The following is a 57,671-nucleotide window of genomic DNA, read 5'->3' on the forward strand; positions in this document are numbered from 1 at the left end:
CATTAATGCCCTTTACATGAAACGGTGCATGTGCACGATAAAAGCCTAAAGCAAGACCTGCATGAGTTCCAGCACTTCCACTCGCTACAATCACATCTTTAAAAACAAGTTGTGCATCATTACATTGTGTAACAATTTCTTCTGCACAACGCATATATCCCAGAGTTCCTAGCTCGTTGGATCCACCTATCGGAATAATATATGGCTTACGACCTTGTGTTTCTAGTTGTCGAGCTACTTCTTCTGCTTTCGCTAACAAGTCTGTCCCTGCTTCTAAGGTATGAAGCTTTTCTGCCCCAAGTAACTTAAATAACAACTGGTTTCCATTTGCATGAGGGTCGAATGGTTGATTCTCTCCTTCTTCTAACACTAATTGGCAGTGTAAGCCTTCTTTTACTGCTGCAGCCAGTGTTAAGCGGCAATGATTTGATTGTAGAGCGCCACACGTAATAATTGTATCTGCTCCATTTTCGAGTGCATCAGCCATCAAAAACTCTAATTTACGCGTTTTGTTACCACCACCTGTTAAGCCCAGTAAATCATCACGCTTAATATAAATCGTTGGACCGTTTAATAACTGAGACAAACGATCTAATCGTTCAATGGGGGTAGGATCGGTTGTATAAATTCTACGTTTTACCTGTCCTAATATCATCTCTTTGCTCCTTATTGCTACTGTACTAAGTTTAAAAACTGTTGAGTACGCTCATGCTTAGGCGCCTTGAATATTTGTTCTGGAGAACCACTTTCAACAATTATCCCATTATCGAAGAAAATTACTTCATCCGCTACTTCTCTTGCAAATTGCATTTCATGGGTAACAACAATCATCGTCATTCCTTCATTCGCTAAATCCTTCATTACTTTCAATACTTCTTTCACAAGCTCAGGATCTAGTGCTGACGTTGCTTCATCAAATAGCATCACTTTTGGTTCCATTGCTAATGCTCTCGCAATTGCAACACGTTGGCTTTGACCACCTGATAATTGATAAGGATAGTAGTCTCGATGAGCACTTAAACCTACCTTCTCAAGTAAGATTTCACCTTTTTTTATCGCTTCTTGCTTCTTTATTTTTTTTACTGTAACTAACCCTTCGATTACATTTTCTATCGCTGTTAAATGCGGGAATAAATTATAGCTTTGAAATACCATTCCAGTTAAATGGCGAAAGTTAGCGATTTCCTTATTTGACAGTTTTTTAGAGAAATCTAAGCTGTGATTATCAATGGAAACAACTCCGTTTTGAGGTTGCTCTAAAACGTTTAAGCAACGTAAAAATGTTGATTTCCCTGAACCTGAAGGACCGATTACAACGATAACCTTCCCTTTACCAACTTCTATACTAATATCTTTTAATACTTCTAATTTACCGAATGATTTTTGCAAATTTTGTATTGAAATCATGTATGCCCTCCTGACTTTCCAACATAGCGGTCAAATCGTATTTCCAATCGCCCTTGTATAATTGAAAGTAAGAAGCAAATAACCCAATAAATAAACGCCGCTAAAGAATAAACAAATAAAAACTCGTAATTCGTTGATGCAATTTCCTGTGCTTTACGGAAAAGCTCTGATACTAATACTAATGCAGCAAGCGAGGTATCTTTGACTAAACTAATGAACGTGTTAGATAGAGTAGGAATCGAAACACGTGTAGCTTGTGGCAAAATTATCCGACGTAACGCTTGTGAACGTACCATCCCCATTGAGTAGGCTGCTTCCCATTGTCCTTTTGGAATAGACAAAATAGCTGATCGGATTACCTCAGAAGCATATGCACCTACATTTAACGAAAAACCAATAATTGCTGCTGGTAATGGATCTAATAATATTCCAATAGTCGGAAAACCATAGAAAATAATAAACAGTTGTACGAGTAAAGGTGTACCTCGCACAACTGAAACGTAAGCTCTAGCAATCCCCTTCAAAAATTTATTATTTGAAATTCTTGCTAAAGCTGTAAACGTTGCAATGACTAAACCTATCGCAAAAGTAACAAGCGCTAATGGAATCGTATATTTAATGGCACCCAATAATAGCGGACCAATTGATTCTTTACCAATATCAATTAGTCTGTCTAGATAAACCGGATCAATAAAAGCTGCATTAAGAAACATCTTTACCAAACCATTTCTCTGATAGTTCTTTTAATGTGCCGTCTGCTTTCATCTCTTCTAATACACGGTCAAACTCAGCTACAAGTTCCTCATTTCCTTGACGGAATAAGAAGCCTACATCTACTTTATAGTCTGGATAAGGTATTACTTGTAACGGTGCATCTGGTTGTTCTTGTTGATACATTAATACCGATAACTCATCGTTAAACGTTAAATCTACACGTTTTGAAGTTACTAATTGGATTGCTTCGTTAAATCCTTCCACACGTACAATTTCAGCACCTTCGCTTTCAGCAATTCCAGCCCAGTTACTTGTCATTGTTTGTGCAGATTTTTTACCAGCTATATCCTCAACAGATTTAATTTCCGTATTATCTTTATGTGTAACTAGAACTGCTGATGGATTTGTATAAGGTATAGAGAATGAATATTTCTCTTTACGTTCATCAGAAACAGCAACTTGGTTTGCGATTGCATCAAAACGTTCAGATTCAAGACCTGCAAAAATTGCATCCCATTGTGTTTCATAAAACTCTACTTTAATCCCAAGACGTTTCCCTACTTCTTCTGCTACTTCCACATCATAGCCTGTTAACTTACCTGACTCATCGTGAAAAGTAAATGGCATGTATGTGCCTTCTGTTCCAATTTTAATTACTTTCTCTTCTTTCACTTTATCTAATAAGGTTTGTTTAGCGTTTGTGGAGTCATCTTTTCCTGATGAATTCGATGTTTCCTTTGATGAATCAGAATCTGAATTACATGCTACAAGTAATACTGAAATTGCTAACAGTAATAAAAATGGTATAAGCTTCTTCAAGTTAAAACCTACTTCCCTGATATGTTTTGTTTGGTATAGTGATATATTACAAATTTTTTACTAATAAGTCAACTTGCTTATCTCAAATAAATTTATTCCTGGTGGGCTAAATATGTAATTCATTAAAGAGGTGCATAGGCCGTTCCCTTAAAAGTCATTGTAAAGAAGATAGCGTTATTACAAAAGTGCAAATAATAGAAAATCCTTGAACCGACTTTCCGGTCAAGGTTTTCTTTGTAGTAATAGATTTCTATGTACCTTCTATTAGAAATAGCGCCTTAAAATCATCGGTCCATATAATTGAATACCGTTCACTTCTATCAACTAGTTTAAGCGGATATTGAAGCTTTATTATTTCTATTAGAAAAAGGCCATTTCCTTCATTTTCAAAACGGGAATTACTTTTAATATTAGCAGTCTGTCATTAAAGTTTGTTCTTTATACCAATGATTTTATAAACTGCTTGTTCAGCTGACCGAAGCGCACCTTCAAGATGTCCACTACTATCTTGATCTGTCTCAGTGCTCGTAAAAATAATCTTCTTTTCCCATACACCGTCGACTAGTGGCTGACCATAGCTTTGGTAATTTTTATGGAGACTGGAGTCTTCTTCAACAGCTGTTTCCGAGTCGCTTGACCAATCTTTATATGCAATTACCTTTGCGTTTTTCGCCTCATTACCAAAGAGTTTAACTAACTGTTCCATCAGCAATTTCTGCTTCAACCGTGATATCCCCAGCTTCATTCATCGAAATTTTCTTTACTCGTGTTTCTAACTCTACAATTTCTGAGGGAATTGTCTCTGCAAGCGCATCAATCAGTAACTGCACTCCTCCAGTCAAAAGAAAGGAATCCAATAACAGGTAAAGAAGACTCCGCTTAAAGGTATGATTCTTGCACAAAGCGGTCAGTAATAGGAAACCCCTGAACCGATTTTCAGTTCAGGGGTTATTGCATGTCAATATTCTTGAAAAAAGAATTTGTGCGGTCCCTTTAGTTTAAATTAACATGAATGTTTCTAACACAGGATAACTGTCTATGGCCATTTATCTCGAGTATTTCTATGACGATCAAAATTTACAGTAAGTGACCATATGATTACACATGAACAAATAACACAAGAGGAGAGAGAAACTTCATTTACAAAAATGATGGAAATAGCTTTAGATATTGTATAAGTAATGGGTATCATAAACACCGCATGCTCAACACTTGAAAAAGAATTAAAAGTTTACTGAAAATTAGATATAGGTAAAATAAAAAAGGCCGAATGATGTTTGAGCAACAAACGGTCTTATATAATAGCAGGTTCTCCTCAAAGGATTGACTATTGAGGTGTTAATACCCCATCAGAGCGCGAACTCAGGGATGGGGTATTTTTTATGGTCAAATGAAAGAATTTATACAATGAACCTATTTCTCTGAAATATTAGAAACGAAAGGAATAGTTTTTTAGTATTCTTGTTGAGCACTTTATTTACTTTTATATTTCTAATTTTATCGTAAACCAGATTTAATATAGTCTTTAATAGAATAAACTTCTAATTCATAGTTTGATTTAAAAGGCTTTTTAAATGTGTGCTTAAACTTAAGGTGATGGCAGGTTTCGAAATATTGCATTGGAATGTGGCAACTCTAGGAAGATGAGTGAACTACATCACAGGGAATTAGTTCGGTGGTGATGCCACACCCCACTCCTCTCACTGAAAGTGTCTGCTTACACCAAAATATATCAATAGACCAATAATTGCTCTAAAAAAAGAAACACCAGGTTTATGAGATGAAAACTATATACTTTAGAAAGGCAACTGAAATTAGATCTTCAGATAATCTTTATAAGCTAAACTTAAATTTCCTTTCTTTTGCTGGAGGAAGGGATATTCAATTCTTCCCTATATTTATTTATTGTTCTTCTAGAAATTGAAATTCCTTTTTCAACATTAAAATATTCAGCAATTTTTTGATCAGAATATGGCTTTAGTTTATTCTCACTAGTAATTAAATTTTTCAATAACGTCTTTACTTTCGTTTGTGAAATACTCTCACCATCTGCAGTTTCAAGTTTAGATGCAAACAAAGTTCTAATATCAAAAATGCCAAAAGAAGTTTGTATTATTTTATTGGTTGTTGCTCGGCTAACGGTAGATTCGTGCATTTCTATAGCATCAGCCACCTCTTTTAATGTTAACGGTTGCAAGTATAAAAAACCTCTCTTGAAAAACTCTTCTTGTCTTTTGGTAAGTATGTTCATAATTTTAATAATCGTATTACGACGTTGTTCAAGGCTATTTATTAACCATTGAAAATGATGATAATGTGGTTGTATATATTTTGCAGTTTCGCATTTATTCTTATGAAAAGCCGCATAATAGTCATTCATCCGTATACAAGGCAAAAAGCTATCGTTCAATTGATAGACAATATGCTTGTCTTTTATTTCCACAATAATATCAGGAATTACATACTCTGTTACCTGAGTATTAAATGCTGCACAAGGTTTAGGATTTAAAAGTTTAATAAAATCGCTTAATTCTTTTACTTTAGTCAATGAAATATTCATGCTGGCAGCTATGTCATTCCATTTATGATTTGCGAGAAGATGTAAATGATTGGCTACTAAGATTTTAGCTAACGTCTCTCCAGGATAACTATATGTAATTTGTAGATGGAGACACTCTTTTAAATTTCGAGCACCTATGCCTACGGGACCAATTTGTTGCAATAAATGAATACCATTTTCTATTTCCTGCTCATTTAAAGAGATACAACTCTTTTCATTATATGGTTCAAGTTGCAAATAACCGATATCATCCAGATTGAAAATAATCTTTTTTAATAATCTTTGCGTTGAGATATCTGAAAATGTAAACTTTGCTTGTTCAAACAATTCATAGCGAAAGTCAGTACACTGGTTTTGTACATAATCGTTTTGTTTACTCTCTGTATAAATAGAATAATGATTTTTTTCTGTAAAATATTGTTCTTCCTCTTTATATTCTAACTCAATAAGAGGATTTTCTAATTCTTGCTGATGTATAAATTGTTCCAGTTCTATGGTGGAGTATTGAAGTAGTTCTATAGACTGTCTTAACTGAACGGTCATTTGCATTTTCATTTCTTGCCGTTGCTGAATAAAAAGATCCATAAAAATCATCCTTTTTAACATTTTTTGTAAGCGCTTTCCGTAATGGCTATCACTTTAATTAGTTAGATAAATTTTTATAGTTATACTAAAGATTAGTTTAGTGTAGCATAGTATTGAATAGTGAAAAATATGAAAAATAGAATTTTCTAATAATTTATTTTTGTAGAATAGAGAAAAAGTCACATAACCTCTGATTTCACAGATGTTAAGCGACTTTTTTTATATGGAGAAAATTTGACTCTTTATCTGCAGGCTGAAGCAAGATACTTTTTTATTTTCTAACATCGGAATCTGTGTTTTCATAAGATGGGAAGTTAACCAATCAGAGATTTAATTATTTCCTTCGTTATTGAGGGAATAACCTCGGTAGAATATTCAATCTCCATACGCTCATAGCGTTTATGCGCATCATATCCATAAGGTCCAATATTTATGGCAGGGACATTGATTTCTCTGATATCTTCATAATTCACATAATGTTTTGTCCCCCAAGCAGGGTTATTATTGATCACTGATTGGATAGATTTATCATCGTCCTTTAAAGCCACACAACTCATATCACAAATATACGGGAAGTAATTTTTTGAAACGATTGGGTATTTGTATTGAGGCTGCACTATTTCTATAGCTTTATCTAAGGCCGAAATCAGCTTTTCTTCTTGTTCATTTTTCCCTGTAAGGTCTAAGCAAGGTGAATATAGAGATGAATATAGTAAAATAATTGCAGGGCTTTGATCCTTCATCCATTTCCATTCCTCTTCTACAACTCTAGCTGCGAAGATTCTAGTATCTAGGTTTTCATCTAATATTAGATTCGCTTTAAACTTGTGCATATGCTCTATAAAAACTGCCCCATGTTCCTCTTTTAATATTTTGGTCATGTCTTCATACAGGATTACCCGTGATTTCCATGGTAATTGCTTGAAAGGTTGCTCACTCAGTTTACAAAAACTTTCATATCGTTCGTTTATTGTTTTTATAGCGTTTTCAAATGCAATGTTCGCTTGTTCTGTGAGCTTTATCAGAACCTCTTGTGGAGTCCATGAATGGACGAATAAATTAAAATACACGTAAGCAGATAGAGCAGTTTGAACCGTATAGTTAGGTTTTAAATCCATCTGTTTTAACGAAATGGGCGGAGCAGGTGTTTCCCCTAAATGTCGATCACATAATTCCGGGTTATAGCTAATTTGTCTTGTCAATTCGGCTGCAATATAATTCGGATCCAACCCTTCAAAAGCAGAACCAACATGTGTTTCTGCTCCCGTAATGAAAAAAGAAGGAAGTAATTTCCCAACAGTACCTTTATAAATATAACGATTCACATCGCCGTCATATAAAGGAGCTACGAAATCAGAATTTATTAATGCTACATAGTCAAAACCACGCTCTTCCTTCCATTTTTTCAACTCTTTTAGACCTGATAAAACACCTTTGGAACTTACTTCTTCATCACATTCTGAAAAGAAAACAAGATTTCCAGCTAGTTCTTCAGGATGGTCAGAGAAATACTTTAAAAGCGACATATGGCTAGCTACACCGCTTTTCATATCTAATACGCCTCTACCAAAATACCATTCACCTGAGTTGAGCTGCTCTTTTACTAAATGAGGTAGTTGCTCATCCTGTAATTTCTTCATTAGTTCATCTGGATTACATGCAACATCTTTTAAATTTGTATAATCATCAATACCGACAGTATCCAGATGGCCCATTAAAATAATTGTTTTTTTGTTACAATTCTCTTTTGTTCCTTCTATAAATGCCATTACATTATATCTTTCGAATTGGTCATCACTAGTTTTAGACAGAATTACTTGGTCAGGTTTTTGGATAAAGTAAGGCATCTTGGCAATCATTTCATATATTTTCTTAGCAGCAGCGATTTCACCTGGTGTTTCTACTATACTTTCAATACGAACAAGTTCTTCTGTTAATTTGAGAACTTCATTTTTTGTAGTTATCATAGTTAATACTCACCTTTCTTGCCACAATACGTATTGGACTTTTTCTAAATTATGTTGAGTAAGCAGTCTTTTTTAACTTTCTTCCTACTACATCCGTATCTAATCTTTTCTCAACATAATTGAGTAAAAGAGTGAATATCAATACTAACGCTAAGTAATAGAACCCTACAACCAAGTATGTCTCAAATGGCATATAGTTTTCAGCAGAAGCAGTTAAGGCATGACTGAATAGCTCAGTAACTGCAATATAAGCTACAAGGGATGAATCTTTAAGACCAATGATAAACTGGTTACCTAGTGCAGGAATTGCTCGTTTAAAAGCTTGAGGCAATATAATGGTACTCATGGTCAAAGTAGCAGTCATACCAAGCGATCGGGCAGCCTCGTTTTGACCTCTATCAACAGATTGTATTGCCCCTCTGAAAATTTCTGCTAAATATGCACCAGAATGAATACCTAATGCAACCGCACCAGCTACAAAATCACTTAGGACAATAACACTGGAAATTCCGTAATACAAAAACATGATTAACACTATTAATGGAAGACCGCGAACTATAAAGATGTAGAGATCCGCAAGTTTTTCAAGTATCCAAATATTCGATACTTTAAAGAAAGCAAATACTAAACCTATAACAGTTGCAATTATTAAAGAGACGGCTGTTATAGATATTGTTATAGTAGTCGCTTCTAGAAAAGCAATTCCATGTTTTTGGATAATGGACGCAATACTTTCGATAAAACTCATTGTAAGTTATCTCCTTCACTAAGGGAACCTTGTATTTGCTAGTTTAGTCCTCCATGATATTTACACCAAACCATTTCTTACTTATTTTTTCATATGTGCCATCTTCAATAATTTCTGCGATGGCTTCATTAATCTTGTCTAGTAATGCTTGATGATCTTTATTAATTGCTACTGCAATTTCTTCTCTATTTAGAACTCCATCAACTGTTTTTATTTTCATTCCCTGTTCCTTAATTGCAGAGACCCCTACGATTTTATCAGTAATGACTGCATCGATCCGTCCTGGTATTAAGTCTTGCAATGCAAATATTTCACTTGGATATCCTTTCACTTCGTTTGATAATGTCTCCGCTACTTCTTTATGAGTACTTGCTTGCATTACACCAATTGATTTCCCACCCAAATCATCCTTTGTTTTTACGGTGTCGTTTGTTTCTGCTACGAAAATTTGCGCTCCAGAAATATAATATGGGTCTGAAAAGTCAACCTGTTTTGATCGTTCTTCTGTGGCAGTCATACTTCCTATGATTACATCGTATTTGTTCCCTTTTAAACCCTGAAGTATCGTTTCCCAAGGATTCGTCACTGGGTTTGGCTCTAGCCCGATACGTTTTGCAATTTCGGTACCAATCTCAACATCAAAACCAACAAGTTTGCCATTATCCTTATAGTTTAATGGTTTAAGTAGCCCACTCATTGCAAAAGTTAGTTTTCCATCATGAACTAATTTCAAATCCGCTACACTCTCTTGCTCGTTAGCGCTAACATTCGTCGTATCTTCCTTGTTTCCGCATCCTACTAATAACAAAATAAGAGTTGTGCATAAAATTATTACAGATAATAAAGAATTCTTTTTCATAATTTTTTCCTCCATCTCTATTTTACAAACTATTTATTTTCTCTTATAAAATTTTCGATAGAAACGCTTTTGTACGCTCATGTTGAGGGTTACTAAATAATTGGGATGGGTGAGCTTCCTCGATGATATAGCCTTCATCCATAAAAATTACACGATCCCCTACTTCACGCGCAAACCCCATTTCATGCGTAACAATAACCATTGTCATGCCTTCTTTGGCAAGCTCTTTCATCACATTAAGAACTTCTCCAACCATTTCAGGATCTAGTGCAGAAGTCGGTTCATCAAAAAGCATTACTTTTGGTTCCATTGCAAGTGCTCTTGCTATTGCTATCCTTTGTTTTTGACCTCCAGAAAGTGAGTCGGGATAGACCGCTGCTTTTTCAACTAATCCCAGCTTTTCCAGTAGATTAAATGCTATTTCTTCTGCTTCTTTTCTACTTTTTTTTCGTATTCTCATAGGGGCAATAATAATATTCTCTAAAACGGTCTTATGAGGAAATAGGTTAAACTGCTGAAAAATCATTCCGATATCTTCTCGCACTTTATTGATATTAATTTTTTTATCTGTTAGGTCTATATTATTTAATAGAATGATTCCGGAAGTTGTCTCTTCTAACTTGTTTAAACAACGTAGGAATGTTGACTTTCCTGAACCGGAAGGGCCAATAACAACAACTACTTCTTGTTGGTTTATTTCAACATTGATATCTTTTAGAACTTCTAAATCTCCAAATGATTTTTTTAAATTCTTTACTTTTATCATGTAAGATACCACCTACTTTTAATATCAATACTCCCCATTAACAAGCTAATTAGATGCGTTAACGAGGAGAAAACCTTAAGATCTAATTTTTTCTATTTCCTTACTCTTTTTTAAATATGATCTCCAAGTAACCGCCCATTTTTCAGGATTTTCAAAGAAGTCTTGCTCATCTACTCGGTGAATAGAGCTATTATAAGGTGCATTTTTTACTTTTTCAGGATTTTCATAAGCTTCGTTTGCAATAAAGGTCAAAGAAGCAATATATTCATCTAAATCTGATTTTGAAGTTGACTCTGTTGGCTCTAGCGTAAAAGGTTCAGGAACAACATATGGATGATGACTAGTCCAGTATTGATGTGCAAAGTCGGCCATTCTCCGTGAAATATCGTCTGTTGTAACTCCCGTTTCACGAGTTAACTGCTCCCAGCTGTAACGCACTTGCTCCAATCGCTGCCCTTTAATATATGGTGCACTTGCACCACGAATTTTTAAGATATGGTGATATAAGTAATTGTTATTTAATACAGCTATTTCAGCTACATCTTTTAACCCTTCTGCACCAAGTGCTAGTATCCAGGCATATGCCCGTATTATCATCTGAGGTACTCCTTGAAACGAACGAACCTTTCCAATGCTATGCTTCATATCACTTTTTAACATGTATTGATCACCTTGTTTTTCAACTATTGGACCAGGCAAAAACTCTTTAAGTTTCTCAGCTACTCCAAGTGCCCCAGTAGCCGGACCACCGCAAGCGTGCGGTGTAGAAAATGTTTTATGAAGATTAAAGAAACACATATCAAATCCCGCTTCTTTAGCTCTAGTAATTCCTAGTAAACCATTCGCATTTGCTTGATCATAATAGCAAATCCCTCCAGCATCATGAACAACTTTTGTAAATTCTTTTATACGTGTATTGTATATACCAGTGTCCTCTGGGTTTGCTACTACAAATCCAGCTGTACGGTCAGATACTACCTCCTTTAGTTTTTCAAGATCAGGAAAACCATCTTTATCAGGATAAAGCGTTATAATTTTATATCCTTTTACAGCGGCAGTAGCTGCTTGAGATGGGTGTGAGAAAATTGTTGTAATAATTTCATTTCTCTGCTCGCCCTCCCCTTTGCTCTCATGATAAGCTCGAACGATGGAAGCCATTGTGAACAACGACTGTGTTCCACTGCCAGGTTGGAAAGAAAAGTAATCCATACCGGAAATTTCTCTCAGACAAAGATCTAACTTATGTGTTATTTCTAAAGTGCCTTGCACGGTACTCTCATCCTGTAGCGGATGAAGCTCTGTCATTTTAGGTGATGAAGCAATTTCTTCATTTACCTTAGGAGAATACTTAATGGTACACGTACCTTGGCCTATCTCAACATTTAGAGCGCCTCCTAACATTTCTTGAGAAAGTCTTAAATAGTGACGAAGAACTCTGTTTTGTGAAATTTCAGGTAACTTTGGAGCTGATTTTCTGATTAAAGACGCTGGTAAAACTGATAGCCCATCCCCTACACAATCTACAATTTCACTTTCCACTTCGGGTAGTGAAACACCTCTTTCACCACTATTATGAAGTTCAAAAATAATCGGCTCATCCCATTTTGCTTGATGATAATTTCGTACTTTATGTTCGCGGTTAATTTTTTTCATAGCCATTCACCCTTTTCGATTTATTTCATTTTTCGTTTATGCACTGCTTAATAACAGAAACGAGTTGGTCGATATCTTCTTTCGTATGAATTTCTGTAACACAGAATAAAGCACTTTGTTGTAGTTCTGGAAAATCTTCCGAAAGGTCTTTGCCACCAAAAATTCTATTGTCTAGAAGATACTTATTAATCTCTTTCACTGATTTCCCAGTATATGAGAAGTCCACAACGAACTCTTTAAAACTCGTTGACTCAAATCGTGAAGCAACTACATTTGGAATACTACCAAGCTGTTGCATTGCATATTGTGATTTTTGCAGAATAGATTTCCCTAGCTCATACATTCCTTCTGGCCCCATGAGTGATAAATAAACACCTGCAGTAATTCCCCATAACGCCGTCTGTGTACCTACCGATTCTTTTCCATTTTCTCTTTGTGCAAAGGAAGTTCGGTCATAATAAACATCACCAAACCCATATTCACCTTCTACAACTGTTGGTGCAATTCCAAATAATCTAGATGGGTATTCTTGCACAAATCTAATATCATCGTGAGTTGCAATAAACCCTGATTGACCACCACCATAATTCATGTGCATGCCTAGTGGTTGAAGATCACCACAAACAATTTCTGCACCATAGTGACTAGGGGGCTCCACAATTCCTAGAGAACTAGGATCGACTCCCACAATAGTAATTGCCCCATGTTTTTTTGCTAGTTTACTAATTTGTTGACCTTGTGTTTCCAAAAATCCTAAATAGGATGGATTTTCAAAATAGACAGCCGCTGTATTTGCCGATATTTTACTTTCCAAATCATCCAAATCGATTTGTCCCGTATCTTCCTTATAATCAATCAAACTAACATTTATATACGGCGAGCAATAGTTTCTAATAACTTTCAGTCGATCAGGTGAGATTGTTTTAGGCAGTAGTACATCTGTACGGTCGGTGATTCTGGTTGCCATACGAATAGATGTTGATGCTGCTTGTGCCCAATCAAATGTCGGCACGTTAACAACATCCATATCGACTAACTCTGCCATTAAACTTTGGTACTCAAAAAGAGCTTGGAAGCGGCCATGGTCTTCGTATGGATCGCCTGCATACCCCGTTACAAACTCTGCTCGAGAGTTGATTTCATCACAAACAGCTGGGATAAAATGATTCCAACAACCAGCACCCAAAAAGTTCAGGTATTCTGTTGTACTCGTATTTTTAGATAATATTCCATCCATATATCTACGTAGTTCATATTCTGAAAGCGCTTTCGGAATATTCATTGCTTCACGGTGACGAAGCTCTTCCGGAATTCCAGCGAACAACTCTTCAACCGTCTTTACTCCAATCTCTTTTAACATTTGCTCTTTGATTTCCGGTACAGTATTTGGGATATAAGGATGTGCTATTTTTTTTGTTTCTTTCATGAAAATTTCCTCCTCATTTGTTATGCTAGGCCTCCGCCATCAACCGTAAGAACCGTCCCCGTGACCCAAGATGCCATATCACTAGCCAAGAACAGTACACCCTTACTGATATCTAGAGGGGTTCCAATTCGATTTAGTGGTCTATCAACTGCCGAATTTGCTAAAAAAGCAACTTCATCATGTTTTAATTGCTTTGCCTCATCTCTTAGAAGCGGTGTATCTGTATCTCCAGGGCAAATACAATTCACTCGGATATTTTGGGATCCATGATCAATGGCCATTGCTTTTGTTAAATTCACAACACCAGCTTTCGCTGCACAATAAGATGCGGCTAGATCTCCACCTTTCAATCCCCATCCTGATCCGGTGTTAACAATGCTTCCTCCACCGTTTTTATCCATGATAGGAATAACATACTTTGATAATAGAAATGCTCCTTTCAAAGAAACGTTTAGTACTAAATCCCAATCTTCTTCCGTATGGTCGACAACTGTTTTTCGCCGAATTACCCCCGCATTATTGAAAAGTACATCTATTTTACCGAAATCATCTTCTATTCTCTTAGCAGTTGCTTCGCAATCTTCCGAAGATGTCACATTGCATTTGTAAAATTTTGCGTTTGCTTCTTTGTCACTTAACTCTGCTGCAACCTTTTTTCCTTGTTCTTCATTAATATCTATTACCGCTATATTGGCCCCAAGTTCTGCAAACAATTTTGCAGTAGCTAAGCCTATTCCTGATGCAGCACCTGTAATAGCAACTACTTTATTTTTTACCCCTAGTAATTCTTCGTAATTCATTTGCATCTCTCCCTTTCTACTAAATTAATAATGCAATTTGCATGCCAACTTTTTTAAAATTAAGAAATATATTAAAACAAAGGAAAATTGCTAATGTGTAGAAAATAATTCTATAAATAACTTGTGTCATAGATGACAAAGTTTGTCTGTTTTGTCATTTACGTTATCTCTATAAGACTAGTGAGGTTATGCTAGTTCTCCACCATCAATTGGAATATGTTGTCCCGTAATATACTTCGCTTCCGAAGATGCTAAGAACGCAAATAATGCAGCAACTTCCTCTGGTTGAGCATGTCGTTTTAATGGAATTTTCTCATTTACTTGTTCTAATGCTGCTGGGGTATATTCAGCAATTTGCATTGGAGTAAGTACATATCCAGGGCAAACCGTATTTACCCGAATTGTAGGTGCTAATTCCAATGCCATCGTTCGCGCTAAAAGATTGACACCAGCTTTTGAGGCATTGTAATCCGCATAATTTGGATGTCCCACTAAACCGTTAGTAGAAGCTGTCATTAGAATTACACCATTTTCCTGTTTAATCATTCTCTTCGCCGCTTCTTGTGCTACATAGAAAATACCATTCAGATTAACGCCGATTACTTTACTCCATTGTTCTGGCGTAATATCTAGAAAACTAGATCTAACACTTATGCCGGCATTTGCAATAAGGACATCAATACCACCTGCTAAGTCATCTATCTTTAGAAACGCATCCTGTACACTCTCAAAATTACTTACATCCGCAACGAAACCATGTTTAATATTCGGATATTCACTCAATATTGTATCTAACGATTCTTTATTGTTATCAATGATTATGACAATTGCATTTTCATCTGCAAATCGAAGAGCTGTTGCCAACCCAATGCCACTAGCACCTCCAGTTATCACAACACGTTTGCCACTTAGACTATCTTGATATTTACTCATGATTGAATTCATTCCTCCACTTTCAACTTTTTTGTGTAAAGGGTTCGTTTGTTTAAATCTTATACCTATCTATCCTCCCTATAATTCAAGAAGCAAATTGATAACACCCTTGAATTTTTCATACTCTACATATACAGATTAATATTGCAATTTTCATGCCAACTTTAATAAATGGATTACAAGTTTAATAAAGACAAGGAAAATGCTTAACTGTGAAAAAGATATTAATTGATTGCCAAGGACACTATTGTCAAAAAACATGTCATATTTGTCACAATAAATATTTTCAAATTGACCGTTCTGAATATTAAAAATATAATCTTATTAGTAGATAAATAAGTTATAGGGGGAGTGATTGAATGATTTTATTAAGTTCTATTTCGAAAGTAATTCAAGCTTTTTCAGGACTTTTGCAAGTAGACATTGCCTGTTTTGATAAAAATGGACGTATACTAGCAGCAACCGAGGATTATATAACACTTAAGGGTATGAAGGTACATGTTCCATTCTTTGAAAAAATATATGGAAATCATATTACTCTACTTCACCAGCCTGGAGATATGAATATGTGTGAGGGATGTCATTTTTTTCATAAATGTCCATCAAAAGCGGAACTCATTCAAGATATGATGTTTAATGGGGAAAAGTTTGGATATCTTTCTTTTGTTAGTCTATCGAGTGATAATAAAAGTGTTTTAATTGATCAAAAGGATTTTTACACAGAGTGGTTAACTCGTTTAAAAGATATTATCATTTCAATTTTAAGGGATTCAAATGAATTTAAAAGTAATCTTTCCCCTGTTTATTCTTCTGGAAATTATATTTTCGGAGAGAGTAATGCGTTTAAATATATTACTCAATTGGTAAAAAAAATGCGTAATAGTACATCAACAGTTCTTATTACCGGAGAGACAGGGACTGGCAAAAGTATGCTAGCAAAATACATTCATGAAAATAGCACAGTGAGTGAAGGTCCACTAGTAGAAATTAACTGTGCAAGTATTCCTGAGAGTTTATTTGAAAGTGAATTATTTGGATATGAAAGTGGTGCGTTTACCAATGCTAGGAAGGGTGGAAAAAAAGGTTATTTTGAATCTGCGGATAACGGCACATTATTCTTAGATGAAATTGCGGAGATTCCCATTCACTTGCAATCGAAGCTATTAAAGGTTTTACAAGATGGGATAATTCAACGGGTTGGTGGAACAAGTGTAAAAAAGGTAAATGCTAGAATAATAGCAGCTACAAATCAACCACTGGAAAAATCTATACAAGAAAAGAAGTTCCGGTCAGACCTATTTTATCGTTTAAATGTAATTCCAATTAATATCCCCCCTTTAAGAGAAAGATTACTTGATTTACCTGTACTTGTAGAAGAAATGATGGAAAACTTGAAACATCGATCCGGAAAGTATTTCAACTCTTATACAAGTGGCTTTATGGAAGCCCTCACTTCTTATCACTGGTCAGGTAATTTGCGAGAGCTTGAAAACGTTATTGAATATAGTATGAATTTTGAAAATGACAGTACTTTAACTGAAGCTTCTCTTCCACCTTACTTATTAGACAGTTACAATTTAAATCTAAATTTAGGAAAGAACATAGAATTAGTAGGCATGGAGAGAGAAATTATCATGCAAAAACTAAATCTCTACGGGAATAGTTACAATGGTAAACTAATGGTAGCTAAAGACTTAGGAATTAGTGTTAGAACGCTTTATCGAAAGATGGATAAGCTTCAAATAGAGTCATGAATTAATCACACTTTTAGGTGAAAATTAAATCTTATTGATCTTAGGATTATTCTAAGAGCTAAAGTACCATTATTAAGAGCAATGAATTTCCATTTTTTAAATAATTATACCTTCAACTGATTTACTTTTTTACAAAAAAATCGCTCAACCTCTGATATTTCAGAGAATTGAACGATTTTTTATTATAGAGGCGGCGGGAGTCGAACCAACCGCTCCATTAAACGCTATAATACCAATATTTATAAGGGTTTGTAGATACTAATAAAAATGTTTGACTACGCTTTTGACTACGTTTAATAAAAAAGTACAGCTTGCGGGGGCAATGTGTTTTCTTTAAAAACATAGAGTTTTGAAATAGTTTATTTTAAATATGGTAGTATGTGGTGTTCGATAATTTCTTTCACTACTTCTGTATAATTCATGTTTTTCTTATTTGATAAAAACATACTCATTGGCATCGCTAACGATAAATTATACCCCGAATCTACCTCCACACTAACTGAACCGTTCATACTATTATCTCTATTTACATCTACGTATCGGCCGACTGAAAACTGGATTTGTTTAATCGTACTAAAAAAACTACCTAGCCATAATTTCAAATTATTCAAGTTTTGCCCGTTCAAATAAAAGGCATATACAATCTTTCCACTATTTATATTTTGCTTTTGATAGATAAAATTCGGATTTTCACCTTGGATCGTATTTAAAATTTCATCTATCCCATTCATAATCAGATGAAAATTTTCTTCTATGAACATATTTTTTTCTAAATCCGTCGGTGGATTTAATTTTGGAATATTTATTTCATTCATAATAGATACCGCATCGTTCTTTTCTTGTATTTTACCCTGTCGAATTTTCTTTTCTCCAATAGGGCCTAAATCAAACATAGGTACTTTTTGGAGTCGGTGAATTAATTCTTCGAATTTTTCTTCAAAGTCACTAGGGTTTGAAAAATCAATGTAATTTATACCCTGTAAATGAAATGGAATACCTTTTTGAAGAACACTCGGCTGTCGAGTCAGTATAATTAGTTTATCAAGATGCTGCTGTATTATCGGTAAAGAAAGAATCGTTTCAAAACCAACCCCTCCCAAAAAACCATCAGCTTTAGCCGTGTATTGTTCCGTGACCACTAGCAAGATGTAATCGTCATCTCGCATATGCTCAACCATCATTTGATTCAAATTAACCGTCGATGTTGCCGTAATGGCCCTATCGAAATTAGCGTCATAGCCCTCTTGGCGAAGTTTTCTTACTAAATCTAAAATCCACTGCTTATGCTCATCTGAATCCCAGCTATAACTAACAAATACCTTTTCTGGACTATTTCTCATGTCATTCAAACTCCCTTTTTACTATTGATACGATTTCGATTGTTCGATTTCCTAAGTAAAGAAAATCCAATCCTTTTTCATTATTAAAATAACCGATATTTAAAAAAACAGGTCTCAACGGGATAGCAACATCTGGAAATTCAGCAATTTTCACATGATCTATTAATAGTTGTAAAAGTACCGTTAAATCCATAATACCTTTTATTATAGACGTATGATTCCTCGGTAGATAATTGTCACAGAATGATGACCACAACTCAGTAAAAGGTTCGATTGAACGATTATTATAAATCAACTTTTCATATCCAAATGGTCCTGTAATTTCATATTGTTCAATATTTCCCTGTTGATATTTGAAAAAGTCACCCGACATGTAACGATTATTTAACGAAATCACTAATTTCAGTTCACTATCATTACCTGTAATCTGCTGCAATAACCCATTATACTGCATTCGTTTTAATAAGTAGTCCATTGCTTGTGCTTCTATTAATGAATACATAAGTTCCCCCCTAAATATCTTCAGACACGAAATCCTTATGATTAATCATATACTATGTAAATTCCCTACCTTACTTTGACTCTAAATTATTTTTCACTCCTACCATTATAGCCTTTAAATCTACTAAATATAAGATTGTAGTTGAAATTTTCAGAGATTATCATACCTACCAATAAATATTCAAGTAATATACAAATAAGAGTCCAAGAACCATTTTTAGATTCTCGAACTCTTATTAATATTTTTTTCTACAAACTATCCAACATTATTGTCTTAACTGGTAATGGATTAGAACAAAGAAAAATTTAAACTTCAAGTGGTATTTCTCCTCTTAACTCAACCCATTCTTGGCCAAAATCTTCTTGTTCAACAATACCTAGCGCCATTTTTATTGCTCGTATTGCACCAATAAGATTATCCTCAATATTCCAACCAGTTACCAATTTATATGCCGATAAAGGTTTCCCTAATGCCACCTCATATTTATAATTATGCTGACTTTCGAAGTTTCTTTCCATAATAAAACGATTTGCTTTCGTACTCCCGTTCATGTTATGGAGAACAATCTCTTCATATATTTTGGTATTAAGTGTCCATGCTGCTGAATTATTACCATTTTCATTATATTTATTATCTAAATCATGAATCACGAAATACTTAATATCAAAATGTCTTAGAACTTTTTGAAAAGAAGGTATGTTCATCTTAGAACCACAGTTAACGACCAATGGTACACCATTTAAATCTATATACTTACTTTCAACCAATTTATTAAGTAATTCCCTAAATACTACTGCCTCGGTATCACCTTCAACTAAAATTACATTATTTGAAAAGAAAGCCTCACACACATATGGGTTAAATGTGTTTAGCATTTTCATTTTTTCCTTTTCAATATCTTCGAACAAATTGGATTTAACTTGATGTACTATTGATCCCTCATCAGTAGCTACTACTCTTAATAAGGTAGTATGGTCTCTACTCAAATCAACCATTATTGGGGAATGAGTAGCAGTCATTATCTGAAATTCCGAATGCTCTGCAAGATTATATAATACATCGGAAAACATTCTAACAGATTGTGGATGTAAAAAAAGCTCTGGTTCTTCAATTAATAACATCTTAGATTTACTACTTGAATTATTAGTAGATAATAAACCATCTATAATTTCTTCATTTCTCGTTTTCTTAACTTTAGACATTTCTATAAAAACATCATTTAGCCCTCTAATGGCGTTAAATAAAAATTGCCTTCTTATACCATGTCCATGATTGTTCATGTGAACTGAAAAACTATCATTTTCTGAAAAATTAATGTCCGTCTCAATAAAATCAGAAAGTTTTTTACCCAAATTTGCTTTTTCCTTTCCGTATAATGATACCTTCAAACTGGGAAACGTCTCATTCATTAAATCTGTAAGCTTAGTTTGAATTTTTTGAGCGTAATCATCACCAATAATATCTTTTCTTAGTTCTTCAAGTTCTTTCTCCAGCAACTTATATCTTTCGGACTCTGCAGCCCTAACTAATACTTTGTCCTTTATTAACTTCTGCACGCTTTCAAGAATTATTTCTACTGAATCTAGTCCTCTTAACCAAACAGGAGTAGGACAAGCATATTGTAATAGAGTATCAAAACCCCCTCCGCCTCCAACATCCCACTCATTCGAATCATAATTATAAGTGTACTTTTGTCCACCTAGATTCTCTTTTGACCACACTTTCTTAAACCGAGCAATCTTAGTATCTTTACACATAGACTTCTTCATAGCTTGCATTTCTTCATCTTCTATACTCTCGGCTTTTATCCAAGCCTCTATATGAATTGGATTATCTAAATTTTTGTAGAAATCATCTTTTAGAGCGGTTTTTCCACTAATCACAAAATATTCATATGCGGATAAGATGGAAGACTTACCAACATTGTTTTGTCCTATCAAATTGATAACATTAGTATCTTCTAAATCAATCACAACTCCTGGACCATTCTCAATACTACCAATAGATCTAAAATTACTAATTAAAAGCTTGATAATCTTCATTTTAATCTCCCCATCCAATATATAGTTTTTATGTATATAACTCCTTTCATAATAACCTAAAACAAACTATTCTGTTAGAATATTTAAACAATATCTCTATTTAATTCATTTTCATTAGCTTTATTCTATATATCTTTGCAAAGTAAGCTAATTCGAAACAGCTAATGTACTAAAACTTTTTCACTAATCTTACGAAATACAGAAAATCCTGTTCCTATTAAGATGCATAGCAATCTAACGCAAGCTTCAACTGATGAGAATAAGAAGACAGATGGCAGATGATGCAATTGGTTGAAATATATGTTTATAATTGATGTTATGATCTTTATTTATCTTTTATATTTATTGTATTTGTATTTGTTTCGTTGTTTAGATTTATCGACAGAATCTGTTCAAGTCTTGATTAAGAGTAACATTTGCTAAAAATCGGTATTATAACTCTAGTATGATAAAATTAGCTAAAAGAGTAAGTTAGTTATATTATGATAACAATTATGGAGGGATAAAATGGAGAAGAAGCAGGAAGGTAAAGATACGAACTTAACATCAAAGAAAACTACAAAACAAACTGCAAGCAAAGAAGACATTAAAGCAATTTATGATAAGGCTGTTAAAAGTCATGGTAAAACTTTGGAAAGACTTAGTAAAAACTAATTAGGTGAAAAGGTGCTTTAATTTAAATATTTTTTCAACTGGATCAATTTCGTAACTCTTAGAATTTAAAGCACAAGGTTTTTTAGTAGCAAAAAAGGAGGACCTCCCTAAATGTCTAATTAAGTAAGTGCGAACAAACTTTCAGACAAGAAGGAGGATCTACACTTTATCTTTCATAGTATTTGCATCTATGTAAATCTTCCCCATTGTTTGAGCTGCTTTAATTTTAAGATTTAGAATTTCATTAAAACTAAATAATCCTTCGACTACAAGAATTAAGTCAGCTCCATCTATTAAAATAGTATTGAGTGATTTCCCTTTTACTAATGCGTTAACGGAATCTGCAGAAAATCCGTTAATTGAAATAAATAAACCTCTGCCATACAACTTACCATCAACTTTATAGGCAAAGTGATATAAAGCATTAGATGCGGTTAAGGAGTCTTGCCATTTTGCTTCTAAAATGTAGTTTTCCCCATCATATTTAACAGTTCCATCAATCTGTTCTCCGCTTAACTTAATTGGATCAGATATAATGAGCGATTCATAAATTGACAAATCCCTTAAGAAATTTTCTAGTAAATATCCTCTTTGTTGTAGTGTTATAGCTTTACCGAACTCATCCTTACCTTGATAAAGATTAATATATTGGTTTTTTAACTGTTCCAGTGTATTTTTTTTAAGATAAATTTCCTTTTCTTTTCTCTCACGATTTTCTTTTTGCTGTTTAATTTTTGTGTCTCTAATTTCTTGTAATTGCTTTAAATGGTTTATATTTCGAATAGCTTCACTTTCATCTAATTTCTTCAACTTCTTAAAATAATATGGATCAAAGTGATCCCAATTTACCAATGCCTGTAGCATAGATCTAATTTGTCCTATCCCTCCATCACTACGTTTAAAAAGATGACTAAATACTATATCAATAATTTGGGATCTACTAAAACCTAACTCTTCATAATTAATTACGTTCTTTAAATCATTTTTTGTACAACCGTTATTATCAAAAAAAGATATTATATCTTTTTTGGGCCAAAAAATAGATAAGATACAAGTTCGCATAGAATCTGTAATATCTTTTGGAAAAACTGTTTTCATTTAAACACCTCTCTTGGTATATTGATAATAGGAATAATAAAAAGAAAACATATCAACGATATGCTTTCTTATTAATCCTTTTATTTTACATGACAAAAAAACTATCAAGCAGAAAAAGGATAATCACAAAGCTTTACTAAGATATAATTTTAAGTGGACTCATACCAATTATACTCGTTTAGGTACTTGTTTTTTGGGGGAAATCCAGATTTTATTAAATCAATAAGCTTTATTGACTGATTGGACTTTCCAAGTGAGTAATCACACATAAAAATCAGTTTCTCTTTTTCAATAGGAAGATTTTTGACTCCCAGTGATTTATATAAATTATATAATTCTCCTATTACACCAAGGATAATAGCAGTATCACTAGTATAGATAAGATCAGACTGATCTTTAATGTATTCTCTTTTAAAATAATCCTTAAAGTTCTCTATTCCCAAGTTAAAGTCTAATTGTTTGTATCCATCAAATGAGTAATTTTCAAGATTTCTTTCATTAGAAAGCTTTTGTGGATAGTCATATTCCATTCTAGTAATACCAAGTTCTGCCGTGTCTAATTCAGAATACTTATTCCAGATATAACTATGTGATCCTCCACTACCTAAATCTGTAATTATTTTTAGTACCCCCTCATTAGATGATGGAGCAATATTAATTTCTATACCATATTTCGCATAATCTTCAATGAATTTACCGTTTATTTCTATATTTCTATTATATCCCTTTGGATTAACTAATTTATAAATGTCTTCAACAAAGTTTTTGTTACTTCCGTTGACTACATACCTCGAATTACCTGTTAATGCTATGATACTATTTGCCATATATAATTTGGAGTAATATGAAGTAATAGTAATCCAATGTTGAAGTCCGCCATCATACATTTTTAAAGCACATATATAATTGTAATACGCTTTATAAAAATTAAATAATGACTCATGCAGCATAAGAGCCTTAAAATAATTTATGTCTTCCTGATCTAATTGAATTTCAATTGATTTATTTGTTAATGATTCTTTAAATAAGGCAATATTTTCAGGATAAATTTTCTTAATGAAAAGAGGCACATTCCATTCACTTGGTCTAGGCGGAATACCTCTAATAGACAAACTTGCACTTAAATAGTTTGTATCTTTATAAAAATTAATTAAATCTTGCCTATCCATACACCATCACTCCAATCACAAAAAACTCCCCTTTACTTTCCAATGCTTTCCTTATATTACTTTACCACATTTTTTTCGTTTGAAAATTTCCATACAGAAAAAGGCACTATTTTCACCAAGAAAAAGTATATATCCATAGAGTTGGTTAGTCTTTTAGAACCTTTCCTTCAATTTTCCAAGTGACAAACTAAAAGAAGTAAAAAGTGCTTAAGATTATGGCTATTCCAGAAGAAGTACCAACAGAAAAGGAACTGGAAGCATAGGCAAGCGGAAGAACAGTTCCTGATCAACTAACTTGTATAGGTAGTCCTATTCAAACTTAGCATCTTTCTTTTTCCTAGTAGAATTATTATAACTTTATTTAAAAATACTTTTGAACAATGATTAACAGTATGTCTCTAGAAAAAATTCCTCGTCTTCTCCCATAACATAGAAATAAACCCCCTAATCTAATGATTAGAAGGTTTACGAGTGAATATTTTATATCTTTAAAAAGCATCTTTATCCTTAGTATTCGAAATTCCAACAATCTCTCTAAATTGTGCCTTGAAGCGCTCTCGTCGTTGCGGTTCCTTTGAAAAAAATTCTAGCCCATAAACTTTGGCTGTATTATTTTCAGCTAAATTTATAACATTAGGAAGGCTATTTAATTTTAACAACATATCTTCTTTCCATTTGTCATTAAAATATAAAAATTCTCCTTTAGGCTCAATTAAGATTTGATAAACTTGATCTAGCTCTTTTAAATATAGAAAGAAGTCTGGCATAAAGCCTCTTACCCCATTAAATTCCACGAGTTTTATTTGCTGTTCATTTCTAATAAGATATACTTCACTATACTTAGAATAAATTTCATCTAAAATCCCTTCGAAATAACCTATAAAATCCCATTCTAAACCATTTACAATGGCATTATCATAAACAAACCAATCCTTCTTCTTCATAGGATATGAAGATACCTTTTCATTAAATGATAAGTTCACAATAGGATTAATACTTATAGAGTAATCTTTTACTACTTCTTTAATTGGAACTGCCTCGAACTCTGTGGTACCAATCTTTTTAGAATTGTTAAGTATGATTTGACGCTTTATTTGAGTCAGTGTTCTTTCTAAATACTTTATAATTGTATTCAGCGAAAGATAAATCAGTTCTTGCCCTTTGGGATATCTTAGTGTTAAATTAACGCCCCCTAAATAGTCCTTGCTAAGAATAAATTCTTCAATTCCATCTAGGTTTGTAAAAATCTTTTTCAAATTTTGCAAATCAAAAAATCTGTTTTTTAATAATGCCTTTCGCCAAATATTCTTATTAAGTTTTATATCTGTCTCTTGTAAAGCAATCATAGCTCGGTGTTCTATATTCGTGTATACTTGTTGCTCAATAAATTCATCAGCCTCATATTCATAATAAGTCTGAACAGAAAGGTCTTTAAACGTTTTATAGTTTTCAGATGGTGGATCAATAGTTTTATTTACATATAAAAACCCATTTTTATATACTGAACTGTTTATAAAACTCTCTTTAACCTCAGCATTTAAAGTAATTCTAGAGTCTTCCACTACTACAATATCTGCTTCATTGAGGGATTTATTCAGATGCTTTATATAACTATTATCGTTAATTGTATGATAATGTAATTGTTCTAAAATTATTAGTTCATTATCTGTATTATCGAACCTTCTTTTAAAGCTCTTTTCTCCCTGATAGGGAAATGGATAATATCGAGCACCCCTCCCGATTAATTGAGCTTCACTATCAGTTATACTCTTAGTTTTAGCTGCACCCTCACTAATTCTTACAATATCAAAAAGGTTTAATACGTCCCATCCTTCGTTTAGCTTAGCTACGGCGAATATACCTCTAATATTATTTTCCATTGATTCCAAACTATTTAGTAGTTTAACGTTTTTAGGAGAGACAAATTCTTTGTCATTAGCGTTCAACAAGTTCTCTTCACGGAAATCAAATTTCAAGTCTTTTACTACTTTTATTAAGTCCATAGATTGATAGAACTGATACATTTGTGAAAAAATACTGCCTTCTGAAGCCACAATTGAATTTGAGTTGATAAAACCTTGTAATTTATTAGAGTCAAGATTTTGAATAAATTCAATAAATCTAGCGTGTGTTTGCACAGATACTTTAATGCTATTGGATTTAAAAAGTATTACAGGTTTAATGTAAATACCATTTTTCAAAGCAATATACTTTCTATATTGACTTAATAATACAGCATTTAAAATTTTATCCTGATCATCATCATTACTTCGAATTAAACTTACGTTTTTTGAATACCTATCAAGCATAAAATTTCTTAATTCATAGTTATAGATAATTTTATCTTGATATTTAGTTAATAACTCCGAATTAGTTAAATCTAAAGTTGCTGTAAACTCTAACAAACGATTTTCTGGACTTAAATTTAAAATTTTTAAGACTGTATTTTCCCAGCCATCATCAAGAACATTACCTTTTTTAGCTTTTTTAGTTGTAGCATTAAGATGATGCGCTTCATCTGATAGCATTACTAGCTTACTCATTGTTAAATCATCGTAAGTTAAACTATTTTCACTTGGAAATTTCAAATCCATATGCAACTTTTGAACAGTAGTAAACTTTAAATAGATAGTATTTTTAGATGGATATCTAGGATAACTGTTTACATAGCTAAGCGTAATCCTTTCACCATCAACAAATAATTCTTTATTTTTAAATAAGAATTTATTGGACTTAGCATTAAAAAAGTTTTCGTATGTTTTATTAATTATTGCATCACTATTTACATAAAAAAGAAACTTGTTATAACCCTTTTCTTTATAAAGATATAACATTGCAGCTGCCATTACATTCGTTTTACCCGCACCTGTTGCCATTTTAAATAATAAATGATTGTAAGTAACATTAGACAAATACCCTTCCTGTGTCTGTATAAAGTAAAGTAATGCCATATTTTGATAATAACGAAGAGGATGTTTTAAGTTTTCATCTATATAATCCGGAATTTCTATAAATGAATGAAAAAGGGACTCCTCTTGTGCTATCTTTTCACATAGTAGTCTATTCATTTATATTACTCCTTTTCAAAATAGAAACTCTTGTTGAAACTAAGTGTTGCATCTTCAAAATTAAATCTCACATCTTCCATTTCAAAATAGCTGATATAAAGTTGATTTATATCTAACTCTTTAAGTATCAGTTCCTTCACTTCATCTACAGACACTCTTTCCCATTCTTCACTATTAAATATTGTTTCACTTCTATATGAAAGAAGGAAATGCTCATCTAATTCATTCAACAATGATTGGATTTGATCTAAATCAGTTGCATTTTCAATCAACTCAATATATTTTTCATAGTTCGCTATTTCAGCATATATAAACTCTCCGCCACCTTGCCATTCATATTTCTTAGAAATACCACCAACTTCTCCATTAACTACGCTTTGTAATCTTGGTAAAGTTATGGTTTGAACATACTCCATTTGTTCCACTCCAATGAATTTTCGCTTCATTTTTAAAGCAGTAGCTAATGTTGTTCCTGATCCTGCAAAGAAATCTAGCACCAGATCCCCTTCATTAGATCCAATATGAAGAATTTTTTCAATTAATCCTTCAGGTTTAGGCGTGTCAAACTTTTCATCAAATTTAAAAGCATTTATTTCTTTTTTAGCTTCTTGATTATCCGTTACTTCATCTCTAAACCAAATAGTCATTGGAGTCACACCTTGTTTAACTTCAGCTAAATATCTTTTTAGCTGTGGAGCACCGGTGCCATCTTTACCAAAATATAATCTATTTTCATTTATTAAACGATCTGCAGTTTCTCTACTAAATCTGTAGCAACTTCCTTTAGGGGGATAAAACTCCTCACCTGTATTTGGATTTTTAATAGGAAAGACACCACTTGGTGAAAAGGATTTAACTAATACATTGTCTGATCTCCAATTGCCTCTGCCATCCCCATCATCATATTTATAATATTTATTTTGTTTCTCTGTACGAGGTAATAAATTTGGTCGCCAATTCTCTTTATTTTTCGCATAAACAACAATAAAGTCGTGACTATCAGATAACCATTTAGAATCATTTGTGGGAGAATAGCGTTTTTCCCAAATTATATTACTAACAAAATTACTTCTTCCAAAAATTTCATCACATAATACTTTTAGATATGCTTGTTCATCATCATCAATTGAAATCCAAATCGTCCCATCTTCAGCTAATAAATCTCTAGCGATTTCTAAACGATCTTTCATAAATGCCAACCAAGCAGAATGATTAAATTTATCGTTATATTTAAAACCATCTCCTCCGGTATTATAAGGTGGGTCTATTACAATTTGCTTAATACTAGCAAAAAATCTTTCTCTTAATGAATAAAGTGCTATCAAATTATTTCCTTTAATAAGTAAATTTTCATCGTTATAATCGCTAACTGACAAAATACCTTCACTATTAACTTTTACAGCTTTATCAAATACTTTAGGAGCCAGTAAAACATCAATCTCTTCTTTAGCAATAACTTTATTGAAAAAAGTTTCTTGTCTCCCTACAGATTCCTTAGTCATGCTGCCTTCAAGTAAACAGTCTTTAAACGGATAATTTAATACTGTATCTGAATTATAAGCTAAGTATTTCCCTTCAGTACTAAGACCAATTTTATTTTGGTATTTCGTATAACTATTCATCCAGTAATTCTTTAGTTGTAAAACATCAATCAACTCATCAATTTTAAGAACTTTGATTCCTTGAATGTCTTTTACGAATTTTTCACTTATTAAGTTGTCTGCTAATAGGAGCTTAATTAATTTTTCATTATAATTTCGTAAATCTTCTATTACTCTCGCCTTATTTATTTGGTTATCAATTATATAATCTTCGTCACATTCTAAAAGACTTATAAGTTTTTTATTTATATCAAACATTTATACTACTCCTTTTGTTTATCTTTTTGAAATTTTATGTGATAATAGTATCATTCGAAAGGTGGTAAATTATGACTGCATTATTAAATTACATTCACAATTCATTCAACGGAGGTCCAAACAAAAGTGTATTTATCAGTAACCCTCCAGGTCCTGCTATTCTACTTTGGACAAATAGCCAGACACATCCTAATTTAACAGGTATTACTGTAGTACGAGAGTTAAATTTAACTAATCAGAATGCTAATCAACAAAACTCTCAAAACTTAATTAATACAATTGCAACAGAAATCCGAACTAATACTGCAATTCCATTTTTAGACATAGAGTATGACTTTTTAAACGATATTCTTGTCATAGATGGGACACAATACAACGTTCAGAATGGCGGCAATTTTATTGCTAACACTTTCAATCTAACAGTTAGTAACACATCTGCTAAAGCAGTTAATAGTTCACAAGCTGTTACAGATCTATTTCATATTTGGTCAAGGTCTTTCTTTAGTGGAACAGCAGTAAGAAAAATTGACACAGATTTGGTAGTAGTTGACACTTTAAATAACACACTTTCTAGCTTTGTAGAAGTTAAAAGAAGTGATAGAGTAAACTTTAATAATTGGCAACCTTATCCTGCAGATTTATCTAATTATAAAATGATGTTTGCTTTATCTGATGCACTAAACATCCCATTCTACACTATTCATCATGACGAAGTGGGAAGCCGTACTATTTCTGCTCAAAAATTGGTAAATGTGTTTACTTATGACCCTACAAGCCCTGTAAACTGGAACGCATTCAGAAGTCTTGGAAATAGACAACAGTTAGCTGCTCAAGCAACCGTAAATTTATTATAAGAGATTCAAATTACGGTGTCTGCGGGCCATAAGCCCTATTCTCTTAATATATTTCAATAAGCCGTTATATAAAAAAGTGGTGTGTCTTAATAAAACACCCCACTTTTTATAATTATCCCCAAAAATATCTATTTTAATAACCAATAATATTTGGCTTTATTAGTAGCTACTATTTATTTCTTATTTCAAACTCATTATGAAATGACAGTATAACAATACTAGCAAAACGTAGAGATATTGTCTAAGTCAAAAATTAGCACTTGAAAAGGCATCTGTAAAAATCGAAAAATCTCATTCACCTCTCTGTGCTTTTGAGCTTACTAGAGATGATTGTTTTATATATTGAATAGAACTACCACGATTATTATATAAAACTATTGTGACAATAAAAAAAGAGCATCCATACAATTAATGGATACTGTTGTTGTTTAGAATAATTATTTATAATCTTGTAATATTGTTAACTCTTGTTTTGTATTATTAAAGTATTTATCTGAAATTAGCTTGAAATCTTCTGGTTTTAGATGGTCCAATATACCATCTCTAACTTTAATAAAGTGTACTGTATCTTTTTTGTCAAACAGCTCTCTATCAAGAATGGAGTGTTTGAATGTTAAAGTATTTATAACTTCATTTCGATCCTTATTTACCACTAAAAATTCTTCTTCTTCGGAAGCCATGTCAAATTCGAAATTACATAGACTAGATATTTCCACTTGTCCTTTTCCAATTACTTTTAAAGTGTTTAAACACCAAGGCATTATATTTTTACCCCCTATATTTTAATATTTCTAAATGGATAACACTACTGTCTTATTATCCTGTAGTGATATGCTTACTAAATATTTTATAATAAACCGCAAAAAATATCAATAGTATATATATTTTTAAAAAAGTATTTATAGTATATGGAATTTTTTTTATGCCACTATATTGTTAACTTTGAGGTGATGGTCTTGGAGGACATAGTTAAGATAGTAGGGGAGAAAATACGAAACTTTCGTAAAGAACGTGGCTTAAGTCAAGAAGAGTTAGCGCATCAAGCATCCCTACACAACACATACATCGGTCAATTAGAACGTGGTGAGAAAAACGCAACGATTGAAAGCTTATATAAAATTACTAATGCACTAGGAATTACATTAGAAGAATTGTTTAGCAATACGCAAACCGGTCCAAAAGCAAATAGTATAGAAATTACTAAGATAATCACTTTACTAGAAGATAGATCATCTAACGACCAACGTACGATTCTATCGTTTATTGAACTACTTATCAATTGGAAGGGCAATAATTGATTAGCCTCATTAATCTACAATATAAAAGCTGTGTGGACTCGCATTTAGAGTAAATACAGCTTTTATTCTTTTGTAGTAGACAATAACGCACCAAGGGGGGCACTTGTTGTGGTATGTTGCATTTCTATGCCAAATCCGCACCAAGCACCATAATTTCTGGGCAGTAACGGTAGCGAAGCTATGTATATTAAATAGAAATCGAGAAAGTGCTGGTAAATTAACTATAAATATAATTACTAGTTTTTTAAATCTCTGTTTCATCTAAAATTTATAGTATTAATAATGATTATCTTATTTTTATAGTGATATTTATAGATGATATTAGTATGTTTGAATTTTGGAAAGATAGGTTTTCAAATTTTCACTACCTCTTTCAAAAATGCATAGCTATAAATCAAATATGAATTTATCCATGTAATAAAAGAAAGAAAAAAAGTTGTCATTATAGACAACTTCTTAATAACTAATCTTTAATACCTATATCCAACATCCACTGCTGGAGCTGGGCAGCTTCATCCGGCTTTAAATTTTTAGTACTACTATAACTATTTTTTGTACTGGTTTTAACATTATCGAAAAATGGATTTTTCTTCTCCTCTTTTCTTTTAGCATTCCTTTTTTTATTTCCAACTATCTCCTCCTTCCAGTTGATTTCTACTTCTATTGAAAATAATCGACTAATATATTCTGTTATTAATATGAGAAGTTGTTCAATGGAGGACTCTTTATCAAAATTAATTAATAAAAGGCCATATGGATCTCTTTCCGTAAACTCATCTTCTTTCTTCACATTCACAAACTGCAACAGCTTATTACCCCAATCACCACTAATATCTTCGGGAATTTCTTTATGAATTACTTTTGTAGCAAAATGGAAAGTTTCACTTAATAATAGATAGGGATTGCTATGAAGACTCATTAGAGGAACGTACCTTTTTTTCTTTCCCTTCTTTCCATAGGATTTAATAAACTTCTTCTCTATTTCAAGTGTTTTTAGTAACTTACTAACTGAGGAGGAACTAACACCTAAATACATAGCCAAAGTTTGTTGCGTAGGAAAAGCATATCCCTTTTCTTCGTTGTATAAGCTAAATATTTCAAAGAGTAAGAGCTTTTCCTCCTGACTAACTCTTAGGCAGCGTCGAATACTATTCGGAGTATATACGTACCCAAAATTAGCAGCAGTTTTAATGCTTCCCCCTTCATTTATCATTTTCAAATAGTCTACTAATTTCATAATAAAACCTCCAATAATATTTTCAGGGTTATGACTTATAAAAAGTTTCCCTTTCGGCATTACCACTTTCAAATGCCTACGACATCCTTATACGAGAAGATTACTTAGTTGTTAAATAATAAAATTGATTCATTTGGAAATTATAAAATAAATCCGCACCACATCTCTGAAAAAATTTCTCAGCGGTATTACATGCCTCCCACGAAACATAAATGAAGTACCCTATTCCCTAGGTATAGGGGGGGATAATAAAAATTCTTTAAAAAAACTACTATTTTTATTAACAGAGTTTAACTATTTGAGTGTATTTTCATTTATACTGGGGACCTTTGCTAATTGACATTATATTTTGATTCATTTTTTATTTAACTCTCCATTTCGAGGCTCGTATAAATCAACAGTAGCAATTAAAACAATGCGGGGATTAAATGAAGAGGAGCAATTTCATATGAATGACAAGTTAATGGATACAAATATAGAAGAAGTAGTGATGAAGGCTGTTCAGAAGGCATTACTAGCCACACAGCATCAATTTATGGATAGTGGGTGGCTCTCCTTAAAAGATGGAGCCAGGTATGCTGGTGTCGCCTACAACACGTTTAATAAGTTCCGTGCAATGGGTTTACAAGTGTGTGAAATAGAAGGTATAAAGCGTGTGTCACGTAAAGAGATTGATCGTTTTTTAGAAGAACACAGTTTTTAATAATAATTTATGAGGATTTTCCTTTAGGTTCGATTATAATATCACTAGAGGTAAATCCTCTCTTTAATCATTTGCCCCCGCAACTGATTCAGGAGGAATTATCATGGTAAAGAAAAAAGTATCACCAATCAAAAGCTATAAGCTGAAAAGTGGTGAGACACGATACGAGTTCCCAGCTTATTTAGGTGTTGATCCACTAACTGGTAAACAGAAGCGTACATTGAAGCGTGGCTTTAAAACACATAAGGAAGCGGAATTAGCATTAGCTCGTATTAAGCTAGATGTTGCGAACGGCACGTACCAACAAGAACGTGCTGAAACGTACCAAGAAGTTTATGACCTATGGGTAAAGCAATATGAGAAGACTGTGGAAGAAAGCACATATGTAAAAACTACAGGCCTCTTTAAAAATCATATTTTGCCTGCGATGGGTACTTATAAAATTGAAAAAATACATGTCGATGTATGTCAACAGCACGTGGATGAATGGGCGTCGAAGTTAAAGAACTACCGAATGGTAAAGGCTTACGCTGCTAAGGTGCTGGATTTTGCAATTAAGCGTAGCTATATACTAACAAATCCGTTTACACATGTAGATTTACCCACTAACACTTCTAAGAAGGCTAAAAGAGCAGATGAAGATAAAGTGGAGAACTTCTATACACGGGAGCAGCTTATTGAGTTCCTATCATGTTTAGAACGTGAAAGTAACCACAAAGCTTATGTCCTATTCCGCTTACTCGCTTTCAGTGGAATGCGTAGGGGGGAAGCTTTAGCTCTTACATGGAATGACCTAAACTTCACAACAAACGAACTACGCATCAACAAGGCTCTTTCACTTGGTAAAGATAACCGACAATATGTTAAGCTTCCTAAAACAGATTTACCTCGTACAATTAAGATGGATGATAAAACAATGGCTGTTTTAAAAGAGTGGAAGAAAAAACAAAAGCTAGATTATTTAGTGCTGGGCTTTAATACAATGCAACCAAAGCAACTTGTATTTAGTAATGAACAAAATAAACACTTGCAACTTACAAAAGTTCGCAAGTGGATTGTGCAGGTACAGAATAAATACAAGCTAGGCAAAATCACAACACATGGTTTACGTCATACCCATTGTTCATTGTTATTCGAAGCGGGTGCTAGTTTGAAAGAAGTCCAAGATCGTTTAGGTCATAGTGATGTAAAAACGACGATGAACATTTATGCACATGTTACAAAGAAAGCAAAAGAAGAAGCAATATTGAAGTTCGCAAGCTATATTGAAATGTAATTCGTGACTACGTTTTGACTACGTTTTTGACTACGTTCGATTGATACTCATTGAAACTAGATGATATAGACAAAAAGAAAAAACCCTTGAATATCAAGGGTTTTGACACTGTATGAAATCAAATGATTTCGATATATGGAGACGGCGGGATTTGAACCCGCGTCCAGAAACTCTAACACTTAAGCTTCTACGCGTGTATCTTGCCTATTTAGGTTTCGCGTAGCACTATGCCGACAAGCGGGCGTCGTGTACGCTAACTTGGAAATCTCTTGCAGACAGCTCAAGTTGCACTGGCTACCGTATCCCACTATAGTTGAGCTCTACCTAGCCACATGGGCGATGGATAGATAAAGCAGATCCGAGCTTACGCTGCGAATGCTAAGTTGTTGTTTGTTTTGCCTGTTGTTATAAGTTCCGTTTTTACGGAGCCGAGCCTCCGACGCGCAACTCAAGCTCAGACTATCCCTGTCGAATCCATAACGTCCCCGTTTATGGAATATGTTGCTTAGTTACATAACTTACTATACATCAAATATGGTCAAAATTCAAGTGAGACATTCTACCAGCAATGGTAATACTGTTATTGGTTACGTTCTTTAAACGCTCTTTCAATATCACGTTTTGCCTCTTTTTTCTTCAAGACATCTCGTTTATCATAATCTTTTTTCCCTTTACCTACACCGATTAATACTTTTGCATAACCACTTTTCAAGTACATTTTCAGTGGCACGATTGTATAACCATCTCTTTTCGTTTCACCAATTAAAGTACTAATTTGTTTTTTGTGTAGCAATAGCTTTCTTGATCTAAGCGGGTCATGGTTAAATCGATTTCCTTGCTCATATGGACTGATATGCATATTGGATATCCAAGCTTCGTTATTCCGAATGCGTATGAAAGCATCCTTCAGTTGCACCTTACCATTACGAATGGATTTGATCTCTGTTCCTTGGAGTACTATCCCTGCTTCGATCGTTTCTTCAATGTAATAATCATGGTTTGCTTTTTTATTTTGTGCAAGCACCTTATCGTCATGCTTTTTAGCCATTTCATTCACCCCTCAAAAACTAAAGAAAGAGCGATTTTAGTATCGCTCCATTATTTTTTCTTCGGACGTTTACGACGTTGAGATTTTTTCGCAACTGACTCGTAAAACTTTTGTTTCTGTTTTGTTCCTTTTTTCGGACCAGGCTGGGATTTTTCTCTATTTCCAGTACCACTGCTGCCCTTTTTAGACGCATGTATAACTTTTGGTGTTTCTTTTCTAGTTCTCTGGAATGCTTTTTTCATTCCGACGATTTCAAAATCAATCGAAGCTTCTTCTGGTTTTACAGCAGACACTCGAACCGTAACTTCATCACCGATACGGAACTGCTTTCCAGCTCGTTCCCCGATCATCATCATTTGACGATCGTCAAAACGATAATAATCATCGGTCATATTCGTCACATGTACGAGACCTTCAATCGTATTCGGTAGTTCGATAAATAGACCGAAGTTCGTTACGGAACTAACAATCCCTTCAAATTCCTCGCCTATCTTATCAGCCATATACTGCGCTTTTTTCAGTGCATCTGTATCACGCTCAGCATCTACTGCGCGACGTTCACGTTTAGACGTATGCTCAGCAATATCGTCCATAATTGCTCCCCAATGGTTAATGGTTGCCTGCGACACGTCTTCATTCACTAAGTACGTACGTATTAAACGATGAACGATTAAATCCGGATAACGACGAATTGGTGAGGTGAAGTGGGTATAAAATTCGGTTGATAAACCAAAATGTCCTAGACATTCGGAATAGTATTTAGCTTGTTGTAATGAACGTAAAAGCATCGTAGAAATAACCGGTTCTTCTGGCATTCCTTCTATGTTTTCGATAATTTCTTGTAAAGCTTTTGGATGAATTTCATTACCAGTACCTTTTACAACTATCCCAAAGTTCGTTAAGAAATTAAAGAAACGTTCTAGTTTTTCAGGCTTCGGATCTTCATGGATACGGTAAATAAATGGTACATCCATCCATTTAAAATGCTCCGCAACTGTTTCATTGGCAGCAAGCATAAACTCTTCAATCAAACGCTCTGCAACAGTACGTTCTCGTGTTGCAATATCTGTTGGCCAACCATCTTCATCGACTATAATTTTTGCTTCAGGGAAATCAAAGTCAATTGCTCCACGTCGTTCACGTTTGTTACGTAGGATTTCCGCTAGCTCTGCCATTAGTTCAAACATCGGCACTAAGTCTTTATAACGCTCTATTAATGCTTCGTCTTTTTCTTCTATAATCTTGTATACATCCGAGTACGTCATTCTTTCGGTAGTTCGAATCACACTTTGGAAAATTTCGTGTGAGGTAACCATTCCTGAGCCATCAATAATCATTTCACAAGACAATGTTAAACGATCTACTTGTGGATTTAACGAACAAATTCCGTTAGACAATCGATGTGGAATCATAGGAATAACACGGTCGGCTAAGTATACACTTGTTCCACGATCATATGCTTCTCGGTCTAATGGCGATCCTTCCGTTACATAATGACTAACGTCAGCGATATGGACTCCAAGCTTATATGTACCATCCGAATTTTTCGTAACGGTTACTGCATCATCCAAGTCTTTCGCATCTGCTCCATCAATTGTAACGATTACTTCATTTCGAAGATCACGGCGATTTTCCATGTCCTTCTCATCAATTTGATCTGGAACAGCCTCTGCTTGGTTAATCACTTCTTCTGGGAAGTCGATTGTAATTCCATGTTTATAAATAATAGAAAGTATATCAACACCTGGATCATTTTTATGACCAAGAATTTGAGTTACCATACCAGTAGCAGATTTTCTTTCGTTCGGCCATTCGGTAATTTCTACGACTACCTTATGCCCTTCGATCGCACCTAGTGTGTCTCCTTTGGCAATAAAGACATCCATAGGGACCTTTTTATCGTCTGGAATAACAAATCCAAATCCTTTGTTGTCCTGGAATGTTCCAACTACCTGTGTCATTCCGCGCTGTGTTATTTTTATAATGGATCCTTCTCTACGATCTCCTGATGTTTCTTTGGAAACACGCACGAGTACTTTGTCTCCGTTAACCGCTCCATTTACTTCAGTAGGTGGGATGAAAATATCATCCATTCCGTTCTCTTCCGGTGTAACGAAACCGAATCCTTTTGCATGCCCAATAAATTTCCCAACTATTAAATTCATGCGAGAAGGAATTCCATATCTATTCGATCTAGAACGGACGACGAAACCGTATTCCTCCATTTGAACAAGAGTTTTTACTAACTCTTTAAAATCATCTGCGTCAACCAGATTAAAATGCTCTTCTAGCTCTTTTGTTGTTAATGGTTTGTATTCTTCTGTGTTCATTAGATCTAGTAATTGTTGTTTCATATTTTCCATCTAACATCCCTCCTTTTTCAGCGTGTGCACATTTGGACTGTTTTACACATTCCAATCAAGCGACTCCAAAAAGTTTAATATATCTTCATGCAATTGCTCTTTTTCTGAACCGAGTGTGATTACGTGTCCGGAGTTTTCATACCAATTTAGTTTTTTCTCAAACGATTCCGCCTGTTCAAATATATATTCGGCAGAAGAAATATCGATAACTTTATCTTTTTTTCCTTGAGTAACTAATAAAGGAGCATACACATGATCTACATGCTCGCGCACATTGTAAACAAATTCTCTTAGCTCAGCCAATGTCTCCATCGGTGTTTTTCGAATAGCCTCTACTTCTTCTTCTATTTGTTGCTCGGATTTTCCTTCATATTTCTTATATTCTTTTGCGTATTTTAATACACCTTCAAACATAATATCCGTAGTTTTCATCGTCATCGGGGAACACATCGTGACAATACCTTTTACAGGTACTGTATACCCTAACTTCAGTGAGAATACTCCTCCAAGTGAGAGCCCAGCAACTGCAATTTCTTCATAGCCCGCTGCTTTTAGTTGGTCATAGCCTCGCATAACATCCTTCCACCAGTCTTGTGGACCAGTTTCCAACAGTTCTTCTGGTGGTACACCATGTCCTTTGTAATGTGGGGCAAGTGAGGTGTAGCCGTTTTTTTCTAAAAAGCGTCCAAGCATACGTACATCTGAAGAATTTCCAGTAAACCCATGAAGCAACAATACTGCTCGTTTTCCAGCTTCAAAGAAAAACGGCTTTGGAGTTGAAATTCGCATATGTAAAACCTCCATCAAAGATAAGCTTTTCGCATTATTTACCATACTAATTATTTCATTAATTAGCTTAATATGCCCGAATAATGCCTTATATTTCATATGTATAATTATTTTTAGTAAAAGAAAACGCCTAACCAATCAGAAGTCGGTCAGGCGGTTCACATCTGTTTTATAATCAAAAGGCTTTGGCTTTAGTGTTTAATACACTCACCAGAATAAATGACCCTATCAATAGAGTAGGATTAAAATTTAGTTATGGCAATAGTCAATATAAAAAATAGAACTGCAAGTACAACCGTTACTCTATGTAAGACTAAGTCCATACCTCGAGCTTTTTGTTTTCCAAAAAGTTGTTCAGCTCCACCAGAGATGGCTCCTGAAAGACCAGCACTTTTCCCTGATTGTAACAATACAACAACGATTAATGCGAGCGCAACGATGACAAGTAAAGTCAATATTAATGCGTGCATTTATTCCACCTCCTGAAAAGAACGTTCACAATATATATAATTTTACCAAAAAACAAGTTCATTTACAACCTATCGCCAAAATATTTAGTTAGAAAATCTGATTCCTCTGTGGATATTTAGCTTGGGATTTAATTTAGGTAAAGAAGTGGGCATACCAGGCATCAAAAAATAAAAAAAAGAAGAGATTGATCAATTAAAAAAGGTTAGGTTGTCCTTTCTTCTTGTCCGATTTTTCCTAGTGAAATATTCATTCAATCCTGCTTTAACCATAATGCAATTTGCAAGGTTATAGCATCCTGTAGAACGGATGGATTATAACCGGTAATTTCGCATATCTTGTTTAAACGATAGGTCAAAGTATGTCTATGAATCTCTAATGTCTCCGCACATATCGCAAGCTGTTGGTTGCAGTTGAAATACTCCTGTAATGTATGAAGTAGCTTTCCATTTAATCCTTTTAACATACGGTTCGTAAAGTGCTGGACTTCAGATGACTCTCTCTTTTTGAATAAAGAATAGAGTTCTACATCTTCAAAATACACGATAACTTTTTTCGAATCACCGTATTGTAAAGCTACCTTCGCAGTTTCATACGCATAGCTAATACTATCAAGTGTTTCTACCACTTGTCCTACCCCTAGTCGAAGGGTACTATACTTTTTCAACTTTTGGCTGAGCATAGTTAATTTCTTTTTCATTTCTTTTTCTTCCATCTCGGAAATAAGGATGAAATGTTCGTGCAGTTGATAGTGTCCTAATATAATTGAGTCGTTTTTAAAAAAATGTTCAAGGTCTTGCACAATAGTTTGATATGAAATGGATTCTGGATTAAGTTCAATAACCCATGTGTAAAAGGGAGGTTTTAGTGAAAAACCTAGTTTTGTCATTCTTTCGAACATAACCTTTTGTATGACTTGGTTATTCATCAGCTCTAGAAAAATCATCTCTTGCATTTTTCGTTTCCATTCTCGTTCCGATACAATTAGTGCTTGATGAACCATCATTTCTGTTGTGAGTTGTACAAGTGTAGCAATTTCTTCTATTTGTTCAGGATCTCCTGTGATACCTATAACCCCTACCAAATCATTTTGATAGTGAATGGGTAAGTTTATCCCAGGCTTTGTCTTTGGATACAAATGGTTGTTCTGTTCCGTAATCCATAAGGGCTTTTTCGTTTGAGCAACTATTAAAGCACCTTCATGGATACTTTCGACGCGCAATAGGTCACCCGAAGCTAAGATCATACCGTTTGTTTGCATAACGTTAATATTACGTTGAAGTCGCAACATTGTTTGGTCAACAATTTGTTCGGCAAGCTGTTTTGTAATCATAGTAGAACCTCCAGGAAGTATAAAAACGCACTGTTATAATACAGTTATTTTATACACTAAGTATAATGTATTTCTTTTAAACTATCACTATAATTCTATGTAAGCGCTTTATTGATTGGAGGTATTATAGTGAAAATCGTTGTCAGTCCTGATTCTTATAAAGGATCATTAACAGCAACAGAGGCTGGACGGGTAATAGTTAGAAGTATAAAAGAGTTCGATTCAACAATTGAAACTGTACTACTACCCGTTGCAGATGGAGGGGAAGGAACTTTAGAGCCACTTATCTCTGCAACAAAGGGAAAACTAGTTCCCGTGGAGGTAAATGATCCAATAGGTCGTTCTATTCAAGTGGATTATGGAATTCTCGGAGACGGTGAAACATGTGTCATTGAGATGGCTAAAGCATCAGGGTTAACTCTTCTGTTAGACCATGAAAGGGATCCGCTTATCGCATCTACTTTTGGGACAGGTGAATTAATCCGACATGCATTAGACAGAGGATATCGAAAATTTATTATTGGCATCGGAGGAAGTGCTACGAATGATGGCGGTACTGGTATGCTCCGGGCGCTAGGGATGAAATTTCGTAATGAAGTTGGAGAAGAAATTTCTCAGGGTGCAGAATCACTGCATTCACTTCATGAAATTGATGCAACTGAATTCGACTTGCGTATATCAGATGCTCACTTCGTTATTGCGTGCGATGTAGATAATCCTTTTATAGGGCCAAATGGAGCTACTGCTATTTTCGGACCTCAAAAAGGCGTTACACCTGAGCAGGTGGAATCAATAGATAGAAATCTAGCAAACCTAGCAAATAAGATAGAGAGTTTAACAGGGATAGCCCTTCATGATCGCCCAGGGGCAGGGGCAGCAGGCGGACTTGGAGGTGCATTTTTAGCGTTTTTTCCAGTCACATTAAAACCTGGTATTGAAGTTATCATAGAAGCTGTTAATTTTCATCAGGAGATCGAGCATGCAGATTTTATTATTACCGGAGAGGGGAAATCGGATCTTCAAACCCTTTCTGGAAAAGCACCAATAGGCATTGCGAAAGTGGCTAAAGCAAAGAATATCCCAATCATTTTAATATCCGGGCTCATAGCGTCGGATAGTATTTTGGCATTATCTTCTCATTTCGATTTATTAGTTAGCGTTTCAGATGATACTGTTTCGCAACAGGAGTCGATTGAAAATGCAGAACATTATTTAAGGATTAGAACAAAAGAAACCATGTATAAGTTATTTCAAAAATAAAAAGGGGTGTGTCATGTGTTACTTTTAGTCATATTAATTGGGGTCATCTTAATTGTAGTGTTAACGGCTGTGTTCAAGCTTCACCCATTTATAGCATTACTTATTAGTGCCTTTTTCGTAGGTATTGCTTCAGGGATGCCATTACTTACAGTAGTCGAAAATGTAAATACTGGTTTCGGTGGACTGATGACGAATATCGGTATTGTTATCGTTGCAGGTACAATTATAGGCGTTATTTTAGAAAAATCCGGTGCTGCTTATCGGATGGCAGAGGTTGTACTTCGAGTTTTAGGTGAAAAACGCCCGCAACTTGCCATGTCAATTATCGGATATATCGTGTCGATTCCTGTATTTTGTGATTCTGGATTTATTATTCTATCGAGTTTAATGAAGTCTTTAGCAAAACGTTCCAAAGTAAAAGTTGCTTCAATGGCTGTTGCTTTATCAACTGGGCTATATGCGACACATACATTAGTTCCACCAACCCCAGGGCCAATAGCTGCAGCTGGTAATATCGGGGCTTCAGACTATCTAGGAACAATCATTTTAGTTGGTCTATTTGTAGCAATTCCTGCAGTTATAGTAGGTTATATTTGGGCGGTGAAAGTAGGTACAAAAGTTGATGTAGAAGCGGATCAGGAAGAGGCACTTGACTATGATGAAATTATCAAATCATTTGGTAAAATGCCATCCACATTCAAATCATTTCTTCCAATCGTTTTACCTATAGTGCTGATCGGAATTGGTTCAGTCGCGGCTTTAACAGGTAGCGAATCAGGCTTTATACATTTCTTGCAATTCTTAGGGGCACCAACTGTGGCGTTAATATTCGGCGTGTTTTCAGCCTTCTTATTATTACCCGAAATTAGTGAAAAAACATTGTCTGGATGGATTGGTGATGCGTTAAAAGAAGCGGCTCCAATCTTATTAATCACAGGTGCTGGTGGTTCATTCGGTACAGTAATCAAGAATTCTGGAGTTGCAGAGCTTTTGCAAAAAATGGATTTAGGTGCTCTATCAACAGGTGCATTATTCCTATTAGTACCGTTTCTAATAGCGGCGGCACTTAAAACGGCGCAAGGGTCTTCTACAGCTTCATTGGTTATAACATCTTCGCTCATAGCTCCAATGCTACCTACATTAGGGATTGAAGGAGCGCTGCCATTAGCATTAGTTGTTATGGCTATAGGAGCAGGTGCAATGACAGTCAGCCATGTAAATGACAGCTTCTTCTGGGTAGTTACACAATTTAGTGGAATGAAAGTAACAGATGCATACAAGGCACAAACAATGGCTACCTTACTACAAGGTGTTACAACTATTATTGTTACAATGCTCATTTGGTTGATATTTGTATAAGCAATAAAACACCACTTACTCCTTTTTATAAGGAATACGTGGTGTAGCCTCTTCATCATTTAAAAAGTAGTATACCCTCACAGGCAGGTATATTTATCGTTAAAAATTCTAAACATTAGGTCCTTCTGTATTGAACATATTTGGCTATAAGGAATTCATCGCAAAGTCTAGTCCAGACATTTAAGGAAACTTTAAGTATTGGGTTCACTGGGTTTATAGTACGAAGAATTTTATACTATTTAAAAAAGCAGTTAGCAACTTTCGCTAACTGCTTCGCTTTATTATTTTTTTAAGTTGTAGAAAGTTTTTTTACCTAAGTACTGTGAAGTATCATATAGCTGATCTTCAATACGAAGTAATTGGTTGTATTTTGCTACACGGTCAGAACGTGAAGGTGCACCTGTTTTGATTTGTCCAGCGTTTGTTGCAACTGCGATATCTGCAATTGTTACATCCTCTGATTCACCAGAACGGTGAGAGATAACTGCTGTATAACCAGCACGTTTCGCCATTTCAATTGCATCAAATGTTTCTGTAAGTGTACCGATTTGGTTTACCTTAATCAGAATAGAGTTAGCAATACCTTGTTCAATTCCTTGTGATAATTTATCTGTATTTGTTACGAATAGATCATCGCCAACTAATTGAACTTTTTTGCCTAGACGTTCTGTCAATAATTTATGACCAGCCCAGTCGTTTTCGTCTAAGCCGTCTTCAATTGAAATGATTGGGTATTTTCCGCAAAGCTCTTCATACCAAGCAACCATTTCTTCAGAAGTTTTTACAACACCTTCACCAGATAAGTGGTATTTGCCATCTTCTTTATTGAATAACTCTGAAGCCGCAACGTCCATTGCAAGAAGTACTTCTTCTCCTGGTTTATAACCAGCTTTTTCAATTGCAGTCATAATAGTAGAAAGAGCTTCTTCGTTAGATTTTAAGTTCGGTGCAAATCCGCCTTCATCTCCAACTGCTGTGTTTAGCCCAGCTTCTTTTAATACTGCTTTTAAGCTATGGAAAATTTCTGCTCCCATACGTAATGCATGACGGAATGATTCTGCGCCTACTGGCATTACCATAAATTCTTGGATATCCACGTTATTATCCGCATGCTCTCCACCATTTACGATGTTCATCATCGGCACTGGAAGTTGCTTTGCATTGAATCCACCTAAGTATTGATAAAGTGGAACATCTAAGTAATCTGCAGCTGCATGTGCAACAGCGATTGATACACCTAGAATAGCGTTTGCGCCTAAATTTCCTTTATTTTCAGTTCCGTCTAGTTCGATCATTGCATGGTCAATTTCTACCTGATCCAATACAGAGAAATTCTCTTCTAGTTCAGCTGCAATAATGTTGTTCACATTCTCAACTGCTTTTAAAACACCTTTGCCTAGATATCTTGACTTATCACCATCACGAAGTTCTACTGCTTCATATTCACCAGTAGATGCACCAGACGGAACGATTGCGCGTCCATATCCACCGCTTTCTGTAAATACTTCTACTTCTACTGTTGGATTTCCGCGTGAATCTAATACTTCACGTGCTTGAATTTGTGTAATAATTGGCATTTTTAACTCTCCGTTTCGATTAGTGTTTTACCTGTCATTTCAGGCGGTGTTTCTATCCCTAATAAGTGTAACATGGTTGGAGCCAAATCGGCTAAAATTCCGTCGCTTCTTAGTGTTTCATTTTTCACTGTAACTACTACTGGGACAGGATTTGTCGTATGCGCTGTCATTGGCTGACCTTCCATCGTTGTTACTTCATCTGAATTTCCGTGATCTGCTGTAATAATAGCATGTCCGCCTTTTGCTAAAATTGCATCGACAACCTTGCCTAGACAATCGTCCACTGCTTCAATAGCTTTTATCGTCGGTTCTAACATGCCACTATGTCCCACCATATCGGGATTAGCAAAATTTAAGATAATTGCATCAAATCGATCATTTGCAATCGCATCCAACAGAGCATCGGTTACTTCATAAGCGCTCATCTCAGGCTGTAAATCATATGTAGCAACCTTTGGCGAGTTGATCAGAATACGTTCTTCACCTGGGAAGGTTGCTTCTCGACCACCGCTCATAAAGAACGTGACGTGTGGATACTTCTCGGTTTCTGCAATCCGTAGTTGTGTTTTGTTATGTTTGGAGATTACTTCCCCTACTGTGTTATACAAATTCTCTTTCTCGAACACTACATCTGCCATAACATCATCACTATAATGGGTAAACGTAACAAATTTCAAGTTCGTCGGATGTGTGTCACTTAAAGGTATACTATCAAATGATGGTGTGTTTAAAGCCAGCGATAATTGAATAGCACGGTCAGGTCGGAAATTAAAGAAAATGACCGCATCATTCGTTTCAATCGATACAGCAGGCTTTGCATCTTTTTCTATCACAAAAGGAACAACAAATTCATCAACAATATCCTCTTCATAGGATGCTAAAATACCAGCTGTTGCTGATTCTGCAGTTTTACCTAAGCCTTCTACAATGGCTTTATATGCTATTAAAACTCTTTCCCATCTGCGATCGCGATCCATTGCATAGTATCTACCACTAATCGAAGCAAATTTCCCTATACCTATTTCCTTCATTTGTTTCTCTGTTTCTGCTACGTAACCAATCGCCGTGCGCGGACCGACGTCGCGTCCATCCAAAAAGCCATGGACAAATACTTCCTCTAGTCCCTGTTCTTTTGCGAGCTTCAACAAAGCAAACAAATGCGAATAGTGACTATGAACGCCACCATCTGAAAGCAAGCCCATCAAGTGTAATTTCCCACCTGTTTGCTTCACATGGTCAATTGCAGCTAATAGCTTTGGCTCTAAGAAAAATTCTCCTTCACGAATTGATTTGTGAATTCGAGTTAGGTTTTGGTATACGACTCTACCTGCGCCAATATTTAAATGACCAACCTCTGAATTACCCATTTGACCTTCAGGGAGACCTACTGCTTCTCCAGAGGCCGTTAATGTAGCATTTGGAAAGATTTTCCAGTATCGATCGAAATTCGGTTTATTTGCTTGAGCAACTGCATTCCCAAACGTTTCATGACGCAATCCGAAACCATCAAGAATGATTAGTGCTACTGGACTTTTAGGCATTTGCACCAGCCTCCAATAGTTTCACAAAAGATTCAACTTGTAGGCTTGCTCCTCCTACTAATGCACCGTCAATATGCTCCTTTGAAAGAAGCTCGTCAATATTTTCTGGTTTTACACTGCCGCCGTATTGGATGCGAACCTGACTTGCTACTTCTTCTCCAAAACCATCTAAAATCGTTTCACGAATTGCTTGGCATACGTCATTTGCATCATCTGCAGTAGCAGTTTTTCCTGTTCCAATCGCCCAGATTGGCTCATATGCAATAATCGATTGAATTAGTTGTTCTTCTGTTAATCCTTCAATTGCAGCCATTACTTGGTTAGAAACAATCATTTCTGTTTCGTTTTGCTCACGCTGCTCCAATGTTTCTCCCACACAAATGATTGGTGTTAGGTTAACCTCAAAAGCAGATTTTACTTTTTTATTGACTGATTCATCTGTTTCATTGAAATATTGACGACGTTCAGAGTGACCAATTACAACGTATTCTACTCCTAAGTCTTTCAGCTGATGACCACTAACTTCACCTGTAAATGCTCCCTCTTTTTCCTCGTGCATCGTTTGAGCCCCGATAGAAATAAACGAACCCTTTGTCGCTTGAACAAGCTGATCTAAAAATAATGACGGAGCACAGATTACTGCATCAACTTTTGTGCTATCCACTTGCAGTTCTTTTAACTGAAGTGCAAATTCCTTTGCCTCACCAAGTGTTTTATACATCTTCCAATTTCCTGCTATTACTGGTTTACGCATATGACATCTCCTCCATTACTTATCGTTTAAAGCGGAAACTCCAGGTAAATCCTTACCTTCCATAAACTCTAAGGAAGCTCCTCCACCTGTAGAAATATGATCCATCTTCTCACCAACATTGAACTTTTCAACAGCAGCTGCTGAATCGCCACCACCGATTATCGTATAGCCTGCTGTTTCAGCCATTGCATTTGCTACAGCTTTTGTACCTTCTGCAAATGCATCCATTTCGAATACACCCATCGGTCCATTCCAAATAATTAGCTTACTATTTTTAATAACGTCTGCGTATAATTCTCTTGTTTTTGGACCAATATCTAATCCCATCCAATCAGAAGGAATCGCAGTGATATCTACTACTTTTGTGTTAGCATCCTTTGAAAATTCATCTGCCACTACTACATCTACTGGCAAATAGAACGAAACACCTTTTTCTTTTGCTTTTTCAATGAAGCCTCTAGCTAGGTCAATTTTATCTTCTTCCAGTAGAGATGTTCCAACATCATGGCCTTGTGCCTTCGTAAAGGTATACGACAAACCCCCACCTATAATAATATTATCTGCTTTGTCCAATAAATGATCAATTACTCCAATTTTATCTTTTACTTTTGCTCCACCGATAATGGCAGTAAAAGGACGTTCCGGCTCAGCTAAAGCTTTTCCTAATACATCTAACTCTTTTTGCATTAATAGCCCCGAAACAGCTGGAAGTAGTTTTGCGATTCCTTCTGTTGTAGCATGTGCACGATGAGCAGCACCAAAAGCATCGTTAACATACACATCTGCTAGCTTCGCAAAAGATTTTGCTAGCTCTGCGTCATTCTTTTCCTCACCTGCATGGAAACGGACGTTTTCTAATAATACAATGTCTCCGTCTTCCATTTCTGAAACTGTCTTTTCCACAGCTTCTCCGATAGATTCATCTAATTTTTGTACTGGCTTATCCAAAAGTTTTGCTAAATGTTCTCCAACCTTAGTCAAACGTAAATCTTCCTTCACTTCACCTTTTGGTCGTCCCATATGGCTTGCTAAGATAACTTTTGCACCCTGTTCGATTAAATAACTAATCGTTGGGAGTGCTGCACGTATTCTTGTATCGTCCGTGATAGCTCCATCTTCCATTGGGACGTTAAAGTCCACTCGACAAAATACACGTTTTCCTTGTAAAGCCACATCACTCATTGCTTGTTTAACCTTCATGAGATAAGCCTCCTTTAATTTTGAAAAGCGCATGCGCCTACGAAAGCCCCGATTAGCGCTGGAAGACTTGCAATAAAGGCGTTCTTTGCCTTTATTCGTCGTAAGCCTGAAGCGACTCGAGCGAGCTAGGCACATATCTGTAAAAAAAAGGAGCAAGGGGGTAATCCCTGGCTCCTTTACCCTCTTTCATTATAGAGGTAAATCTATCTAATCGCCACGAAAAATCACAGTGATACTATGTGCTTTCCTTAGTCAATTACGAAAGAGTTATAGTCCTTTTTTAGCCATAAGTAATGCAAGGTCGATACAGCGTGCAGAATATCCTGATTCATTGTCATACCAAGATAATACTTTCACCATATTGTCCCCAAGTACCATTGTTGAAAGTCCATCAACTGTTGAAGAAGCAGTATTACCATTATAGTCAATTGATACTAATGGTAGTTCATTGAAAGCAAGAATTCCTTTTAATTCATTGTCAGCAGCTTGTTTTAACGCTTCGTTTATTTCTTCTGCTGTTACATTTTTATCAAGTTCTGCTACAAAGTCCACTAAAGAAACATTTGGTGTTGGTACGCGGATTGCCATACCATCTAATTTTCCTTTTAGTTCTGGAAGTACTTTTGCAACAGCTGATGCTGCTCCTGTTGTAGTTGGAATCATCGATTCAGCTGCAGCACGAGCACGACGGTAATCGCTATGTGGTAAGTCTAAAATACGTTGATCATTTGTGTATGAGTGAACAGTAGTCATCATTCCACGTTTAATACCGAATTTGTCGGATAACACTTTTGCAAGTGGTGATAAACAGTTAGTTGTACAAGATGCATTTGAAATTACGTGATCTGTTTCTGGATTGTATTGATCCGCATTTACACCCATAACGAAAGTAGGCATATCATCTTTAGCTGGCTGAGATAAAATTACTTTCTTAGCTCCAGCTTCAATGTGCTTGCTAGCTTTTTTAGTTGTGCTGAAAATTCCAGTACACTCAATAACGATATCGATTTCTTGCTCTTTCCATGGAAGTGCTGAAGGATCTTTTTCAGCAAATACGCGGATTTTTTTACCGTTTACAATAAGGTATTCTCCTTCTGAAGTAACCTCTGCATTTAGAATTCCATGAATTGAATCATATTTCAATAAATGAGCAAGCATTGCAGCATCCGTTAAATCATTGATTGCTACTACTTCTAGTTCATTTTCTTCTAAAGCTTCTCTGAATACTTTACGTCCGATACGTCCAAAACCATTAATCGCTAATTTTACTGTCATTTTAATTTCCTCCTAGTTGTTTTGTTCAATTAATTGCATCATTTCTTGTGCCGCGCCTTCATCAGTTACCAGAACTGTTTGAGATGGTGCTTGTTTAAAGTAAGACAATAGAGCATGTGCTTTTTTAGTTCCTCCAGCTACTGCTAAAAGATGCTCCATATTTTCCAATTGTTTAAGCTGAACCCCAATCGTGCGAATTCTGTGTACAGCTTCTCCTTGGGCATTAAAGTAGTACCCGAAGGCTTCACTTACTGCACCGATTTCTTTCAAGCGTTGTACTTCCTCTAAACTTGAATTTCTCCGGCGAGCCATCTCTAGTGCATCTCCAATACCATGGATAATGATATTCGTTCGCTCGTAAAAATCCATCATTTCTTTTATAAATGGCTCATTTTTCATCGTTGCGTAAGCTTCCTCACTCAGACTATCAGGCATGTATAATGTCCGATATGATCCATTCATCTTGTTCGCAAAAAGAGAAGCTATCGTGTTAGCTTGAAGTCGAACATCTTTACCGACGCCACCTCTTGCTGCTATAAATAACAGTCGCTTCCACTTGTCCGTTCGATGAACATAATTCGAAATAGAAGCAATCGTTGTTCCACCTGTAACTGCAATGATGGATTCATCCGTTAAAATACTCTCTAAATATTTTGCCGCTTCTTGTGACTGAAGCAAAACAGAATTAGGATTAGTATCTACATTTCCCGGGACAATTATCACTTCTTTAATATTTAAATTACTAGCAAGTGTTTGTTCGAGTTGCAATCTACCAGACCATTCTCGTACAACTTCTTTAAGCTCGATCAATAAATCTTTGCCACTAGAAGTTATACTTGCTCCATCTCTCGAAATTTCTATAAATCCTTGATTGCGTAAAAAGTCTAGTTCTTTCCTGGCATCTCTTTCTGATAATCCTAGAAGATCCCCGATTACTCTGCGCCCTGATCCCGAGGACAATTGAATGGTTTGAAGTATTCGATACCTTTTCTGTAACAAAATGCTCATCTCAGGCAATAATTTCAATTGAGCCTGTAGTAATGAATCCATTTTTCACATCCCAACTGATTGTGACATTTTTGTCCCACCACTTAACTTTTTGTCCCATATACTTAAAAAAATTTAATTTCTAAAATAAGCTTACAATAATCTATTCCCGATAGCAAGAATTTGAAACATTTTGTGAACAAATTTAAGGAAAAAATCCTTCAAATAAGCGTCTTGTGGCGATTGCAATCCGCGTATATTGCGATTTGACACTTGGTATTGCGATTCAGTCGCATTAACTTGCGATTAGAGTAATGCTTCCAAGATTGTTGCATAATCTACTTGCCCATATTGAATAATTTTATCTTCTAATTCGATGACTGGGATCATCAGCATATATTTTTCATGAAATGCATCGTCTTCTTCAATATTTATTTCATTTATTTCAAATTCAACATCTTCTCTTACTAGCTTTAACATAAGCCTTGCATCATCACATAAATGGCAGCCTGGTCTTGTGTAGAAATTGATAATCATTTAGTAGTCCTCCCATCAAACATTTGATACACGTTTATTATAGCCTTTTTTAGTCAATTCGTATGCTATTGTGGATATAAAGAATTCCTACATTTTTTTATAAAGATAATAAAAGCGATACTTTTTATTTACCTATTCGTCTATAGCAATAAGGGAGGTCGGAGAATGGAAATAGAACAGCTATACAAAGAGCACAGTGATAGAATTTACAGCTATATATTTTTTCTTGTGCGTCAAAGAGAATGTGCGGAGGATCTTACACAAGAAACGTTTTATAAAGCATATAAAGGTCTAAATTCCTTTAACCAACAAGCCTCACCTACCACTTGGCTATTAAAAATAGCTCGGAATTTGACCTACGACTATTTTCGAAGGAAAAGGGTCATACAATTTTTCACCTTCGAGAAAGATCATGATATAGAAACAAAGTTATTATCACCAGAAAGTCGATACGAACAAAAGGAACAGCTTGCTAGAATGTATGACTCCTTATTTAAGCTAAAAAAAGATTATCAAGAGGTCTTGCTTTTGCGCAAAATACAAGAATGTTCGATTCAAGAAACTGCCTATATACTTGGCTGGACTGAGGCAAAAGTGAAGATGAAAATGACACGAGCACTTGAGGCACTAAAAAAGGAGTTTCATCGGGAAGGAGATTATGCAAATGGAACCATCAGAAAAATTCGATGAGCTTTTTGAGGAAATGAAAGCAGTGGATCGTTCAGGTGAAGCGAAGCAAAATACGTGGCTAGCCTTAAAAGATAGACTAGAAACAAAAAGAAAGAACAATTTATTTCCTGCATTTATTTCATTAGCAATAATAGCGATCGCTTCCTTTTTAGTTTTTACTTACATTAATCCTTCCGAGACGGAACAATCTGCACAATCTCTTTCAAATGAACAGGTTATAAAAGCAGTATTAGAAAGAGAATACAATGGACCAGATATGGAAATTTCGCGATTACTAAATAATTGGTGGGACCTCCAAAGCTCCACTAAAACAGAAACGCAAGAAGAGTACGATCAACTTCTCCAATCAAAGGAGAATAATGATTTTATGAATTATTATCAAACGACTTTTGGAGAATATTTCACGGAGAATATGTTATCAAATGCAATTAGTTCAAATCTGGTGTTTAAATACAATCATTATTTAATAGACCATGACATAAAAATGAATCTTGAAAGTGTCCAAATTAATCAGGAGAAGGATCATCCCAATATCTATCGCCCAACCATTGAAGTTTCCTTAACCAATAGTCAGGGACAGCAAATTATTCACACAGTGAGAGAAGAATTTATTTTTTCAAAATCAGAGCCTGGAAAAATAGGGAGCTATAATGGAGTGAAAGATGGCGGAGGCTTAGAACTTCAGGATAAAATAGAGAATTTTGATGCGTATGTTGGAGATGTAAATACACCATCTATTGATGTTTCCTTCGATACACTTTGCTTCAATGGCAGGTTGATAGATCAAAATGAGAAAGTAAATTTTATATCGGGATGTACATCTAACAATAACAAAATAAATACTATTCTAAAAAACTTTGACCATCTTCCCGTAAAAGAGGCTACAGAGCTAGAAAGCAGAGAAAGGGCCGAAGCTCTTCCTTTAATCGACAGTTATCAAATTTATTTAACAAATGCAATAGATAAAGGAACTACATTGTATACGATTACTTTATACGAGGATGGATTTCTTATGTTCGCTCCTGGTCAAAATTTAGGATTTTCTGGAGATCTCTCTATAGAACCTCATAATGTGTTATATGAAAAATTAAGGTTGACGCTAGACGAATTTGCTGAAAAATGATAAAACGATTTTATTTTGGATATATATAGTTCAGACCTTAGTTATAGAACTTTTCATTCTGACTGTTTGAAGTGAGGGCGACGTCTCCTGGGGGAACAGCACGAGAGAGACTACTGGCTCGAGCCGTGCCCCCGGAAAGCGTCCGCCGAAATGACAAACAATTGGAGGACATATCTAATAGAAAACCTTGAAAACTTTACTAATCATAAAATTTTCGGGGTTATTACTTTTGAAGAAAGACCATCCTTCCTTATATTGTCAAAACAAACTCTACTTCTCCATCATTGATCTTACCTGTTTTTTGGAATCCGAAGCTTTCGTAGAGTTTAATAGCTACTTCATTGTCTGGCTCGGTTGACAAATAAACCATTTCACAATTATCTACCTGTTTCATTTCGTCTAATACCAACTGAACAGCCTTTTTGCCATAACCTTTCCCCTGACGGGTGTAGTCAATCATTAAACGACATATCCAATAATTTTTCGTATCTTCGTCTAATCCATACATCGTGAAGCCAATAATTTTGCCATCTACCTCGATGCCTCTAACAATCCATCCAGTTTCGTAAATCGATTGAACAATAGATAGCGCATTCGAAGCTACAAATTTTTCTACAACAGTCGCCTTTCCATCCAAATTCGTAGTCAAAAGAACGGTATGTAACCAATTATCTTTGTTGATTTCTACTAGCTTCATACTACATCCCCCCTATCATTACTTTATCAAAATAGTTAAATTTAATGTATAAATAATTGGGGTAAAACGAGAAAAAGCCCTGTCCCGGGTTTTTTCTAATTAAATATTTACCATTTACGACCTGCTCCACCACCACCGGAGCTACCGCCGCCAAATCCTCCAAAGCCACCACCAGAACTTCGTCCGCCTCCGCCGAATCCACCACCGAAGCCTCCTGGACCAAACATTCTAGTGCTATTACGTCTTCTACCTGGACCGCCTCCACCGCCGCCAGACATCATAGTCATAATTAAATAAATTACCACAATTCCAATGATAATGGTTGGAAGTGAGATTCCACCGCCTGTAGAGCCTGCGAGTGGAGAAGGCTCTTGTGGACTTGCCAACTCGGTATCCCAACCATATTCGGTAGCAACCTGATTATATAAGAGCTGATAAGTAGAAAGTATAGCTCCTGGGACATCCCCCTGCTCTAAAAAGGGAAGTGTGTACTCTTCTATGATTCTCCCCACTTTTCCATCAGGTAAAGCGCCCTCTAAACCGTAACCGACGTTTATATAAACCTCCCGATCACCTACTTTGTTAGGGTCCATCTCTAGTAATAAAAGGACGCCGTTATCCTTCTCTTCATCCCCAATACCATATCCACGCATCACATCAACCGTATATGTCGAAACGTCTTGACCTTTTAAAGACTCCACTGTCATCACGACAATTTGCGCACCAGTTGCATTTTCTAAATTTTGTCCAAGTGTTTCTATTTCCTGCTCCTGCTCCTCTGATAGCACGTCATAGAAATCCTGTACATATAGTTCTCCAGGAATAGCAGCTGGATAGTCCGATTTGGCAAACGTTAGCAAAGGGAACAACACTGTAAGGAGAAGCGCAAGTGAAATCGCACGTGCACTTTTCTTCATCAGTCTCCAGCTCCTTCAAAATCAACTACTGGTGCTTCTTCTGCCCCCTCGGTTGATTGGAAGTATTCTTTTTTATCAAAGCCAAACATCGAAGCTACTATACTTCCAGGCATCCGTTTTACTTTTTTATTGTAATCCGAAACTACTGTATTATAATCCTGTCTTGCTACAGAAAGTCTATTTTCCGTACCAGCAAGCTCATCCATCAACTGTCTAAAGTTTGCATCTGCTTTTAGATCTGGATAATTTTCTACCACTACTAATAATCGGCTCAGAGCTCCAGATAATTCATCATTCGCCGTAGCTTGTTCTTCTGGTGTCCTCGCTCCTGCCAATTTAGATCTTGCATCCGCAATATTCCCAAGCACTTCTTGTTCATGCGCTGCAAAGCCTTTAACTGTATTAACTAAGTTTGGTATTAAATCCATTCTTCGTTGCAGCTGGTTTTCAACTTGCGCATATGCGTTGTTTACGTTTTCTTCTTTGTCTACAAAACCGTTATAGCTTGTCATGAATATCCCTGCAATAACAGCAATAATTACAACTACAATGATTATTGGTATTAATAATTTCTTCATTTGGCTCACCTCTTTAATAATTATAGTCTTATTGTACCTTTATATTTAAAATACAAAACCTATTCTATTTACGGAATGAAGTAAACTAAGTTTCATAATTCTTTAACTGAAATAATATTCCATTAAGCGAGTAATCCATGATTGAACACGACTATCTGTAATTAGAGCACTAGTAAATCTATCTTAAGAGAAAGTAAACAATTATGTACCGAGAGTAACACAAACGAGGATGGATTAAATGATGAATCTTTCTTATGTAGTTTAGTTATTGCATTCAGTGGTAATGATTATTAAATAAAATCTTTCTTTTCATTCTAAAAAACGAGGTGATTTTGATGAGCGATATTTTGCCAAAAGAAGCTGTTGATACGCTTGAACAAATTCAGGGGAAATTTCCAGGCTATCGTCGTGCTCATGCTAAAGGAGATTTTTATGAAGCTATTTTTACCCCGAATGGCAATGCGACAGCCTATACCTTTGCACCCCACTTGCAGCAAACACCAGTGCCCGCTACAGTTCGTTTTTCTAATAGTCCCCCAAATCCTACTGCGGCAGATTTCCTATCTCCAGCAAAAGGAATGGCTATCCATTTTCATCAACCCGATGGTTCTATTAGTCACCAAGTTTGTGCAACCGTTCCCATGTTCGTCACGAAAGATCCCAAAACTTTTACGGACATGCTAAAAATATTAACCTCTCACAAAACTGGCATTCATTCAATTGATTTAGGTCTAGGTATAACACAACTTCTCACTACCTTCCCAGAGCATAAAAATACATTACTGGCGCTAAAGGAACAGCTAAAGCAGCCACCAATAAGTTATGCAACTCTAAATTATTTCCCAATACACGCCTTCTATTTTGTTAATGCTGAAGGCAAGCGGCAGGCTATAAAATACGAGTGGCATCCAGTGAAGCAGGAAAAATCACCTTCTATCCTTAATAGACTTAACTTATCTACCGATTATTTGAGCGAGGATTTGGAGAGACGACTCGATAAAGGAACTGTAACATTCGAGCTTTACATTCGATTAGCGGAGAACACAGACTCTACTGATGATCCTACCAATGTTTGGCCAGATGACAGACAAAAAATTCTAGTAGGTCAATTGGCTATTAATAAAAAAATATTTCCAACAGAAAGTCTTTTGTTCGACCCTACTATCGTTGGAAAAGGAATAGAGTTACCCGACGATCCAATTTTACATTTTAGACATGAAGCCTATGCAGTATCCTACAATAGAAGAAATAAAGAAAACAAAAAAACACCCTAAACATATTATGTTAAGAGTGTTTCTCAGCTTTTTATATTCCCTCGATGAAGATCGAACTCACATTACAAGCTTCTGAGGCCTTTGTGTTATCCAATATCAAAACGCAACCAACTTGAAACATGAGTGATGGCTTTTCTAGTTTTTTATTCGATAGAATGAACTAATTACGTGATTAATGTTATGAGTGACCGTGTCCATGACTACCATAATTCCCATGAGACCATGGGTAGCCATATCCCGGATTCATTGGATAATATGGGTACGGTTGGTAATGTGGGTAATACGGGTAATATGGGTAATACGGGTAATATGGATAATGTGTATGCTGCGGATAATGTGGATACCTAGGATAGCCTTGATGATGATTCGGACTTTCTTCTCGCCATTCATTTCCATATGGTAAAACCAATCAACTTCACTCCTCATTCTAATATACACTCTTTTTAGAGTATGCATCTTTGTGAAGAGCGTTTGGGTTAAATTTGGGTCCATAATTTTTTTTCCATAAAAAAAACCTCCGTTTGCTTTATCGCAAAATAAACAGAGGGCTACGTGCTATTTTGTATCATTATAATAACACATAAATTCTTAGTAAAAACGTTGGAACGGTATGCCCTCGGCGAGGATCGAACTCACATTACAAGCTTCGGAGGCTTGTGTGTTATCCATTACACTACAAGGGCTAGCGACTTATCTATTATACAAATAGAAGGAACATAATTCAAGCTAACTTTTTGAAGCTTAATATTTGACCTTCCTTGACCATTATGTGTATGATAAAGTTACAACTGAGGGAACTTTTCTCAGTAACTAACTAATTTAACCCACCTTTGAAGGAGGCAATCAGGATGAATTTAATTCCTACAGTTATTGAACAAACTAATCGTGGAGAACGTGCATATGACATTTACTCTCGATTATTAAAAGACCGTATTATTATGCTTGGAAGTGGTATTGATGACAACGTTTCAAACTCAATCGTTGCCCAATTACTATTCCTAGAAGCAGAAGATCCAGAAAAAGACATCTCTATTTACATTAACAGCCCAGGCGGAAGTATAACAGCTGGTATGGCAATCTACGATACAATGCAGTTCATCAAACCTGATGTACAAACAATTTGTATCGGTATGGCAGCTTCTATGGGAGCATTCCTGCTTACTGCTGGAACAAAAGGTAAACGTTATGCACTTCCTAACGCAGAAGTAATGATTCACCAACCACTTGGTGGAGCACAAGGGCAAGCAACGGAAATCGAAATTGCTGCAAAACGTATTTTACATTTACGCGATAAGTTAAACCACATTATTTCTGAACGTACTGGTCAACCAATCGAAGTAATTGCAAGAGACACAGATCGTGATAACTTCATGACCGCTGAACGTGCAAAAGAATATGGCTTAATTGATCATATTATCGATCGTAGCGAAATGAAAAAAGCATAAGAAGTCGATGTAAAAATCCCAAAGGATTAATCCTTTGGGACTTTTTTAATATTAATCAAGTATATTAAAATTTAACCATTAACAATACATTATGAGGATTAATCATGGATACCACTTCTGATTTCCATTACAGGTGGACGCGTTTCGCGGTGTGAGTAGTGAGCTATTACCGCAGCACATGCGTCGCTTTGACATCTCATCTGTCTACTCATCCCGCCGAGGTCGCCACCTAATACACGAATAATATTTGATACTGCATTCAACTATCTTTATATTTAAAGTGGATTTTGTTGAGTGTAGCGCAGGGCAATGACTCCAGTGGGACAGTACGTGGGAGAGACTACAGGCTCGAGCCGTGCCCACCG

Annotated in this window: 52 protein-coding genes, 1 tRNA gene, 1 other RNA gene and 1 pseudogene (1 of these 55 only partly in view); 13 read left to right on the forward strand and 42 right to left on the reverse strand. The window is 35.2% G+C overall.

Annotated features, from left to right (window positions below):
- From cuyA to ACIQX2_RS14245, 6 genes are all read right to left on the reverse strand, one after another.
- Positions 1–655: the 5' portion of a D-cysteate sulfo-lyase gene (cuyA, locus tag ACIQX2_RS14220; RefSeq protein ID WP_402851670.1), read on the reverse strand. The gene continues 338 nt to the left of window position 1, outside the view; the window shows 655 of its 993 coding nt (coding positions 1–655); its start codon is at positions 653–655; its stop codon lies off the left edge, out of view.
- Positions 656–672: 17 nt separating this feature from the next.
- Positions 673–1,407, reverse strand: coding sequence for an amino acid ABC transporter ATP-binding protein (locus ACIQX2_RS14225; protein ID WP_402851673.1), 735 nt, complete (start codon positions 1,405–1,407; stop codon positions 673–675).
- Entirely contained in the window at positions 1,404–2,120 is a 717-nt protein-coding gene (locus ACIQX2_RS14230) for an amino acid ABC transporter permease (protein ID WP_402852148.1), read from the reverse strand. The genes ACIQX2_RS14225 and ACIQX2_RS14230 overlap by 4 nt, the downstream gene beginning before the upstream one ends.
- Positions 2,110–2,940, reverse strand: coding sequence for an amino acid ABC transporter substrate-binding protein (locus ACIQX2_RS14235; protein ID WP_402851676.1), 831 nt, complete (start codon positions 2,938–2,940; stop codon positions 2,110–2,112). The genes ACIQX2_RS14230 and ACIQX2_RS14235 overlap by 11 nt, the downstream gene beginning before the upstream one ends.
- A 424-nt stretch (positions 2,941–3,364) precedes the next feature.
- Positions 3,365–3,664 carry an FAD-dependent oxidoreductase gene (locus tag ACIQX2_RS14240; RefSeq protein ID WP_402851678.1) on the reverse strand — a complete coding sequence of 100 codons (300 nt, stop codon included), beginning with the start codon at positions 3,662–3,664 and terminating at the stop codon, positions 3,365–3,367.
- On the reverse strand, positions 3,630–3,770 hold the full coding sequence (locus tag ACIQX2_RS14245) for a hypothetical protein (protein WP_402851681.1): 141 nt from the start codon (positions 3,768–3,770) through the stop codon (positions 3,630–3,632). Before ACIQX2_RS14245 ends, ACIQX2_RS14240 begins: the two co-directional genes overlap by 35 nt.
- Positions 3,771–4,016: 246 nt before the next feature.
- On the opposite strand from ACIQX2_RS14245, the pseudogene ACIQX2_RS14250 reads away from it, so the two are divergent.
- A pseudogene (locus ACIQX2_RS14250) lies at positions 4,017–4,118 on the forward strand (purine-nucleoside phosphorylase); the annotation flags it as partial.
- A 668-nt stretch (positions 4,119–4,786) separates the two neighbouring features.
- On the opposite strand, the gene rpoN reads toward ACIQX2_RS14250, so the two are convergent.
- The 9 genes from rpoN to ACIQX2_RS14295 form a co-directional block, all read right to left on the reverse strand.
- Positions 4,787–6,085: an RNA polymerase factor sigma-54 gene (gene rpoN / locus ACIQX2_RS14255; RefSeq protein WP_402851684.1), complete on the reverse strand. Its 1,299-nt coding sequence runs from the start codon at positions 6,083–6,085 to the stop codon at positions 4,787–4,789.
- Between the two features lie 314 nt (positions 6,086–6,399).
- Entirely contained in the window at positions 6,400–8,052 is a 1,653-nt protein-coding gene (locus ACIQX2_RS14260) for a M20/M25/M40 family metallo-hydrolase (RefSeq protein WP_402851687.1), read from the reverse strand.
- A gap of 49 nt (positions 8,053–8,101) precedes the next feature.
- Positions 8,102–8,800, reverse strand: coding sequence for an amino acid ABC transporter permease (locus ACIQX2_RS14265; protein WP_402851689.1), 699 nt, complete (start codon positions 8,798–8,800; stop codon positions 8,102–8,104).
- A gap of 43 nt (positions 8,801–8,843) precedes the next feature.
- The gene (locus ACIQX2_RS14270) at positions 8,844–9,674 is read right to left on the reverse strand and encodes a transporter substrate-binding domain-containing protein (protein ID WP_402851692.1); all 831 of its coding nucleotides are present in this window, start codon (positions 9,672–9,674) and stop codon (positions 8,844–8,846) included.
- A 28-nt stretch (positions 9,675–9,702) separates the two neighbouring features.
- Positions 9,703–10,425 (reverse strand): amino acid ABC transporter ATP-binding protein, encoded by a 723-nt coding sequence (locus tag ACIQX2_RS14275; RefSeq protein ID WP_402851695.1) that lies wholly within the window; start codon positions 10,423–10,425, stop codon positions 9,703–9,705.
- Positions 10,426–10,500: 75 nt separating this feature from the next.
- Positions 10,501–12,078: an aminomethyl-transferring glycine dehydrogenase subunit GcvPB gene (gene gcvPB, locus ACIQX2_RS14280; RefSeq protein ID WP_402851697.1), complete on the reverse strand. Its 1,578-nt coding sequence runs from the start codon at positions 12,076–12,078 to the stop codon at positions 10,501–10,503.
- Positions 12,079–12,103: 25 nt separating this feature from the next.
- Entirely contained in the window at positions 12,104–13,504 is a 1,401-nt protein-coding gene (gene gcvPA / locus ACIQX2_RS14285) for an aminomethyl-transferring glycine dehydrogenase subunit GcvPA (protein WP_402851700.1), read from the reverse strand.
- Between the two features lie 20 nt (positions 13,505–13,524).
- Entirely contained in the window at positions 13,525–14,310 is a 786-nt protein-coding gene (locus tag ACIQX2_RS14290) for an SDR family NAD(P)-dependent oxidoreductase (protein WP_402851703.1), read from the reverse strand.
- Positions 14,311–14,490: 180 nt separating this feature from the next.
- Entirely contained in the window at positions 14,491–15,237 is a 747-nt protein-coding gene (locus tag ACIQX2_RS14295; RefSeq protein ID WP_402851706.1) for an SDR family NAD(P)-dependent oxidoreductase, read from the reverse strand.
- A gap of 359 nt (positions 15,238–15,596) precedes the next feature.
- On the opposite strand from ACIQX2_RS14295, the gene ACIQX2_RS14300 reads away from it, so the two are divergent.
- Positions 15,597–16,991: a sigma-54 interaction domain-containing protein gene (locus ACIQX2_RS14300; protein WP_402851709.1), complete on the forward strand. Its 1,395-nt coding sequence runs from the start codon at positions 15,597–15,599 to the stop codon at positions 16,989–16,991.
- A 359-nt stretch (positions 16,992–17,350) separates the two neighbouring features.
- Here ACIQX2_RS14300 and ACIQX2_RS14305 read toward each other — a convergent pair whose 3' ends face one another.
- The 3 genes from ACIQX2_RS14305 to ACIQX2_RS14315 all read right to left on the reverse strand — a co-directional run bounded on the left by ACIQX2_RS14305 (position 17,351) and on the right by ACIQX2_RS14315 (position 20,875).
- Positions 17,351–18,331: a toll/interleukin-1 receptor domain-containing protein gene (locus tag ACIQX2_RS14305; RefSeq protein WP_402851712.1), complete on the reverse strand. Its 981-nt coding sequence runs from the start codon at positions 18,329–18,331 to the stop codon at positions 17,351–17,353.
- 1 nt (position 18,332) lies between these two features.
- Positions 18,333–18,833, reverse strand: coding sequence for a hypothetical protein (locus ACIQX2_RS14310; protein ID WP_402851715.1), 501 nt, complete (start codon positions 18,831–18,833; stop codon positions 18,333–18,335).
- Between the two features lie 305 nt (positions 18,834–19,138).
- On the reverse strand, positions 19,139–20,875 hold the full coding sequence (locus ACIQX2_RS14315; protein ID WP_402851717.1) for an ATP-dependent nuclease: 1,737 nt from the start codon (positions 20,873–20,875) through the stop codon (positions 19,139–19,141).
- 507 nt (positions 20,876–21,382) lie between these two features.
- Here ACIQX2_RS14315 and ACIQX2_RS14320 point away from each other — a divergent pair.
- On the forward strand, positions 21,383–21,529 hold the full coding sequence (locus ACIQX2_RS14320; protein ID WP_402851719.1) for a hypothetical protein: 147 nt from the start codon (positions 21,383–21,385) through the stop codon (positions 21,527–21,529).
- A gap of 159 nt (positions 21,530–21,688) precedes the next feature.
- On the opposite strand, the gene ACIQX2_RS14325 is transcribed toward ACIQX2_RS14320, so the two are convergent.
- From ACIQX2_RS14325 to ACIQX2_RS14340, 4 genes are all read right to left on the reverse strand, one after another.
- Positions 21,689–22,627: a hypothetical protein gene (locus tag ACIQX2_RS14325; RefSeq protein WP_402851721.1), complete on the reverse strand. Its 939-nt coding sequence runs from the start codon at positions 22,625–22,627 to the stop codon at positions 21,689–21,691.
- A 149-nt stretch (positions 22,628–22,776) separates the two neighbouring features.
- The gene (locus ACIQX2_RS14330) at positions 22,777–23,796 is read right to left on the reverse strand and encodes a hypothetical protein (RefSeq protein ID WP_402851723.1); all 1,020 of its coding nucleotides are present in this window, start codon (positions 23,794–23,796) and stop codon (positions 22,777–22,779) included.
- A 488-nt stretch (positions 23,797–24,284) separates the two neighbouring features.
- Positions 24,285–26,864: a DEAD/DEAH box helicase family protein gene (locus ACIQX2_RS14335; RefSeq protein ID WP_402851725.1), complete on the reverse strand. Its 2,580-nt coding sequence runs from the start codon at positions 26,862–26,864 to the stop codon at positions 24,285–24,287.
- A gap of 5 nt (positions 26,865–26,869) precedes the next feature.
- Positions 26,870–28,723, reverse strand: coding sequence for a DNA methyltransferase (locus ACIQX2_RS14340; RefSeq protein WP_402851728.1), 1,854 nt, complete (start codon positions 28,721–28,723; stop codon positions 26,870–26,872).
- A gap of 71 nt (positions 28,724–28,794) precedes the next feature.
- On the opposite strand from ACIQX2_RS14340, the gene ACIQX2_RS14345 reads away from it, so the two are divergent.
- Positions 28,795–29,577: a hypothetical protein gene (locus ACIQX2_RS14345; protein WP_402851731.1), complete on the forward strand. Its 783-nt coding sequence runs from the start codon at positions 28,795–28,797 to the stop codon at positions 29,575–29,577.
- 437 nt (positions 29,578–30,014) lie between these two features.
- On the opposite strand, the gene ACIQX2_RS14350 is transcribed toward ACIQX2_RS14345, so the two are convergent.
- The gene (locus ACIQX2_RS14350) at positions 30,015–30,338 is read right to left on the reverse strand and encodes a hypothetical protein (protein ID WP_402851734.1); all 324 of its coding nucleotides are present in this window, start codon (positions 30,336–30,338) and stop codon (positions 30,015–30,017) included.
- Positions 30,339–30,533: 195 nt separating this feature from the next.
- On the opposite strand from ACIQX2_RS14350, the gene ACIQX2_RS14355 reads away from it, so the two are divergent.
- Complete coding sequence (locus ACIQX2_RS14355; RefSeq protein ID WP_402851737.1) at positions 30,534–30,875, forward strand: helix-turn-helix domain-containing protein; 342 nt, start codon at positions 30,534–30,536, stop codon at positions 30,873–30,875.
- A gap of 463 nt (positions 30,876–31,338) precedes the next feature.
- Here ACIQX2_RS14355 and ACIQX2_RS14360 read toward each other — a convergent pair whose 3' ends face one another.
- Complete coding sequence (locus ACIQX2_RS14360) at positions 31,339–32,088, reverse strand: helix-turn-helix domain-containing protein (protein WP_402852151.1); 750 nt, start codon at positions 32,086–32,088, stop codon at positions 31,339–31,341.
- Positions 32,089–32,560: 472 nt separating this feature from the next.
- Between ACIQX2_RS14360 and ACIQX2_RS14365 the strand changes: the two genes are divergently transcribed.
- Together ACIQX2_RS14365 and ACIQX2_RS14370 are read left to right on the forward strand one after the other, a co-directional pair.
- A complete protein-coding gene (locus ACIQX2_RS14365) occupies positions 32,561–32,815 on the forward strand; it encodes a DNA-binding protein (protein WP_402851740.1) in 255 nt (84 codons plus the stop codon).
- 103 nt (positions 32,816–32,918) lie between these two features.
- Positions 32,919–34,091 carry a site-specific integrase gene (locus ACIQX2_RS14370; RefSeq protein WP_402851743.1) on the forward strand — a complete coding sequence of 391 codons (1,173 nt, stop codon included), beginning with the start codon at positions 32,919–32,921 and terminating at the stop codon, positions 34,089–34,091.
- Between the two features lie 133 nt (positions 34,092–34,224).
- Here the strand turns inward: ACIQX2_RS14370 and ssrA are convergent.
- The 6 genes from ssrA to ACIQX2_RS14400 form a co-directional block, all read right to left on the reverse strand.
- Positions 34,225–34,578, reverse strand: a transfer-messenger RNA (tmRNA) gene (ssrA, locus tag ACIQX2_RS14375).
- 93 nt (positions 34,579–34,671) lie between these two features.
- Positions 34,672–35,139 (reverse strand): SsrA-binding protein SmpB, encoded by a 468-nt coding sequence (smpB, locus tag ACIQX2_RS14380; protein ID WP_402851746.1) that lies wholly within the window; start codon positions 35,137–35,139, stop codon positions 34,672–34,674.
- A gap of 50 nt (positions 35,140–35,189) precedes the next feature.
- A complete protein-coding gene (rnr, locus tag ACIQX2_RS14385; RefSeq protein WP_402851749.1) occupies positions 35,190–37,502 on the reverse strand; it encodes a ribonuclease R in 2,313 nt (770 codons plus the stop codon).
- A 42-nt stretch (positions 37,503–37,544) separates the two neighbouring features.
- Positions 37,545–38,291, reverse strand: coding sequence for an alpha/beta hydrolase (locus tag ACIQX2_RS14390; protein WP_402851752.1), 747 nt, complete (start codon positions 38,289–38,291; stop codon positions 37,545–37,547).
- Positions 38,292–38,533: 242 nt separating this feature from the next.
- A complete protein-coding gene (gene secG, locus ACIQX2_RS14395) occupies positions 38,534–38,761 on the reverse strand; it encodes a preprotein translocase subunit SecG (protein WP_093062669.1) in 228 nt (75 codons plus the stop codon).
- Positions 38,762–39,012: 251 nt separating this feature from the next.
- The gene (locus ACIQX2_RS14400; RefSeq protein ID WP_402851757.1) at positions 39,013–40,092 is read right to left on the reverse strand and encodes a CdaR family transcriptional regulator; all 1,080 of its coding nucleotides are present in this window, start codon (positions 40,090–40,092) and stop codon (positions 39,013–39,015) included.
- A gap of 129 nt (positions 40,093–40,221) precedes the next feature.
- Here ACIQX2_RS14400 and ACIQX2_RS14405 point away from each other — a divergent pair, with 129 nt between their 5' ends.
- Together ACIQX2_RS14405 and ACIQX2_RS14410 are read left to right on the forward strand one after the other, a co-directional pair.
- The gene (locus ACIQX2_RS14405; RefSeq protein WP_402851760.1) at positions 40,222–41,352 is read left to right on the forward strand and encodes a glycerate kinase; all 1,131 of its coding nucleotides are present in this window, start codon (positions 40,222–40,224) and stop codon (positions 41,350–41,352) included.
- 15 nt (positions 41,353–41,367) lie between these two features.
- On the forward strand, positions 41,368–42,711 hold the full coding sequence (locus ACIQX2_RS14410) for a GntP family permease (protein WP_402851763.1): 1,344 nt from the start codon (positions 41,368–41,370) through the stop codon (positions 42,709–42,711).
- A gap of 281 nt (positions 42,712–42,992) precedes the next feature.
- Here ACIQX2_RS14410 and eno read toward each other — a convergent pair whose 3' ends face one another.
- The 7 genes from eno to ACIQX2_RS14445 all read right to left on the reverse strand — a co-directional run bounded on the left by eno (position 42,993) and on the right by ACIQX2_RS14445 (position 50,582).
- Positions 42,993–44,288, reverse strand: a complete 1,296-nt coding sequence (eno, locus tag ACIQX2_RS14415) for a phosphopyruvate hydratase (RefSeq protein WP_402851766.1) — start codon at positions 44,286–44,288, stop codon at positions 42,993–42,995.
- A 2-nt stretch (positions 44,289–44,290) separates the two neighbouring features.
- The gene (gpmI, locus tag ACIQX2_RS14420; protein WP_402851769.1) at positions 44,291–45,829 is read right to left on the reverse strand and encodes a 2,3-bisphosphoglycerate-independent phosphoglycerate mutase; all 1,539 of its coding nucleotides are present in this window, start codon (positions 45,827–45,829) and stop codon (positions 44,291–44,293) included.
- Positions 45,822–46,583, reverse strand: a complete 762-nt coding sequence (gene tpiA / locus ACIQX2_RS14425) for a triose-phosphate isomerase (RefSeq protein ID WP_402851772.1) — start codon at positions 46,581–46,583, stop codon at positions 45,822–45,824. Before tpiA ends, gpmI begins: the two co-directional genes overlap by 8 nt.
- Positions 46,584–46,598: 15 nt before the next feature.
- Complete coding sequence (locus ACIQX2_RS14430) at positions 46,599–47,765, reverse strand: phosphoglycerate kinase (RefSeq protein ID WP_402852154.1); 1,167 nt, start codon at positions 47,763–47,765, stop codon at positions 46,599–46,601.
- A gap of 285 nt (positions 47,766–48,050) precedes the next feature.
- Positions 48,051–49,058, reverse strand: coding sequence for a type I glyceraldehyde-3-phosphate dehydrogenase (gene gap / locus ACIQX2_RS14435; protein ID WP_402851775.1), 1,008 nt, complete (start codon positions 49,056–49,058; stop codon positions 48,051–48,053).
- 12 nt (positions 49,059–49,070) lie between these two features.
- Positions 49,071–50,108: a sugar-binding transcriptional regulator gene (locus ACIQX2_RS14440; RefSeq protein ID WP_402851778.1), complete on the reverse strand. Its 1,038-nt coding sequence runs from the start codon at positions 50,106–50,108 to the stop codon at positions 49,071–49,073.
- Positions 50,109–50,351: 243 nt separating this feature from the next.
- Entirely contained in the window at positions 50,352–50,582 is a 231-nt protein-coding gene (locus tag ACIQX2_RS14445) for a glutaredoxin family protein (protein ID WP_402851781.1), read from the reverse strand.
- Between the two features lie 165 nt (positions 50,583–50,747).
- On the opposite strand from ACIQX2_RS14445, the gene ACIQX2_RS14450 reads away from it, so the two are divergent.
- The gene (locus ACIQX2_RS14450; protein WP_402851784.1) at positions 50,748–51,272 is read left to right on the forward strand and encodes an RNA polymerase sigma factor; all 525 of its coding nucleotides are present in this window, start codon (positions 50,748–50,750) and stop codon (positions 51,270–51,272) included.
- A complete protein-coding gene (locus ACIQX2_RS14455) occupies positions 51,247–52,395 on the forward strand; it encodes a hypothetical protein (RefSeq protein ID WP_402851787.1) in 1,149 nt (382 codons plus the stop codon). The genes ACIQX2_RS14450 and ACIQX2_RS14455 overlap by 26 nt, the downstream gene beginning before the upstream one ends.
- A 250-nt stretch (positions 52,396–52,645) precedes the next feature.
- On the opposite strand, the gene ACIQX2_RS14460 is transcribed toward ACIQX2_RS14455, so the two are convergent.
- The 3 genes from ACIQX2_RS14460 to ACIQX2_RS14470 form a co-directional block, all read right to left on the reverse strand.
- Positions 52,646–53,092, reverse strand: a complete 447-nt coding sequence (locus ACIQX2_RS14460) for a GNAT family N-acetyltransferase (RefSeq protein ID WP_402851790.1) — start codon at positions 53,090–53,092, stop codon at positions 52,646–52,648.
- A gap of 107 nt (positions 53,093–53,199) precedes the next feature.
- The gene (locus ACIQX2_RS14465; RefSeq protein WP_402851793.1) at positions 53,200–54,009 is read right to left on the reverse strand and encodes a TPM domain-containing protein; all 810 of its coding nucleotides are present in this window, start codon (positions 54,007–54,009) and stop codon (positions 53,200–53,202) included.
- Positions 54,009–54,587 (reverse strand): LemA family protein, encoded by a 579-nt coding sequence (locus ACIQX2_RS14470; protein ID WP_402851796.1) that lies wholly within the window; start codon positions 54,585–54,587, stop codon positions 54,009–54,011. The genes ACIQX2_RS14465 and ACIQX2_RS14470 overlap by 1 nt, the downstream gene beginning before the upstream one ends.
- Before the next feature lie 335 nt (positions 54,588–54,922).
- Here ACIQX2_RS14470 and ACIQX2_RS14475 point away from each other — a divergent pair, with 335 nt between their 5' ends.
- The gene (locus ACIQX2_RS14475; protein WP_402851799.1) at positions 54,923–55,861 is read left to right on the forward strand and encodes a catalase family peroxidase; all 939 of its coding nucleotides are present in this window, start codon (positions 54,923–54,925) and stop codon (positions 55,859–55,861) included.
- Positions 55,862–56,039: 178 nt separating this feature from the next.
- Here the strand turns inward: ACIQX2_RS14475 and ACIQX2_RS14480 are convergent, their stop codons facing one another.
- Both ACIQX2_RS14480 and ACIQX2_RS14485 read right to left on the reverse strand, forming a co-directional pair.
- Positions 56,040–56,270 (reverse strand): hypothetical protein, encoded by a 231-nt coding sequence (locus ACIQX2_RS14480; protein WP_402851801.1) that lies wholly within the window; start codon positions 56,268–56,270, stop codon positions 56,040–56,042.
- A 202-nt stretch (positions 56,271–56,472) separates the two neighbouring features.
- Positions 56,473–56,544: transfer RNA gene (locus ACIQX2_RS14485), tRNA-Arg, on the reverse strand.
- Between the two features lie 165 nt (positions 56,545–56,709).
- Here ACIQX2_RS14485 and clpP point away from each other — a divergent pair.
- Entirely contained in the window at positions 56,710–57,306 is a 597-nt protein-coding gene (gene clpP, locus ACIQX2_RS14490) for an ATP-dependent Clp endopeptidase proteolytic subunit ClpP (protein ID WP_402851803.1), read from the forward strand.
- Positions 57,307–57,671 lie beyond the last annotated feature (365 nt).

It is taken from the genome of Psychrobacillus sp. NPDC096623, from assembly GCF_044762655.1.
Classification (GTDB): Bacteria; Bacillota; Bacilli; order Bacillales_A; family Planococcaceae; genus Psychrobacillus.

Excerpts from the sequence above, each read along its gene's own strand:
- ACIQX2_RS14225 (WP_402851673.1), bottom strand. The coding sequence starts at position 1,407 with ATGATTTCAATACAAAATTTGCAAAAATCATTCGGTAAATTAGAAGTA.
- ACIQX2_RS14230 (WP_402852148.1), bottom strand. The coding sequence starts at position 2,120 with ATGTTTCTTAATGCAGCTTTTATTGATCCGGTTTATCTAGACAGACTA.
- rpoN (WP_402851684.1), bottom strand. The coding sequence starts at position 6,085 with ATGGATCTTTTTATTCAGCAACGGCAAGAAATGAAAATGCAAATGACC.
- ACIQX2_RS14260 (WP_402851687.1), bottom strand. The coding sequence starts at position 8,052 with ATGATAACTACAAAAAATGAAGTTCTCAAATTAACAGAAGAACTTGTT.
- ACIQX2_RS14265 (WP_402851689.1), bottom strand. The coding sequence starts at position 8,800 with ATGAGTTTTATCGAAAGTATTGCGTCCATTATCCAAAAACATGGAATT.
- ACIQX2_RS14270 (WP_402851692.1), bottom strand. The coding sequence starts at position 9,674 with ATGGAGGAAAAAATTATGAAAAAGAATTCTTTATTATCTGTAATAATT.
- ACIQX2_RS14275 (WP_402851695.1), bottom strand. The coding sequence starts at position 10,425 with ATGATAAAAGTAAAGAATTTAAAAAAATCATTTGGAGATTTAGAAGTT.
- gcvPB (WP_402851697.1), bottom strand. The coding sequence starts at position 12,078 with ATGAAAAAAATTAACCGCGAACATAAAGTACGAAATTATCATCAAGCA.
- gcvPA (WP_402851700.1), bottom strand. The coding sequence starts at position 13,504 with ATGAAAGAAACAAAAAAAATAGCACATCCTTATATCCCAAATACTGTA.
- ACIQX2_RS14290 (WP_402851703.1), bottom strand. The coding sequence starts at position 14,310 with ATGCAAATGAATTACGAAGAATTACTAGGGGTAAAAAATAAAGTAGTT.
- ACIQX2_RS14295 (WP_402851706.1), bottom strand. The coding sequence starts at position 15,237 with ATGAGTAAATATCAAGATAGTCTAAGTGGCAAACGTGTTGTGATAACT.
- ACIQX2_RS14300 (WP_402851709.1), top strand. The coding sequence starts at position 15,597 with ATGATTTTATTAAGTTCTATTTCGAAAGTAATTCAAGCTTTTTCAGGA.
- ACIQX2_RS14305 (WP_402851712.1), bottom strand. The coding sequence starts at position 18,331 with ATGAGAAATAGTCCAGAAAAGGTATTTGTTAGTTATAGCTGGGATTCA.
- ACIQX2_RS14310 (WP_402851715.1), bottom strand. The coding sequence starts at position 18,833 with ATGTATTCATTAATAGAAGCACAAGCAATGGACTACTTATTAAAACGA.
- ACIQX2_RS14315 (WP_402851717.1), bottom strand. The coding sequence starts at position 20,875 with ATGAAGATTATCAAGCTTTTAATTAGTAATTTTAGATCTATTGGTAGT.
- ACIQX2_RS14320 (WP_402851719.1), top strand. The coding sequence starts at position 21,383 with ATGGAGAAGAAGCAGGAAGGTAAAGATACGAACTTAACATCAAAGAAA.
- ACIQX2_RS14325 (WP_402851721.1), bottom strand. The coding sequence starts at position 22,627 with ATGAAAACAGTTTTTCCAAAAGATATTACAGATTCTATGCGAACTTGT.
- ACIQX2_RS14330 (WP_402851723.1), bottom strand. The coding sequence starts at position 23,796 with ATGGATAGGCAAGATTTAATTAATTTTTATAAAGATACAAACTATTTA.
- ACIQX2_RS14335 (WP_402851725.1), bottom strand. The coding sequence starts at position 26,864 with ATGAATAGACTACTATGTGAAAAGATAGCACAAGAGGAGTCCCTTTTT.
- ACIQX2_RS14340 (WP_402851728.1), bottom strand. The coding sequence starts at position 28,723 with ATGTTTGATATAAATAAAAAACTTATAAGTCTTTTAGAATGTGACGAA.
- ACIQX2_RS14345 (WP_402851731.1), top strand. The coding sequence starts at position 28,795 with ATGACTGCATTATTAAATTACATTCACAATTCATTCAACGGAGGTCCA.
- ACIQX2_RS14350 (WP_402851734.1), bottom strand. The coding sequence starts at position 30,338 with ATGCCTTGGTGTTTAAACACTTTAAAAGTAATTGGAAAAGGACAAGTG.
- ACIQX2_RS14360 (WP_402852151.1), bottom strand. The coding sequence starts at position 32,088 with ATGATAAATGAAGGGGGAAGCATTAAAACTGCTGCTAATTTTGGGTAC.
- ACIQX2_RS14365 (WP_402851740.1), top strand. The coding sequence starts at position 32,561 with ATGAATGACAAGTTAATGGATACAAATATAGAAGAAGTAGTGATGAAG.
- ACIQX2_RS14370 (WP_402851743.1), top strand. The coding sequence starts at position 32,919 with ATGGTAAAGAAAAAAGTATCACCAATCAAAAGCTATAAGCTGAAAAGT.
- smpB (WP_402851746.1), bottom strand. The coding sequence starts at position 35,139 with ATGGCTAAAAAGCATGACGATAAGGTGCTTGCACAAAATAAAAAAGCA.
- rnr (WP_402851749.1), bottom strand. The coding sequence starts at position 37,502 with ATGGAAAATATGAAACAACAATTACTAGATCTAATGAACACAGAAGAA.
- ACIQX2_RS14390 (WP_402851752.1), bottom strand. The coding sequence starts at position 38,291 with ATGCGAATTTCAACTCCAAAGCCGTTTTTCTTTGAAGCTGGAAAACGA.
- secG (WP_093062669.1), bottom strand. The coding sequence starts at position 38,761 with ATGCACGCATTAATATTGACTTTACTTGTCATCGTTGCGCTCGCATTA.
- ACIQX2_RS14400 (WP_402851757.1), bottom strand. The coding sequence starts at position 40,092 with ATGATTACAAAACAGCTTGCCGAACAAATTGTTGACCAAACAATGTTG.
- eno (WP_402851766.1), bottom strand. The coding sequence starts at position 44,288 with ATGCCAATTATTACACAAATTCAAGCACGTGAAGTATTAGATTCACGC.
- gpmI (WP_402851769.1), bottom strand. The coding sequence starts at position 45,829 with ATGCCTAAAAGTCCAGTAGCACTAATCATTCTTGATGGTTTCGGATTG.
- tpiA (WP_402851772.1), bottom strand. The coding sequence starts at position 46,583 with ATGCGTAAACCAGTAATAGCAGGAAATTGGAAGATGTATAAAACACTT.
- ACIQX2_RS14430 (WP_402852154.1), bottom strand. The coding sequence starts at position 47,765 with ATGAGTGATGTGGCTTTACAAGGAAAACGTGTATTTTGTCGAGTGGAC.
- gap (WP_402851775.1), bottom strand. The coding sequence starts at position 49,058 with ATGACAGTAAAATTAGCGATTAATGGTTTTGGACGTATCGGACGTAAA.
- ACIQX2_RS14440 (WP_402851778.1), bottom strand. The coding sequence starts at position 50,108 with ATGGATTCATTACTACAGGCTCAATTGAAATTATTGCCTGAGATGAGC.
- ACIQX2_RS14445 (WP_402851781.1), bottom strand. The coding sequence starts at position 50,582 with ATGATTATCAATTTCTACACAAGACCAGGCTGCCATTTATGTGATGAT.
- ACIQX2_RS14450 (WP_402851784.1), top strand. The coding sequence starts at position 50,748 with ATGGAAATAGAACAGCTATACAAAGAGCACAGTGATAGAATTTACAGC.
- ACIQX2_RS14455 (WP_402851787.1), top strand. The coding sequence starts at position 51,247 with ATGGAACCATCAGAAAAATTCGATGAGCTTTTTGAGGAAATGAAAGCA.
- ACIQX2_RS14460 (WP_402851790.1), bottom strand. The coding sequence starts at position 53,092 with ATGAAGCTAGTAGAAATCAACAAAGATAATTGGTTACATACCGTTCTT.
- ACIQX2_RS14465 (WP_402851793.1), bottom strand. The coding sequence starts at position 54,009 with ATGAAGAAAAGTGCACGTGCGATTTCACTTGCGCTTCTCCTTACAGTG.
- ACIQX2_RS14470 (WP_402851796.1), bottom strand. The coding sequence starts at position 54,587 with ATGAAGAAATTATTAATACCAATAATCATTGTAGTTGTAATTATTGCT.
- ACIQX2_RS14475 (WP_402851799.1), top strand. The coding sequence starts at position 54,923 with ATGAGCGATATTTTGCCAAAAGAAGCTGTTGATACGCTTGAACAAATT.
- clpP (WP_402851803.1), top strand. The coding sequence starts at position 56,710 with ATGAATTTAATTCCTACAGTTATTGAACAAACTAATCGTGGAGAACGT.